The sequence below is a fragment of the Bradyrhizobium sp. 604_D8_N2_3 genome (assembly GCF_051810765.1).
Lineage (GTDB): Bacteria > Pseudomonadota > Alphaproteobacteria > Rhizobiales > Xanthobacteraceae > Bradyrhizobium > Bradyrhizobium barranii.
Window position 1 is genome coordinate 53425 of record NZ_JBPWPM010000002.1, and the last position, 56254, is coordinate 109678.

General features: G+C 60.9%; 53 protein-coding genes, 1 tRNA gene and 11 pseudogenes (2 of these 65 running past the window's edge). 39 read left to right on the top strand and 26 right to left on the bottom strand.

Going from position 1 to position 56254, the window contains the following annotated elements:
* The 4 genes in view from AB7245_RS44985 to AB7245_RS45000 are tightly spaced (at most 56 nt apart) and all read left to right on the top strand, a layout consistent with a single transcriptional unit that may run on beyond the window.
* Positions 1-251, top strand: partial view of a cytochrome c oxidase subunit 3 gene (locus tag AB7245_RS44985; protein WP_439035818.1) — the end only. The gene continues 352 nt to the left of window position 1, outside the view; 251 of the gene's 603 nt are visible here — the last part of the coding sequence; its start codon lies off the left edge, out of view; it ends in the stop codon at positions 249-251.
* A 56-nt stretch (positions 252-307) separates the two neighbouring features.
* Complete coding sequence (locus AB7245_RS44990; RefSeq protein ID WP_231145772.1) at positions 308-589, top strand: hypothetical protein; 282 nt, start codon at positions 308-310, stop codon at positions 587-589.
* Positions 577-1470, top strand: a complete 894-nt coding sequence (locus AB7245_RS44995) for a cytochrome c oxidase assembly protein (RefSeq protein WP_283019027.1) — start codon at positions 577-579, stop codon at positions 1468-1470. Before AB7245_RS44990 ends, AB7245_RS44995 begins: the two co-directional genes overlap by 13 nt.
* Positions 1454-1864 (top strand): c-type cytochrome, encoded by a 411-nt coding sequence (locus tag AB7245_RS45000; protein ID WP_439035819.1) that lies wholly within the window; start codon positions 1454-1456, stop codon positions 1862-1864. Before AB7245_RS44995 ends, AB7245_RS45000 begins: the two co-directional genes overlap by 17 nt.
* A 3-nt stretch (positions 1865-1867) precedes the next feature.
* Here AB7245_RS45000 and AB7245_RS45005 read toward each other — a convergent pair whose 3' ends face one another.
* The 3 genes from AB7245_RS45005 to AB7245_RS45015 all read right to left on the bottom strand — a co-directional run bounded on the left by AB7245_RS45005 (position 1868) and on the right by AB7245_RS45015 (position 5574).
* Positions 1868-2785 (bottom strand): c-type cytochrome, encoded by a 918-nt coding sequence (locus AB7245_RS45005; RefSeq protein ID WP_354266383.1) that lies wholly within the window; start codon positions 2783-2785, stop codon positions 1868-1870.
* 67 nt (positions 2786-2852) lie between these two features.
* A complete protein-coding gene (locus AB7245_RS45010; protein WP_354266342.1) occupies positions 2853-3122 on the bottom strand; it encodes a hypothetical protein in 270 nt (89 codons plus the stop codon).
* A 130-nt stretch (positions 3123-3252) separates the two neighbouring features.
* Positions 3253-5574 carry an FdhF/YdeP family oxidoreductase gene (locus tag AB7245_RS45015; protein ID WP_231145718.1) on the bottom strand — a complete coding sequence of 774 codons (2322 nt, stop codon included), beginning with the start codon at positions 5572-5574 and terminating at the stop codon, positions 3253-3255.
* Between the two features lie 159 nt (positions 5575-5733).
* On the opposite strand from AB7245_RS45015, the gene AB7245_RS45020 reads away from it, so the two are divergent.
* Complete coding sequence (locus AB7245_RS45020; RefSeq protein WP_439035820.1) at positions 5734-6456, top strand: DUF72 domain-containing protein; 723 nt, start codon at positions 5734-5736, stop codon at positions 6454-6456.
* A gap of 287 nt (positions 6457-6743) precedes the next feature.
* Complete coding sequence (locus AB7245_RS45025) at positions 6744-6887, top strand: hypothetical protein (RefSeq protein ID WP_231145716.1); 144 nt, start codon at positions 6744-6746, stop codon at positions 6885-6887.
* 167 nt (positions 6888-7054) lie between these two features.
* On the opposite strand, the gene AB7245_RS45030 is transcribed toward AB7245_RS45025, so the two are convergent.
* Complete coding sequence (locus AB7245_RS45030; RefSeq protein ID WP_425364326.1) at positions 7055-7189, bottom strand: hypothetical protein; 135 nt, start codon at positions 7187-7189, stop codon at positions 7055-7057.
* Positions 7190-7911: 722 nt separating this feature from the next.
* Positions 7912-9183 (bottom strand): DUF892 family protein, encoded by a 1272-nt coding sequence (locus AB7245_RS45035; protein ID WP_283019012.1) that lies wholly within the window; start codon positions 9181-9183, stop codon positions 7912-7914.
* Between the two features lie 236 nt (positions 9184-9419).
* Between AB7245_RS45035 and AB7245_RS45040 the strand changes: the two genes are divergently transcribed.
* Together AB7245_RS45040 and AB7245_RS45045 are read left to right on the top strand one after the other, a co-directional pair.
* The gene (locus tag AB7245_RS45040; protein ID WP_439035821.1) at positions 9420-9938 is read left to right on the top strand and encodes a Crp/Fnr family transcriptional regulator; all 519 of its coding nucleotides are present in this window, start codon (positions 9420-9422) and stop codon (positions 9936-9938) included.
* On the top strand, positions 9892-10143 hold the full coding sequence (locus tag AB7245_RS45045) for a Crp/Fnr family transcriptional regulator (protein WP_231145713.1): 252 nt from the start codon (positions 9892-9894) through the stop codon (positions 10141-10143). Before AB7245_RS45040 ends, AB7245_RS45045 begins: the two co-directional genes overlap by 47 nt.
* On the opposite strand, the gene AB7245_RS45050 is transcribed toward AB7245_RS45045, so the two are convergent.
* A complete protein-coding gene (locus AB7245_RS45050; RefSeq protein ID WP_425364325.1) occupies positions 10133-10357 on the bottom strand; it encodes a DUF6894 family protein in 225 nt (74 codons plus the stop codon). The two genes, AB7245_RS45045 and AB7245_RS45050, sit on opposite strands and share 11 nt — an antisense overlap.
* A gap of 133 nt (positions 10358-10490) precedes the next feature.
* Here AB7245_RS45050 and AB7245_RS45055 point away from each other — a divergent pair, with 133 nt between their 5' ends.
* The 4 genes from AB7245_RS45055 (at position 10491) to AB7245_RS45070 (ending at position 14690) form a co-directional block, all read left to right on the top strand.
* Positions 10491-11006: a YciE/YciF ferroxidase family protein gene (locus AB7245_RS45055; protein WP_231145712.1), complete on the top strand. Its 516-nt coding sequence runs from the start codon at positions 10491-10493 to the stop codon at positions 11004-11006.
* A gap of 251 nt (positions 11007-11257) precedes the next feature.
* Positions 11258-11539: a DUF3606 domain-containing protein gene (locus tag AB7245_RS45060; protein WP_231145711.1), complete on the top strand. Its 282-nt coding sequence runs from the start codon at positions 11258-11260 to the stop codon at positions 11537-11539.
* 25 nt (positions 11540-11564) lie between these two features.
* The gene (gene glgX / locus AB7245_RS45065) at positions 11565-13799 is read left to right on the top strand and encodes a glycogen debranching protein GlgX (RefSeq protein ID WP_439035822.1); all 2235 of its coding nucleotides are present in this window, start codon (positions 11565-11567) and stop codon (positions 13797-13799) included.
* Positions 13800-14498: 699 nt separating this feature from the next.
* Complete coding sequence (locus AB7245_RS45070; RefSeq protein WP_231145709.1) at positions 14499-14690, top strand: CsbD family protein; 192 nt, start codon at positions 14499-14501, stop codon at positions 14688-14690.
* An 86-nt stretch (positions 14691-14776) separates the two neighbouring features.
* On the opposite strand, the pseudogene AB7245_RS45075 reads toward AB7245_RS45070, so the two are convergent.
* The 3 genes and pseudogenes from AB7245_RS45075 to AB7245_RS45085 all read right to left on the bottom strand — a co-directional run.
* Positions 14777-15052, bottom strand: a pseudogene (locus AB7245_RS45075) (IS3 family transposase); the annotation flags it as partial.
* Between the two features lie 37 nt (positions 15053-15089).
* Positions 15090-16463: an IS30 family transposase gene (locus AB7245_RS45080; protein ID WP_210168703.1), complete on the bottom strand. Its 1374-nt coding sequence runs from the start codon at positions 16461-16463 to the stop codon at positions 15090-15092.
* Positions 16464-16509: 46 nt separating this feature from the next.
* Positions 16510-17390, bottom strand: a pseudogene (locus AB7245_RS45085) (IS3 family transposase); the annotation flags it as partial.
* A gap of 55 nt (positions 17391-17445) precedes the next feature.
* On the opposite strand from AB7245_RS45085, the pseudogene AB7245_RS45090 reads away from it, so the two are divergent.
* Positions 17446-17649: pseudogene (locus tag AB7245_RS45090) on the top strand (septal ring lytic transglycosylase RlpA family protein); the annotation flags it as partial.
* Between the two features lie 1083 nt (positions 17650-18732).
* On the opposite strand, the gene AB7245_RS45095 reads toward AB7245_RS45090, so the two are convergent.
* From AB7245_RS45095 to AB7245_RS45110, 4 genes and pseudogenes are all read right to left on the bottom strand, one after another.
* Positions 18733-19110 (bottom strand): response regulator, encoded by a 378-nt coding sequence (locus AB7245_RS45095; protein ID WP_085398616.1) that lies wholly within the window; start codon positions 19108-19110, stop codon positions 18733-18735.
* A 77-nt stretch (positions 19111-19187) separates the two neighbouring features.
* Positions 19188-19550 (bottom strand): PRC-barrel domain-containing protein, encoded by a 363-nt coding sequence (locus AB7245_RS45100; protein WP_085398621.1) that lies wholly within the window; start codon positions 19548-19550, stop codon positions 19188-19190.
* A 217-nt stretch (positions 19551-19767) separates the two neighbouring features.
* Positions 19768-19992, bottom strand: coding sequence for a hypothetical protein (locus tag AB7245_RS45105; RefSeq protein WP_212479737.1), 225 nt, complete (start codon positions 19990-19992; stop codon positions 19768-19770).
* 286 nt (positions 19993-20278) lie between these two features.
* Positions 20279-22488 (bottom strand): annotated as a pseudogene (locus AB7245_RS45110) (ATP-binding protein).
* Positions 22489-23013: 525 nt separating this feature from the next.
* Here AB7245_RS45110 and AB7245_RS45115 point away from each other — a divergent pair.
* Positions 23014-23274, top strand: a complete 261-nt coding sequence (locus AB7245_RS45115) for a PAS domain-containing protein (protein ID WP_231145702.1) — start codon at positions 23014-23016, stop codon at positions 23272-23274.
* Positions 23243-23368, top strand: a pseudogene (locus AB7245_RS45120) (SOS response-associated peptidase); the annotation flags it as partial. The gene AB7245_RS45115 and the pseudogene AB7245_RS45120, both read left to right, overlap by 32 nt.
* 85 nt (positions 23369-23453) lie before the next feature.
* Here AB7245_RS45120 and AB7245_RS45125 read toward each other — a convergent pair.
* Together AB7245_RS45125 and AB7245_RS45130 are read right to left on the bottom strand one after the other, a co-directional pair.
* Positions 23454-24014, bottom strand: coding sequence for an SDR family oxidoreductase (locus AB7245_RS45125; protein WP_439035981.1), 561 nt, complete (start codon positions 24012-24014; stop codon positions 23454-23456).
* Positions 24015-24547: 533 nt separating this feature from the next.
* Positions 24548-24823: a hypothetical protein gene (locus AB7245_RS45130; protein ID WP_144030593.1), complete on the bottom strand. Its 276-nt coding sequence runs from the start codon at positions 24821-24823 to the stop codon at positions 24548-24550.
* An 82-nt stretch (positions 24824-24905) separates the two neighbouring features.
* Here AB7245_RS45130 and AB7245_RS45135 point away from each other — a divergent pair, with 82 nt between their 5' ends.
* Positions 24906-25550 (top strand): LLM class flavin-dependent oxidoreductase, encoded by a 645-nt coding sequence (locus AB7245_RS45135; protein WP_085398619.1) that lies wholly within the window; start codon positions 24906-24908, stop codon positions 25548-25550.
* An 85-nt stretch (positions 25551-25635) separates the two neighbouring features.
* Entirely contained in the window at positions 25636-25839 is a 204-nt protein-coding gene (locus AB7245_RS45140; protein WP_201266103.1) for a hypothetical protein, read from the top strand.
* Here the strand turns inward: AB7245_RS45140 and AB7245_RS45145 are convergent.
* From AB7245_RS45145 to AB7245_RS45160, 4 genes and pseudogenes are all read right to left on the bottom strand, one after another.
* Positions 25826-26047, bottom strand: coding sequence for a hypothetical protein (locus AB7245_RS45145; protein ID WP_231145700.1), 222 nt, complete (start codon positions 26045-26047; stop codon positions 25826-25828). The two genes, AB7245_RS45140 and AB7245_RS45145, sit on opposite strands and share 14 nt — an antisense overlap.
* Before the next feature lie 132 nt (positions 26048-26179).
* Positions 26180-27001 (bottom strand): hypothetical protein, encoded by an 822-nt coding sequence (locus AB7245_RS45150; RefSeq protein ID WP_439035982.1) that lies wholly within the window; start codon positions 26999-27001, stop codon positions 26180-26182.
* A gap of 507 nt (positions 27002-27508) precedes the next feature.
* A pseudogene (locus AB7245_RS45155) lies at positions 27509-28467 on the bottom strand (cation diffusion facilitator family transporter).
* 12 nt (positions 28468-28479) lie between these two features.
* The gene (locus tag AB7245_RS45160) at positions 28480-29613 is read right to left on the bottom strand and encodes a flavodoxin family protein (RefSeq protein ID WP_439035823.1); all 1134 of its coding nucleotides are present in this window, start codon (positions 29611-29613) and stop codon (positions 28480-28482) included.
* Between the two features lie 406 nt (positions 29614-30019).
* Between AB7245_RS45160 and AB7245_RS45165 the strand changes: the two genes are divergently transcribed.
* The 5 genes and pseudogenes from AB7245_RS45165 (at position 30020) to AB7245_RS45185 (ending at position 34041) form a co-directional block, all read left to right on the top strand.
* A complete protein-coding gene (locus tag AB7245_RS45165) occupies positions 30020-30274 on the top strand; it encodes a zinc-binding dehydrogenase (protein WP_231145698.1) in 255 nt (84 codons plus the stop codon).
* 137 nt (positions 30275-30411) lie between these two features.
* Positions 30412-30570 (top strand): hypothetical protein, encoded by a 159-nt coding sequence (locus AB7245_RS45170; RefSeq protein WP_201266113.1) that lies wholly within the window; start codon positions 30412-30414, stop codon positions 30568-30570.
* A 186-nt stretch (positions 30571-30756) separates the two neighbouring features.
* The gene (locus AB7245_RS45175; RefSeq protein WP_231145697.1) at positions 30757-31914 is read left to right on the top strand and encodes an HlyD family secretion protein; all 1158 of its coding nucleotides are present in this window, start codon (positions 30757-30759) and stop codon (positions 31912-31914) included.
* Complete coding sequence (locus AB7245_RS45180) at positions 31911-33530, top strand: DHA2 family efflux MFS transporter permease subunit (protein WP_439035824.1); 1620 nt, start codon at positions 31911-31913, stop codon at positions 33528-33530. The genes AB7245_RS45175 and AB7245_RS45180 overlap by 4 nt, the downstream gene beginning before the upstream one ends.
* A 218-nt stretch (positions 33531-33748) precedes the next feature.
* A pseudogene (locus tag AB7245_RS45185) lies at positions 33749-34041 on the top strand (hypothetical protein).
* A gap of 846 nt (positions 34042-34887) precedes the next feature.
* Here the strand turns inward: AB7245_RS45185 and AB7245_RS45190 are convergent.
* Together AB7245_RS45190 and AB7245_RS45195 are read right to left on the bottom strand one after the other, a co-directional pair.
* On the bottom strand, positions 34888-36897 hold the full coding sequence (locus tag AB7245_RS45190) for a LuxR C-terminal-related transcriptional regulator (RefSeq protein ID WP_231145695.1): 2010 nt from the start codon (positions 36895-36897) through the stop codon (positions 34888-34890).
* A gap of 402 nt (positions 36898-37299) precedes the next feature.
* Positions 37300-37922: pseudogene (locus AB7245_RS45195) on the bottom strand (response regulator transcription factor).
* Positions 37923-38494: 572 nt separating this feature from the next.
* Between AB7245_RS45195 and AB7245_RS45200 the strand changes: the two are divergent.
* From AB7245_RS45200 to AB7245_RS45210, 3 genes are all read left to right on the top strand, one after another.
* The gene (locus AB7245_RS45200) at positions 38495-38674 is read left to right on the top strand and encodes a hypothetical protein (protein ID WP_028154347.1); all 180 of its coding nucleotides are present in this window, start codon (positions 38495-38497) and stop codon (positions 38672-38674) included.
* 579 nt (positions 38675-39253) lie between these two features.
* Positions 39254-39466, top strand: coding sequence for a cold-shock protein (locus AB7245_RS45205; protein ID WP_028154346.1), 213 nt, complete (start codon positions 39254-39256; stop codon positions 39464-39466).
* Between the two features lie 492 nt (positions 39467-39958).
* Entirely contained in the window at positions 39959-40198 is a 240-nt protein-coding gene (locus tag AB7245_RS45210) for a hypothetical protein (RefSeq protein WP_028154345.1), read from the top strand.
* Positions 40199-41541: 1343 nt separating this feature from the next.
* Here the strand turns inward: AB7245_RS45210 and AB7245_RS45215 are convergent.
* Both AB7245_RS45215 and AB7245_RS45220 read right to left on the bottom strand, forming a co-directional pair.
* Complete coding sequence (locus tag AB7245_RS45215) at positions 41542-42501, bottom strand: alpha/beta fold hydrolase (RefSeq protein WP_439035825.1); 960 nt, start codon at positions 42499-42501, stop codon at positions 41542-41544.
* A gap of 162 nt (positions 42502-42663) precedes the next feature.
* Entirely contained in the window at positions 42664-43176 is a 513-nt protein-coding gene (locus AB7245_RS45220) for a phasin family protein (protein ID WP_439035826.1), read from the bottom strand.
* A 385-nt stretch (positions 43177-43561) separates the two neighbouring features.
* On the opposite strand from AB7245_RS45220, the pseudogene AB7245_RS45225 reads away from it, so the two are divergent.
* From AB7245_RS45225 to AB7245_RS45235, 3 genes and pseudogenes are all read left to right on the top strand, one after another.
* A pseudogene (locus AB7245_RS45225) lies at positions 43562-43872 on the top strand (glycosyltransferase); the annotation flags it as partial.
* A gap of 177 nt (positions 43873-44049) precedes the next feature.
* A pseudogene (locus AB7245_RS45230) lies at positions 44050-44355 on the top strand (glycosyltransferase); the annotation flags it as partial.
* A 137-nt stretch (positions 44356-44492) separates the two neighbouring features.
* Positions 44493-45005: a PRC-barrel domain-containing protein gene (locus AB7245_RS45235; RefSeq protein WP_085398567.1), complete on the top strand. Its 513-nt coding sequence runs from the start codon at positions 44493-44495 to the stop codon at positions 45003-45005.
* A gap of 264 nt (positions 45006-45269) precedes the next feature.
* On the opposite strand, the gene AB7245_RS45240 is transcribed toward AB7245_RS45235, so the two are convergent.
* A complete protein-coding gene (locus AB7245_RS45240; protein WP_085398566.1) occupies positions 45270-45497 on the bottom strand; it encodes a hypothetical protein in 228 nt (75 codons plus the stop codon).
* Between the two features lie 199 nt (positions 45498-45696).
* Here AB7245_RS45240 and AB7245_RS45245 point away from each other — a divergent pair, with 199 nt between their 5' ends.
* The 3 genes from AB7245_RS45245 (at position 45697) to AB7245_RS45255 (ending at position 47919) form a co-directional block, all read left to right on the top strand.
* Positions 45697-46794, top strand: a complete 1098-nt coding sequence (locus AB7245_RS45245; protein ID WP_439035827.1) for a DUF1236 domain-containing protein — start codon at positions 45697-45699, stop codon at positions 46792-46794.
* Positions 46795-46819: 25 nt separating this feature from the next.
* Positions 46820-47140, top strand: a complete 321-nt coding sequence (locus AB7245_RS45250) for a hypothetical protein (RefSeq protein ID WP_354099039.1) — start codon at positions 46820-46822, stop codon at positions 47138-47140.
* 368 nt (positions 47141-47508) lie between these two features.
* Entirely contained in the window at positions 47509-47919 is a 411-nt protein-coding gene (locus AB7245_RS45255) for a response regulator (protein WP_439035828.1), read from the top strand.
* 247 nt (positions 47920-48166) lie between these two features.
* Here the strand turns inward: AB7245_RS45255 and AB7245_RS45260 are convergent, their stop codons facing one another.
* Both AB7245_RS45260 and AB7245_RS45265 read right to left on the bottom strand, forming a co-directional pair.
* The gene (locus tag AB7245_RS45260) at positions 48167-48505 is read right to left on the bottom strand and encodes an ATP-binding protein (protein WP_144030584.1); all 339 of its coding nucleotides are present in this window, start codon (positions 48503-48505) and stop codon (positions 48167-48169) included.
* Positions 48506-48555: 50 nt separating this feature from the next.
* Positions 48556-48678 (bottom strand): annotated as a pseudogene (locus AB7245_RS45265) (DUF6538 domain-containing protein); the annotation flags it as partial.
* 467 nt (positions 48679-49145) lie between these two features.
* Between AB7245_RS45265 and AB7245_RS45270 the strand changes: the two are divergent.
* The 8 genes from AB7245_RS45270 to AB7245_RS45305 all read left to right on the top strand — a co-directional run.
* Entirely contained in the window at positions 49146-49550 is a 405-nt protein-coding gene (locus tag AB7245_RS45270; RefSeq protein ID WP_439035983.1) for a tyrosine-type recombinase/integrase, read from the top strand.
* Positions 49547-49810: a hypothetical protein gene (locus AB7245_RS45275; protein WP_439035829.1), complete on the top strand. Its 264-nt coding sequence runs from the start codon at positions 49547-49549 to the stop codon at positions 49808-49810. Before AB7245_RS45270 ends, AB7245_RS45275 begins: the two co-directional genes overlap by 4 nt.
* Before the next feature lie 776 nt (positions 49811-50586).
* On the top strand, positions 50587-51927 hold the full coding sequence (nhaA, locus tag AB7245_RS45280) for a Na+/H+ antiporter NhaA (RefSeq protein ID WP_439035830.1): 1341 nt from the start codon (positions 50587-50589) through the stop codon (positions 51925-51927).
* 621 nt (positions 51928-52548) lie between these two features.
* Positions 52549-52806: a hypothetical protein gene (locus AB7245_RS45285; RefSeq protein ID WP_439035831.1), complete on the top strand. Its 258-nt coding sequence runs from the start codon at positions 52549-52551 to the stop codon at positions 52804-52806.
* A 231-nt stretch (positions 52807-53037) separates the two neighbouring features.
* A complete protein-coding gene (locus AB7245_RS45290; protein WP_439035832.1) occupies positions 53038-53340 on the top strand; it encodes a helix-turn-helix domain-containing protein in 303 nt (100 codons plus the stop codon).
* A tRNA-OTHER gene (locus AB7245_RS45295) sits at positions 53317-53416 on the top strand. Before AB7245_RS45290 ends, AB7245_RS45295 begins: the two co-directional genes overlap by 24 nt.
* A 684-nt stretch (positions 53417-54100) precedes the next feature.
* Positions 54101-54253, top strand: coding sequence for a hypothetical protein (locus AB7245_RS45300; protein WP_439035833.1), 153 nt, complete (start codon positions 54101-54103; stop codon positions 54251-54253).
* Positions 54254-55014: 761 nt separating this feature from the next.
* Positions 55015-56254: the start of a hypothetical protein gene (locus AB7245_RS45305; protein ID WP_439035834.1), read on the top strand. It continues 4058 nt past the right edge of the window; 1240 of the gene's 5298 nt are visible here — the first part of the coding sequence; it begins with the start codon at positions 55015-55017; its stop codon lies off the right edge, out of view.

The following is a 56254-nucleotide window of genomic DNA, read 5'->3' on the forward strand; positions in this document are numbered from 1 at the left end:
TTCCCGCCCTGCGGATCAGCTGGGACACCAACGCCTACGGTTCTGCAATCTGGCTCCTGCTCGGCCTCCACACCACACACATCATCACCGACCTCGCCGACACCCTGGTCCTCGCTGCGTTGATGTTTACGAGCCACGGGCAGAACCGACGTCGTTTCGGCGACGTCCAGGACAACGCCATGTATTGGAACTTCGTCGTAGTGGCCTGGCTTCCAATCTATGGCTGCATCTATTGGTTGGCACGGCTATGAGCGCGTCAAAATTCCTGACCCATCTTGCGATCTGGGCCGGCCTCTGGTTCGCCTCGATGATCTGGGCCGTCAACATGCAGCTCGGACCAATCCTGCCCGATGTCGATTGCCGGTCACCGCTGCATATCTCTGCCATCATATCCTTTGCAGGCGCGGCCTTGACGGCTCTGTCGGGCGTCGCGTCGTGGTCTTGGACACCAAGGCTGGGTGTGGCGAGCGCGCCGGCTCATACGATCGATTTCGCCAGAGCGGTCAGCGCCCTTTCCGCTTGCCTCTTCACCTTTGCTCTTGCGATGCAGAGCATCGCCTCTCTGGTGTTGACGGGATGCGAAAGATAGCGGCAATCACAGCTGGCCTGCTGGCGAGTGGCGCGGCACATGCCCACGAGCTGCCGCCGAACGTGAGCGGCGCGCGTTGGACGCTCGATCCCTGGATCGTCCTCCCTCTGATCGTTTTCGGTTTCACGTACGGCGTCGGCGCGTTTGTCCTGCTCAAGCAACGAGCTCGTGGTCCTAGTGCCGGACTCTGGCAGGTCGTTGCCTGCACGGCCGGCTGGCTCTCGCTGACCGCAGCGCTCCTGTCGCCGCTGCACTGGCTGGGCGAGCGCCTGCTCAGCTTTCACATGATCGAGCACGAGATCCTGATGGCGGTATCCGCCCCATTGCTCGTGATAGCGCGACCGGTTGGAACGCTGCTGTGGTCTCTGCCCCGCCGGGTTCGCTTGTCGGTCGGCCGCTGGATGCGACTGCCTGCCACCGACGCCGTGTGGGGCTTTCTCAGCGCCGGTCTCACCGCCACGATCCTGCACGGAATGGCGATCTGGGGCTGGCACGCGCCGCTCCTGTTCGATGCAGCCGTCTCCAACCTCGTCCTGCACCGGCTGCAGCATCTCAGCTTTTTCCTGACGGCCGTCCTGTTCTGGTGGTCAGTGTTCAGGCGCAGCGAAACCGGTGCCGCCGCCTGGCATGTCTTCATCACCATGCTGCACAGCAGCGTCCTCGGCGCCTTGATGGCACTTGCGCCGCATCTGCTCTACCGGGAGCAGCAGGCGGCCGCGGCCGAGTGGGGCCTGACTCCCCTGGAGGATCAGCAACTGGCTGGCATCATCATGTGGGTGCCGGCGGGAACGATCTATGCCGGCGCGGCCCTTGCCCTGATTGCGCTGTGGATCAGGCGTGCCGCGAAACAAACGGAGCGGTCCGATGCCATTCACGCTTAGTAGAATGCTTATTGCCATGGTCGTCGCGGCCTGCGCTCTGACTGCGTTGGCCGTCGCAGGCGGCGTCGCCCAAAGTTTCCGCAAGGAGACCGAGAATACCGCCCGGGCCATGACCGCGGGCGACCCAGCCCGGGCGCCCGCCCTGATCCGCCGCTATGGTTGTGCCGGATGTCATACCATCTACGGCATTCCCGGCGGTGACGGCCAGGTCGGAAGCTCCCTCGCCGGCCTCCGTCAACGCGTCTATATCGCAGGCGTAGTGACCAACTCGCCGGACAATCTCATTCGATGGATCGTGACGCCGCAGGTCTTCTCGCCGAGGACAGCAATGCCGGCCACGGGGATCAGCGAGGCGGAGGCACGCGATGTCGCGGCCTATCTCTATGCGCAGTGAGGATCAGGGACGAGGCGTCGGTCGCGGCGGCAGCGACTTAACATAAACGGCGATCGCCTTGCGATCGCTGTCCGGCAACATCGCCGTATTCCTGATAACATCGGCCATCGACGAGCCCACGCGGCCATGATTGGGCGTATTCCCGGTCTGCAACATCTCCGCCACCTGCTGCTCCGACCAATCACCGATGCGCGCCGGCGTTATATTCGGATAGAAGCCGGTACCTTCGGGATCCTGCCCCCCGGCATAACGGGTGGCTGATTTGATGCCGCCGAACAGGTCACGTGATGAATGGCATTCCGCGCAGTGAGCCAGCGCCTCGCTCAGATATCGGCCCCGATTCCAGGAATCGTCATGCCCGGCATCGGCCATGATCGGACCCGGCTCGAAGTAGAGCAGCTTCCAGAACCCGACAAAGCGCCGAACACCGAAAACCAAGTTGAGCTCGTGATCGGGCGCACGCCCCTTCACGGCCGGGAGCGTGCGCAGGTAGGCCATGAGATCCTGGACGTCCTCGGAGCGCATGTGCGTGAAGCTCGAATACGGAAATACGGGATAATAGTGGCGGCCATCTGGAGAAACTCCGCGCAGCAACGCGTTGGCAAGGTCTCTTGCGGTCCAGCTTCCAATCCCGTCTACCGGGTCCATCGAGATATTGGGTGCACGAAACGTCCCGAAAGGCGAGGCCAGCGCCAATCCGCCGCCAAGATGCATGCGATCAGCTTGGCCCGGCGAGGCATGGCAAGACGCGCAGTCGCCGGCCGCAAAGACGAGCTTCCCGCGCGCAGCATCGCCGGCGGTATCACAGACACCGCCGACCTCCGTTGTGGTGAAACGCGCGGGCGCAGTCAGGAACCAGATCCCCACAGCGGCGGCGACGATCGCGAAGACTGCTGAGATCAGCCAGAGGCGCCCGCGCATTCTCTCCTCGTTCGCTGCCGACGCCGAGTCCGCCGTGATCAGATCACCAGTGTCGATGATGGCGATACTACCGTCGATGACCGTAGTAAGGTCCGCCGTAAGCATAGCCGGGGCCGTAGGCGTAAGCGGGGCCATAAGCGTAGCCGGGGCCATAGCCCGGACCATATCCGTAAGGACCGTAGGCGCCGTAAGCTCCTGCCGCGAGTGCTCCGGCTGCGATTCCGAAGCCGATGCCCGGGCCGCCAAATCCGCCGCCGCGCCAATGTGCGTCGGCGGGGGTGACCGCGACTGTTGTAATCACGGCGACAGCGGCTCCAACTAATCCGATCTTCTTCATCTCAAACTCCAATCATCAAGTCGATGACGGTTCAATTCGGAAGGACCGTCGAAGTTTCTATTCACCTGTGGGCCAATGGCGAGCTCGGGGCCTATCGACGATACGAAAGGCACTGGCTCTGCAGCCGGGCTCAGCCCGTCGAGATCGGAATCTCGCCGCCTTCGATGATCTCCGGAATCATATCCTGGAACAGGCGCACCGGAACGGACTTCGCCGCGGGCACCTTGCTTCCTTCGGCATAGTGCCACAGCGGGATCAGGCCATTGCATTCCGGGTAGTAGCCGGCGAGGCTCTTGCGCGGAATATCGTAGGGCACGACCTGAAGTTCGCTCAGGCTCCGTTCGACACCATCGCCCGCTTCAGTGACCAACGTGACGGTATCTCCGGACTTCAGCCCGTCGTCCTCCATATCCGCTGGGTTCATCAGGACGACATACCGACTGCCCTGGATGCCCCTGAATCGATCGTCTTCCGTGTAAATCGTCGTGTTGAACTGACCATCGGCACGCATCGTCATCAGCTCATAGATGCCGTCGCCATCGCGCGGCGGCGCGAACGCCGCCTTCGGCACGGTGAAATTCGCCTTGCCATTGGGCGTCTTCCACTTGCGCTCGCGGGCTGGCAGCGGCCGAGGGAAGCCACCGGGTTCAAACATGCGTTCGTTGAAATCCTTGAACTGATCCGGATAGGTGCGTTCAATGGCGTCCCGCACCTGCGCATAATCCGCGACCCAGGCATCCCAGTCGACCGCGGGATTGGGCCCCAGCGTGGCTTTGGCCAGCGCGGCGACGATCGCCGGCTCTGACAAGAGATTGTCAGCGACCGGCTGGCGCTGACCGCGCGAGCCATGAATGCAGGTTGTCGAATCCTCCATCGATACGGCCTGCGGGCCGCTTGCCTGCTGGTCGATCTCGATCCGACCGAGACACGGCAGCAGATACGTCACCTCGCCCGGGACGATGTGGCTGCGATTGAGTTTTGTCGCGATCTGGACCGACAGGCGCAGGCCCGACCATGCGGGCTCCATCAGTGATCGCTCCGGGATTGCGCGCACAAAGTTGCCGCCAAGGCTGACGAAGCCGCGCACATCTCCTTTCAAAATGCCCTCGCAGGCATCCACGGTCGAAAGGCCGTCCCATCGCGGCGGCTCGAAGCCGTAGAGTTCGGCGAGCTTGTCGAGCGGCACAAGTTTGGTCTTTTCGGAGATGCCGACGGTACGCTGGCCCTGCACGTTGGAATGTCCGCGAATCGGGGAAATCCCCGCGCCAGGCTTGCCGATATTGCCGCGCAAGAGCAGCAGATTGACGATCATCTTGGCGGTTTCGACACCGTGCTTGTGCTGGGTGATGCCCATGCCGTAATTGGCGATGACGGCATTGGCCGCCATATAGGTGTTTGCCGCGTCGAGCATGGCGGTTCGTGAAAGTCCCGATGCTCGTTCGATCTGGCCCCAATCCTGGGCGCGGCAGAACGCGGCAAATTCATCGAAGCCGGCCGTATGCTGTTCGATGAACGCCACATCGACCACACGCGGACCACCGTTCGTTCGTGCGAGGTCATCCGACTCGACGATCCATTTACAGATGCCGGCAATGGCTGCGGCATCGCCCCCGATCCGCACCTGATGATATTGCGAGCTGATGCGCGTGCCGCCCGCAATCATCTGGACGGGACTTTGCGGATTGACGAAGCGCTCCAGTCCGCGCTCCCGGAGCGGATTGAATGTCACGATCGGTACGCCGCGCTGCGCCGCCTCCTGGAGCGGATGCAGCATGCGCGGCGCGTTCGTCGTGGTGTTGTGACCGAAGAAGAAGATGCAATCGGTCTCGTCGAAGTCTGTCAGCAGTACCGTTCCGACCGGTACGCCGATGACTTCCGGCAACGCCACCGATGTCGTTTCGTGGCACATGTTCGAGCTGTCAGGGAAGTTGTTGGTGCCGTACATCCGGCCGAACAGCTGGTACATATAGCTCGCTTCGAGCGAGGCACGGCCGGAGGTGTACATGATGACTGAGCGTGGATCGAGCGCATTCAATTCTGCGCCAATCTCCCGAAAGGCCTCGCTCCAGTCGACGGGCAGATATTTGTCGCTGCCGGGATCGTAGCGCATTGGCGTCGTCAGGCGCCCCTTCTCCTCCAATTGGTGATCAGACCAGGCTCGCAGCTCGGTAAGCGTGTGTTGCGCGAAAAAATCCGCCGTGACGGTCTTACCTGTTATCTCCCAAGCAGTCGCCTTGGCTCCGTTCTCGCAGAACTCGAACATGCGCGGCTCCGCCGGCTTGGCCCAGGAGCAGCTCACGCACATGAAGCCGCCAGCCTTGTTCTGCTTCAGCAGTATCTCGCTGCCGAGAAGTGCAACCTCTTCCTGCGTGAGGATGTGCGCCACCGCACTGAGCGAGCCCCAGCCGCCGGCCGGCGCATCGTATTTTTCAATCTTCGCTTTCTGCCGCATGCCGGGGTCCTCAACATAAAGTTTGTTAATGGAAAACCTGAGAGATCATCGCCAGTTCCTCAAAATCAGGAACATCGCCCTGGTCGGGGAGTCGATAGTTCTTTGGAAGCGTCATGCACGGCCGATTTGGCAATGCCGATAAGATTGGACGACGTTCGAATGGCACGCATTCTAATCGGCACCTCGGGCTGGCATTACGCATCCTGGCGAGGTCCGTTCTATCCTCGGGAGGTCCGGATCAAGGACCAGCTGCGCTACTATGCCGAGCAGTTCGACACCACGGAGCTGAACGGGGTGTTCTACCGCACGCCGACGCCGGAGGCAGTGACGGCGTGGCGAAAACAGACTGGCCGCGATTTTGTCTTTGCCTGGAAGGCGTCGAAGTTCATCACGCACTGGAAACGTCTTTCCGGTCGCTCCGAAAACAGTCTCGAGCTGCTAGAAGACAGCATTTCCCTCTTGCGCGGCAAGGCGGGGCCGATCCTGTTTCAGCTTCCGCCTCAGTTCGAGGTGGATCCCGAGCGGCTCGGCTCGTTCTTCAAGCTCTTGTCCAGGAAACGTCGCTATAGCTTCGAATTTCGTCACCCAAGCTGGTATCAGCCGAGGATTCTCCGAATGCTGTCCGACGAGAATATCTCACTCTGTCTATCCGACCATCACGATGCGCCAGCCCCATGGAAACGCACCTCCGACTTCGTTTATGTCCGTGGACATGGTCCAAGCGGACGCTACCACGGTCATTACTCGCAGATGGCGCTTGCCCAATGGGCCAAACGCGTGAAGTCTTGGAAGCGGCAAGGTTGCGACGTTTACGTCTATTTCGACAATGACCAAAAGAGTGCGGCGCCTGCCGATGCCCAGGCTTTGAGGAAGATGCTTTAGCGAAGACCGCGTTCCACGCGAATAGTATAGATTGTCGTAGTACCGTCGGGCATCTTCAACAGGCGCAGTATTGTCGCCCGTGTGCCGCCTCGGGATCGGTGACTTCTTGGCCGGACGCGTGGGTCGCGCCGCCCAGTAGATCAGCGTCTCAACCAGGATGGCGGCGGTCGTTGCATCAGCGCCGGGTGCCGAAGTCGGTAGCGGGTGACTCATCCCTCCGTTTCCGGTCTGGGCTGCCAATACGACAATACTACACGGTTATCGGAAGACAACTCAGGAGAACCACCATGAGACTCGCAATTACAGCAATCGTCCTCGCGACGGGAGCGGCACCCGCAATGGCTCAACAAAGCTCCCAACACAATATGCAAAACGAAGCCGGCCGGGCGGGAATTCATTTTGCAACGGCGCGCGCCTATCGCAAAATTTAACCCAATCAGCAGTGAGAAGGGCTCCGCAAATTGCCAGCCCGCTTGCACTACTTGTGGGGCGCGGCTTTAGTGCCACCCTGGTCGCTACCGGGGCCGGAGCCGCCCTGGCCGGATGGATCGGCGCCTTTCATCCCCTTCGATGCGTCATTGTTCATCCCAGTTGTGCTTTATTTCGTGCCGGCGGCCGACGGACCGACTTCGCCCTGCCCCGACGCACCAGGTGCGGGCTGACTGGTCTGGGCATAGGCGCTGGTCGTTGCAAGCGCAAAGACACAGGCTGCAGTGAGCATCAGGTGTTTCATTGGCGTCTCCCTTTCAGGTGAAACGTGTTCCTATTCCGCTCCCCCGCCCCTTGAATACTGCCTCACCGGCCTTCCGCAATTGGCGGTGCAGATCAGCTCCCCAGCGCGTTGCCTGCAGCCGGGTCATCCGCGATAGGAACGAAATGCACAAGCCAGCTCGGTCGGAGTTCACGCCACGAAGCCCTCACACATTGCACTTGTTCTGGCTATCGCCATTCCCTGTGCGGCCTTCGCCCAAGGCGGCGGAGGCGGTGCTGCCGGCGGATCCGCCAGCGGAAGCGCAGGCGGTGCGGCGTCCACCACGGGTACCGGAGGTTCGGGCGCATCAACTCCCTCCCGTGCGGGAGCAACGGGCACGGCGAACTCAGGCGCGACCGCAAGACCGTCGACCGCTGCTCCGAATGCAAATAAATACTCTACACGGTAACTGGCGCGCCAAAGCCACGATCCCAGTTGAAGCCGCAAAGGGACTGTGCCAGCACCCCGCTGCGTAAGACACGCAGGCATGGAGCGGGCCGCTCCGCCAGCTCGGCGAACGAGTTCGCTGCGAGTCCCGTCCGACGACACGCTCGCAGCGTGAGCAGGGGTATGGTCTCAAAGGCTGCCCCCGCTCGGCAAACTTATCGACGATTTGCTGTGGGTGAAAACGCGTCGCTCCGCGATTCCATGCCGGCGGCAACGATCTGGAGAGGGCATAAGTGCCCTCACCTCTTTCGTGTCTCTTACTCAGTCCGCTCAATAGCGGCCGGCATCTTTGCGATGGACATCAAAGAGCGCGCGACCTGATTGAGCAGTTGATCCGCGTTTTCCTCTTCGGCCAGCGATTTCGCGAGAAGGTTGACGATTTGACTGTGCCGCAGTTGCTGCGCCAGGCTGCGCGCCGTCGAATAGCCGGCAATCTCATAATGCTCGACGCGTTGGGCGGCGCCGATAAGGGCGAGATCGGCCGCGGCATCTTCCTTGTCCTCGCCCTCGGCGATGACTTCCTGGCCTTCTTCGACGAGGCCGGCCATCCCTTTGCAGGGCTTGGCGCGCGCCAATTTGCCAAGCAATCCGAAGCACTCGTTGATACGTTCGACCTGCGCTTCGGTCTCGGTGAGATGTTGTTCAAACAGCTCCCGCAGCTGATCGAACCGCGCGGCTTCGGCCATCTTTGGCAGGGCCTTGGTGAGCTGCTTTTCAGCATGCAGAATATCGCGAAGCTGGTCGATCAAAAGGTCGCCAAGGCCGGCTTCATCGACAGGTGACGAGCTCTCAGCGACGATTGCTGACGGTGCGGTCTCGCCGCCCGCTTGGATGGCCGGAGATTCTGTGAACACCCAATCGCTGCCCTCATTCCAGGGGCCGCGTGTATCGATTTCGCCGTGATCGCCGGTGCCAGTCGAGTCGTTGAAAAACTGATTGACCAGGCCCGGTGTGGGCGCGATGCGGCCAATGCTGAAGGCGGGCTTGTTCATGCTTTCCAGTGCAGCAGAAAACGCCTTCATGTGGGTGATTTCGCGGGTCATCAAGAACTGAAGCGCCTCCTTGGTCCCGGCATCGTCGCAGAAATTGATGAGACGCTCATAGACGATTTTGGCCCGCGCCTCGGCGGCGATGTTGCTGCGCAAATCGACATCAAGTTCACCGGTGATCTTGAGATAATCCGCCGTCCAGGCGTTGCCTTGGGAATTGAACAGATTGACGCCGCCGCCTCCCGCAATGGCGATTAAGGGATCAGCCTCGGCCGCCTCGCGATCGAACTTGGCGGGCTTCAGATGCATGCGGGCCAGGGTGCCGACCACCTCAAGGTGACTGAGTTCCTCGGTGCCGATATCCATCAGAAGATCCTTGCGGTCGGGATCCTCGCAGTTGAGTCCCTGAATGGAATATTGCATGGCTGCGGCCAACTCGCCGTTGGCGCCGCCGAATTGCTCGAGCAACATGTTGCCGAACCGCACGTCGGGCTCGTCGACACGCACGGTGAACATCAGCTTTTTGACATGGTGGTACATTGAACGCCTCAACGGTGTGAGAAAGATACTTCTCGAACCGGCAGTCCGAGACGTTGTTCCTAAGAAGAGGCGGTGGTGACGAGAGGCGACCATCTTTCTTTTTTACCGAACCCGGCTTCCTGTTTTGCGTGATGGGGAACAGCGATTACTTTAACATTTGGGAAGAAATCACATTTGACCGCTGGGTTTCTTTTATTTTTGGATATGCTCGCTTGTCCAGTTCATAGGGCCGCCCCATGACCGCCTTAGCCGCAGCACTTGTTACGAAGTTGAAGGTTTCGAACAATCTGAGTGAGGATGATGTACAAGCCATCGAGGCGCTGCCGATACGCCGGCGTGATCTTGAGGCACAGCAACGCATTGTCGCCGACGGAGACAGGCCAACCGACTGCTGCTTGTTGTTTAGTGGCTTCGCCTACCGGGCCAAAACAATCATCGATGGACGGCGGCAGGTCCTATCTCTGCATATTCCAGGCGAAATCCCGGATATGCAGAGCTTGTACCTGCATGTGATGGACCACGACCTTATAATGATGACGCCATGCGTGGTCGGTTTGATCTCGCACGACGCGGTCAAAGCGCTTGGTCGCGCACAACCTGCTGTGGCGGACGCCTTTTGGCGCGAAACACTCATTGATGCTGCCATATTTCGGGAATGGATCGTCAATGTGGGCGCACGGCCTGCGAATGCTCGTGGCCCATTTGCTGATGGAACTCTATCGCCGGTTGGAAGTGATCGGGCAGGCAAAGGATGATGAATTCGTCTTTCCGATCACCCAGGCCGATCTCGGCGATTGCCTGGGCCTTTCAGCGGTCCATGTGAACCGGGTCTTGCAGGAACTGCGCCGTGAGGGCTTCGTCGAAGTACAGCGCGGTCGCTTTCGCATTCTGGAACGCGCGAAGCTGGAAGCCTTCGGCAGCTTCGAAGACGGCTACCTGCATTTGAAGCCTACAAGTTAGCGGTCGTCGTCGTTGCCTGTATATCAATCCGGAATATGATCTCGCCGTCACGCCTCACTTCAAGCGTCCAGCACCCGCCGGGGATCAGAGCGCTCTCGATGTCCCGCACGGTGAGGACCGCCTCGCGCCAAGCTGCCGTGTCGTCAGGCAACTCGGTACCCTCGTTATCTTCGAAGGGGTGACCGTTTGCGATACTGAAGAAGTAGCGAGACATGATAGGCGAACGTGGTCAATCATCCCTCGTTCCTCGGGGCGCCGAACTGTCCACTCGCCCGCTCGCCGGCCGCCGGGTGATCGAGGAACCGTAACCCTACGCCGCGTTGCAGGTTGTTTCAAAGGAGGATCGGATGGGTTTATTCACGAAAGACATCAAGACGATGGACGACCTGCTGCTTCACGGCGTTCAGGACATCTATTACGCCGAACAGCAGATCATGAAAGCTTTGCCGAAGATGATCGATCTGGCGACCAATCGCGATTTGGCGACCGGCCTTCGGAGCCACCTGGAGGAGACCCAGAAGCAGGTTGAGCGCCTTCAGAAGGTCTTCGCGAAGCTCGGAAAGGAGCCGAGCGGCACCCAATGCCCGGCGATTGACGGCATCATCAAAGAGGCGAACGAGACGGCCGGCGAGATTGAAGACAAAGCGGTTCTCGATGCCGCCATCGTGGCCAATTCGCAAGCGGTCGAACACTACGAAATGTGCCGCTACGGAACGCTGATTGCGTGGGCGGAAGAATTGGGGCACCAGGATATCGTCCGGTTCCTTACCACCAATTTGAATGAGGAAAAGGCGGCAAATACGAAGCTCAATACGATCGCCCTGCGCAAGGACGTCAATAAAAAAGCCTCGACCGCGGCGTAAGGCGCGGAACCACCGCCGGCCCCCAGAGGTTGGTGCGGCGTATCAGTGGTGCTGACAACGCTTCCCCCGGTGATGTCGGCTTTGAAGAACCCCGCGTCCCTTGGCCGGGGTTTTTCTCTTTTCGCCAGCCGCAAGGCCCCCCGGATGGCGGAGGATGTTGGAAGCCGTTGCTCCTCTTGCCACTCGGATTTGAGGATCGCCAGGAACTTCGCTCTCAAGTCCTTGTTACGGCTAAAGACCGTGAGGATGCCATGCTTCGATCAAAGCCACAGCCAATTCGAAACAAGCTTGATCTCGGTGACCGCGCGCAAGTGCGCCTGATAAAAAAGCGGTTACGTCTTTCGGAGACAGAGCTGAGCGCAATTGTCGGACGGATCGGCAACTCGATTTCCGCTATCGGCAAAGAAGCGACGGCGCAGCGCGCGAGCATCATTCCGCAGCCGCCGCAGCTTCCACCGGCTGCGGTAATCGTGACCGTAGTAGGGTCCGATCCGGCAGCATCCGACATCTCAATGAACGAAAAGGCCCCCTAGCGGGGCTGTTCTTTTGGGGGCAGCAATGAACGAACAAACATCATCTCGTGACGAATTGACGCGCGCGGCCGCGAGCTTGCGGCGCTCTCGTGTGACGGAGGGCAGGCCATTCCCCCTGGGAGCCACGTGGGACGGCCTCGGGGTCAATTTTGCGCTGTTTTCGGCGCACGCAACGAAGGTCGAGCTTTGCCTGTTCGATGAGACAGGCGCGACCGAGCTCGAACGTATCGAACTTCCCGAATACACCGATGAAGTCTGGCATGGCTACCTGACGTCGGCCCGGCCTGGCACGGTCTACGGCTACCGCGTTTACGGTCCGTATGAACCGGACGCCGGTCATCGCTTCAACCCCAATAAGCTGGTGCTCGCCCCTTACGCAAAGCAACTGGTTGGCAATCTGATTTGGGGACCCGAAGTATTTGGATATCAGCTCGATCGCCCGGACAGAGACTTATCGTTCGATACGCGCGACAGTGCCCCCTTGATGCAAAAGTGCCGGGTCATCGACCCGGCTTTCACCTGGGGAACGTCGCGCAAGCCGGAGGTGCTGTGGGAGCGAACCATTTTCTACGAGATGCACGTCAAGGGCTTTACCCAACTGCATCCCCTGATTCCCGAAGCGGAGCGCGGCACTTTTCTTGGTCTGGCACACCCGGACGTCCCCGCTTACTTGCGATCGCTCGGTATTACGAGCGCTGAGCTTTTGCCAATCCACGCCTTCGTCGATGACAGCTATCTGGCGGAAAAGGGCCTGCGCAACTACTGGGGGTATAATTCGATCGGGTTTTTCGCGCCGGAGCCGCGTTACCTGAAGACGCCGTTCCCGTCCGAATTCAAAACCATGGTCAATCAATTTCACGCCCATGGTGTCGAAGTCATCCTAGATGTGGTCTACAATCACACCGCTGAAGGCAACGAACTCGGGCCTACCCTCTCTTTCAAAGGCATCGACAACGCCAGTTATTACCGTCTGATGCCGGACAAGAAGCGTTACTACATTAACGATACCGGCACCGGAAACACGGTCAATCTATCGCACCAACGGGTGCTTCAGCTGGTTGCAGACTCATTGCGTTATTGGGCGACCGAGATGCGGGTCGACGGCTTTCGCTTCGACTTGGCCACCATTTTGGCGCGAGAGCCTTATGGCTTTGATGAGGGCGGCGGGTTTCTTGATGCATGTCGGCAGGACCCCGTTCTGTCGTCGGTAAAACTGATTGCCGAACCATGGGACATTGGTCCCGGCGGCTATCAGGTGGGGCAGTTCCCGCCCGGTTGGGCCGAGTGGAATGACAAATTCCGAGACACGGCGCGCGCCTTCTGGAAGGGCGACGCCGGCACGATGCAGGATCTGGCCAAGCGCCTCTCGGGATCCGGCGACCTTTTCAACAAGCGCGGCCGCCGACCTTGGGCGAGCGTGAATTTCGTCACCGCACATGATGGCTTCAACTTGAACGACCTCGTCTCCTATAACGATAAGCACAACGAGGCCAATGGCGAGGACAATCGCGACGGTCACAGCAACAACCATTCCTGGAATTGTGGAACTGAGGGACCAACCGACGATCCCGAAATCGCCTCTCTACGCGAGCGCCAAAAGCGCAACTTGCTTGCCACGATGCTGCTGTCCCACGGCACGCCGATGCTTCTTGCGGGCGATGAGTTCGGCCATACGCAGGCGGGTAACAATAACGCCTATGCCCAAGATAACGAGACGACGTGGCTGAACTGGATGGGTATATCCTCGCAAGGCCGGTCCCTGCGGGAATTTGTCCGCAAGTTGATCGCCTTGCGCAAGGCCTTTCCCATCCTTTATCGCAGCCGTTTCCTGGTGGGATCGCGCAATGAAGAGCTGGACGTCAACGACGTCACGTGGCTTTCGCCGTCCGGCGAAGAGATGATGACCGAGCAGTGGCAGGATGGCAACGCGAAGTGTTTTGGCATGCTGCTGGACGGCCGTGCGCAAGAGACAGGTATCAAGCGCCGCGGCTCGGATGCAACCATGCTTCTTGTCTATAACGCGCACTATGACGTGGTAAATTTCACGCTGCCGGCGGTGCCTGAAGGCCACTCTTGGTTGGGCCTGATCGACACCAACCAGCCTGAAGCGCAATTGCCGACCTTTGAATTTGGTCACGTCTATGCGGTGACGGGCCGGTCTCTGCTTGCCTTGGGCCTGGCTTCCGAGGCGCACGCCTCCCGACGCCTGCGCCAGGGTCTCGGAGCTCTGCTCGATATCAGCGAGACGCCACTCGAATGAGAGCAGCCCCGCGTTGGTTTGATGGAGACAGGATCTCCAATGTCCATCGTCATGCAGTTGCGGTTCGTCGAAAATCTCCTGTATTTTCTCGCAAGCTGACTGATCGCGAACGGTTTGGAGAGAAGATGCGTGGCTGGATCAAGAACTATGCACGATGGCGTTCCGTGTGTAGCCGGTGGTGAAGCAACCTTCAGGCCAGGCCGCAAAGCTTCCTAGTGTCGCCGCCAGTTCTCCCTGACGTCTCCGGCATGACCACGTCGGATCCGGATGGGCGTCGTCCTTGATCAACTTCAGCGCCTGACCGGGCGTCGCGGCCTCCGAAATCTACCCCAGATCGCTCAGCGGCGAATTGTGAAGCCGGGATCGAGGGTGAGTCCTGCTTCAGCGGCTGATCGCGCCTCCTTGAGTTCCCCGCCAGCGCCAGCGCGGTAGCAAAGTGAAAACGCGACAGCGCGTGATTTCGATTGGCCTCAAGGCTACGCCGAAACCATTCGATTGCTTCCCGGTCTGCATGGACGCTCAACTTGCCCAGCCCAACAAACATATACCACAGGAAGGTGCGCGTATCGGGTGGGAATGGCGTTCGGGATCGACTTGGCTGCTGCCTCGCCACACGAGGTTGTTGTACGCCGGCGCTCCTTGAGGAACTACTTCGCGAAGCTTTCGTTGGCCTATTCCCGAACGCAAAGGAACACGATAATGGACCGCGAACATGTCAAGGGAGCTGCCGACAAGGTAAAAGGCGCGATCAAAGAAGGTGCCGGCAAGCTCAGTGGCGACAAGGATCTGGAAGCTGAAGGCAAGATCGATAAGGCCAAGGGATCCGCGCACAACGCTGCTGGAGATGTGAAGGACGCAGCGCGGGACGCCGTCGACGCCCTCAAGAAGTAAGCAGAAGAGGGAAGACCAAGAACTAGCCGCTTCCGGGCGGCATTTTCTTTTTGAGTTGCTGCCGGTTTGATGGACACCCGGTTAAGCTAATCCCCCAGCTTGCGCTCGAACTCAACCGGGCTGAGATAGCCGATGGTCGAGTGCCTGCGGGTCGTGTTGTAAAATCGTTCGATGTACTCGAACACATCGGCGCGTGCCTCATCTCTGGTTCGATAAATCTTGTTGGCCGTACGCTCGGTCTTGAGCGAGGAGAAGAAGCTCTCCATCGCCGCGTTGTCCCAGACGTTGCCGGAGCGGCTCATGCTGCAAACGATGCCGTGGTCGGCCATCAGGCGCTGGAACTGCTCGCTGGTGTACTGGGCGGATTCAAACGGTCGTCGCAACACCAGTTGTTTTCACTCATAACAGCAATTCGTCAAGCGCCTCCGCCGGCGTTTTCCAGCCTAGTGTCTTTCTCGGACGGGCATTGAGGGCCGCTGCCACAGCGGATATCTCGTCGGCGCTATGGATGCTGAGGTCTGTGCCTTTCGGGAAGTACTGTCGCAGCAACCCGTTGGTGTTCTCGTTAGTACCGCGCTGCCAAGGGCTTTGCGGGTCGCAGAAGTAGACCTGGATACCCGCATCGATCTTGAGACGATCGTGCTGAGCCATTTCGGCTCCCTGATCCCAGGTCAGCGAGCGACGCAGTTCTTCGGGCAAGGTGATGACGGTGCGCGTGATCGCGTCGCGCACGGCCTCGGCCCCGTGTCCCGCGAGCGCAGGTCCGTTCTTCGCGCGCGGAGCTTCGCCGTGCCCCGCCAACCGGGGAAGGTGCAATAGCATCGTGAAGCGCGTCGTGCGCTCGACCAGCGTGCCGATTGCCGAGCTGCCAAGACCGAGGATGAGGTCTCCCTCCCAATGTCCCGGCACTGCTCGATCGGCAGCTTCAGCAGGGCGCTCACTGATCATGATCTCCGGCGAGACAAACCCCTTGCCTCGCCTGCGTACGCGCGCCCTGGGCATCCGTAATACACGCCCGGTTCGCAAGCAGGCCGTCAGCTCGCGGCGCAGCGCCCCACGGCCCTGAACGAAGAGAGCTTGATAGATAGCTTCGTGGCTGATGCGCATCGTCTTGTCGTCCGGGAAGTCGATCGGCAAGCGTCGGGCAATCTGCTCGGGACTCCAGGCTTTGGCCCATCGCCGATCCTTGCGTGGGCCATGCCGGCGGCCCTTCCACAGAACGGCGGGACCAGGAACGAGCGCGCCGCTCGGGGCTACGACGCCGCCAGCAAGTCTCTCCTCCACATAAGTGCGCAAGGTTGCATTGAGCGCAAGCTTGGTCGGCTTGGGTCGGCGGGCGGATCGATTCGCATGCCATTGGGCAGTTGTTGCCCGATACTCCAACCCGCCGCCGCGGGTAGCCGCGTTGCGTCGCAGTTCACGGGATATTGTCGAAGCAGCCCGCCCCAGGCGACGTCCAATCTCTTGCCTGGAATGGCCCTGCACCTTGAGGAGTGCGATCTCCTCGCGCTCTACCAATGAGAGGTACCGCCCGGAGAGTACCTTTGCCGAAGATCTGAACATCGCTGGTGGCATGCCGCCCGCCTTTCGGAATAATCTGCTTCCGACAGGTTGTGACAATCCGGCTTCCAGCGCAGCATCCTCGCTGCTTAGCCCCGCGGCAATCGCCAGCCAAAATCTATTCTGTTCATCGCGTCCTGCAACAGACGGCCGTCCTGGCGATGGCAATGGGGCTCGTCCTGACCGCGCCGATCGGCGCCTTACAACGTTCATCGCAACCTCCAACCTCCGAGTGTTGCGACGACCGTTTGAATCCGCCCTGGCTGCCCTGGTCGGAGTGATGCAACAGCGCATCCGGCTTGCCGCGCCGCCAGACGGCCATCAACAATGCGTCCGTCACGAGCTGTGCCGTCATGGCGGCACTCATCGACCAGCCCACCACGCGGCGTGAGAACAGGTCGATCACCGCTGCGACATAGAGCCAGCCTTCGGCCGTCCAGAGATAGGTGAAGTCGGCGATCCACTTCTGGTTCGGCCGCTCGGCGGCGAACTGCCGGTCAAGGAGGTTCGCCGGTACGGTCTCGAGCTGTCGATCGCCGCTGTCCTTCGGCAAGCGCCGACGTCGCGGCCGCGCCCGCAAGCCTTGCAGGCGCATCAGCCGCTCAATCCGGTGCAGGCCGCAATCCGCCCCATCGGCGAGCAGGTCACGCCACACCCGGCGTGCGCCATAGGTGCGGTCGCTGGCGGCGAAGCTGGCCTTGACCTTGCCGCCGAGCTCCTCGTCGCTGCGGGATCTGGCGCTGGGAGAGCGGTTCAGCCAGGCATGGAAGCCCGACCGCGACACTCCCAGCGCATCGCATAGCCATGCCACCGGCCAGATCGTCCGGTGCTTCGCGACGAAGGCGAACTTCATGTCGCTTCCTTCGCGAAGTAGGCTGCGGCCTTTTTTAGGATATCCCGCTCGGCCTTCAGCTTGGCGACCTCACGGCGCAGCCGCTCGATCTCCTGCTGCTCCGGCTTCATCTGCCCGTGGCCGGGAAAGGCTTGCGCCGAGTCGGAGCCCAACTCCTTCACCCATTTGCGCAGTACGTTCTCATGAACATCCAGGTCACGGCCGGCTTGCGCCACCGACACCCCACGTTCCCGCACCAGCTTGACCGCCTCGACCTTGAACTCGCGGCTGGACTTCCGTCTTTTCATCGCCACCTCCGGCTTCATGAAACACCTAATCTTGGTGTCCATCAAACCGGCAGCAGCTCAAACTGCTGCTCATCGCAATCTGCCGTTCGGCACGCATGTTCGCGTTACCGACCTTAAGAACAGCAAATCGGTGGTCGTTCGTATCACCGATCGCGGACCATAGATTCGCGGTCGCGTCATCGACCTCTCGCTCGCCGCCGCGCGCAGCTTGGGGTTTACCAACCGTGGCGTCGCCCAGGTTCGTGCTGAGGTGTTGTAACAGACGTCAATTGCCCTGCGAAAACGCGCAGGCACGGGGCCTGTGATTTCAGGCCGGGCCTCGCTTTTACCGCTTCACACGAGTCGGCACTGTGGTCCGCTTCGCTTCAAGATGCGAAGAACTCAACCTGAGCAAATCTAGTCCGCCGTGCCTCGCTGAGCGGACGTCAATGAGGTGCGCAGCTACTTTGCTGATGGGCCACACTCAGACATGAAGAGGCCGCCAACAAGGCGAGACTCAACTCAAATGTCTGCGGAGCTTCTTGATATCCTCCCGCAGATCGGATGCGTACTCTTCGATAATCTGGCGCGCCTCCGCCGAGCGGGAAGGCTTTGGCTCCGGCACGCCGCCTTTGCTTGGGGCTGGTTGGTCGGGTTGGTTCATGAGTTCCGTGGTTAGATGAAAACCAAAAGGGCCATTGAGTTAAATCAATGGAAGCCAGTTACGATGGGCGGATGGAAAGAGGCCTTAGCAAGGCGACCTTAGGTCCCCGTATTTCGTTGGGACAGGCGGGCATGTCCCAAAGGTCTAGAGTCGGACATTCCGCCTGCGCACGTTTAATTGGCGTGGTTAAGCACCGCAAAGTGAATTGAGCGCAGCGTTCAGTGTGTTGTGGCGTCTTCGATGATCTGCACGCTTGCACGAATGCCCGCCCGATGGAGCTTCAGCAAACCCTGCGCTAGTTGCCGAAGGTCATTTCGGGCCGGTCCGGGGGGAAGCTTGCGCGCCCGGCGAAGTATGTCCGCAACCTGCACCATGATCGGTATTTTAGGAGTTCGAACTTTCATTGCTCGCTCTTGGGCGTAAAGGCCGGTGCGAAGGGACGAACGGCAAAGCGAACATAGTAGGTCACTTCAGACATCGGTCTCGTCCTTGCATTTGCGCGCAAGCCGGCCGAGCGCGTCTTTTCGAAGGAGGACAAAGGCCTGCTGCGGGACTGGATGGCGGTAGCGGAGGCTTGCGCTGCGGCCGCATGCAAGGCCAAGGCATCGCCGGCGCGCTCGACCATCCGCTGATCCGCCGCCCACCATTGCGGGCTTGATCGAAGGATCGGAGTCTCACAACGATCCCGGTTCGACCCGGCTAGGCTCGGGTATCCAGTAGCTGCGAGACAGCGGCAGCCAATTGCGCCGGCGCAAAGGGCTTCTCGATCAGGAGGCTGCCATCGACGCCTTGCGATTTCCAGTCTGGCGCGCTGGCGCTCGTCATGTAGACCACGGGAAAGCCAGGCGTGATTTCCCTTATCTGCCGCGCCAGCTCCCATCCGCTGATGCCATCACCCAGGTTGACGTCAGTCAGCAGCGCCCGACACCCTTCGCGGCCGTCGCGAAAGGTCGACAGGGCCGCCTCTCCCGTATGGACCGAGCAGGCCTCGAAACCGCCGCCGGACAAGACGTCCTCGACGAAGCTGCAGATCAGCGCTTCATCCTCCACGACCAGAACACGAACGGCATTACTCACTTTTCAGGTCTCCTCGGCGACCGATGCGGTCGTCTCGCGTGGCGGCGGGCGCGTCGGCCCGCGGGTGCTGTGCGGCCTCAAGCCACCGGCACACCGTAGTAGGCGTTCACGGAGCGCGTGGTCGCCGGGTCGCTCCAGTTCCAACTGCTCTCGTCGGCGTATTTGGGAGCGCCGCGGAGCTGGTCCTGGGCGATGCCGGTGACATAACCGCCGAGGTTGGTGTCGTATTTCAGCGCCTGCCAGGGCAGCGGATAATGATCATCGCCGATGCCGAGCAGGCCGCCGAAGCTGAGCACGGCGTACGACACCTTTCCGCCGACCTTGTCGATCATGACGCGCTCGATGTAGCCGACCTTTTCTCCGTCGGCCCCGTACACGTTCGTGCCCTCGACCTTGTCGCTCCCGATCAGGCTGAAGGTCTCGCGATCTTCCATGGCCATGTTGACCTCCCTCTGTTGTTCTGGAGTCAACGGGACGACGACGGCTCCGTTCCTGGCGGACGCCTCGGCGGCGGCGTTCACGCCGTCGGCAGCGACCGCCAGATGGAGCGGCTGGTGGAGCTGGGTCTCGTGGAAACACACATCGGCAGATCCAGCAGCAAGGCCTGGCCGGATGAAAGCGGTGTCCAAAGGTGTCGATGAGGGCCGGGATCGGTAGTCAGGCTTTTAGATCGAACTGGATGCGCAGCCTGTCGGCTATTGCTTCGATCATCTCGCAACGATCCGCGTCCCGCTGCGGCCCGTCCCTCATGATCTCGACTTTCCAGGAATCTTCGTGCGGCACGACCGAGATCGCCAGGTCCGTCGGCCAGTCGCTGATGTCTTCCATCTCCAGCCTGATGGCAGACTCCAGTTCCTCGCGGGTTTTCGCCGGCTTCTTCAAGCTGGTTCTCTCACCGCGCGGAACGGGACCACCGCCTTTGGCTATCCGCGCGAGCGCATGTTATTGAACAGCGGGCATTACGCCTTTGGCTATCCGCTACAGGCGCCGTACTCTCAAACGGCGGGCGGTGGTCCAACGAGTCAAAGGCTTTGCCGGGAAATTGTTCCGACCGGCCGGTTACGGATGGCGGGTTCCGGTGGCGACGTCGCTGATGTCGCGGCAAGGGCACACCGGTCCCCAGAACAACTTGGCCTTCCAAATGGGACCAAATGGCTCTCAACTCGCCCTATTCTTCGACCTGGTCCAGCACGTCGCGGACCTTGGCGGCCAACTCGTTGAAGCTGAAGGGCTTGACGATCAGCTGCACGCCTTTGTCGAGGCGACCGTGATGGATGACGAGTTGCGGGCGTATCCGGTGGTGAACAGAACCTTCAAGGAAGGCCGAACGGCTCTGGCCTGAGCTGCGAGCTGTGCGCCAGTCATGCCGCCCGGCAGGACCACGTCCGTAAACAGTAGCTCTACTCGGGGCTGGCGATCCAGCGCCCGCAGTGCCGCCGGTCCGTCGTGGGCCTCAAGCACACGGTAGCCGAGCTCGCGCAGGCTTTCGACCGAGTAGGCTCTGACTTCCTCGTCGTCCTCGACGACCAGAACGGTCTCTTCCTGGCCGGCCTCCGGATTGAGCATCTCTTCAGGTGCGGCGTCATGCGATGCCTCACCTGCCAGCCGGGGAAGATAGATCTTGACCGTGGTACCCTGCCCGACCTCCGAATAGATCTTCACGTGCCCGCCCGACTGCTTGACGAAGCCATAGACCTGGCTCAGTCCGAGTCCCGTGCCCTTGCCTACGGGTTTCGTCGTGAAGAAGGGCTCGAACGCCTGCGCCACGGTCTGCGGGTCCATGCCGACGCCCGCGTCGCTGACCGAGATCACGACGTATTGCCCGGCCACCACCTCGCTGTGGGCAGCCACGTAGGCCTCGTCGATGTGGGCGTTCCCGGTCTCGAGCGTCAGCCTTCCCCCGTTCGGCATCGCATCCCGAGCGTTGACGGCGAGATTGAGGATGGCGGCCTCGAGCTCGTTCGGATCGGCCTCCACCCGCCACAGACCGGCGCCGAGGACCGTCTCCACCGCGATGGTCTCGCCGAGAGTGCGATGGATCATTTCGGAAAGGCCGTTGACCAGAACGTTGACGTCGACCGGTTTGGGATCGAGCGCCTGACGGCGCGAGAACGCCAGCAGGCGCTGAGTGAGCGAGGCGGCCCGCTGCGCGCCGTTCATCGCGTGACGTGCGGCGCGCTGCAGGCGAGGAGACTCGGGGCCAAGATTGCGCTGCAGGGTGTCGAGATTTCCGATGATCACCTGCAGGAGGTTGTTGAAGTCGTGGGCGATGCCTCCCGTCAACTGCCCCACGGCTTCCATCTTCTGGGACTGCCGCAGCGCCTCCTCGTTGCGCTTGAGCTGTTCGGTGCGCTCAAGCACCTGCTTTTCCAGCGTGGCATTTAACTCGACCAGCGCCTCCTGGGCGCGCTTGCGTTCCGCGATCTCGCGCTGGGAGGCCTGCGACAGGCGGACATTGTCGATCCCCACCGCAGCTTCGGCCGCAAGACCCGAGAGGCCCCGCTCCGATCGCTCCGAAAACACGCCCGCCTTGGCATGGCCGAAAAACAATCCTCCGATCACGCCGCCGGTCCGAGAGATCACGGGAACGGCGAGATAGCTGCGCACCGGCAGGTGGCCTTCGGGCATGCCTCGATGCGGCGGGTTGTTGCCGTAACGACGATCTTTGGTGATGTCGTCGGAACGGACGATGCCTTCGCCGTTGAACGTCGGCGCGAATACTCCGGTGTTTCGCGGCATCGGGAATTTCGAGAAGGCCTCCAGCGGAGCGCCCGAAAGCGTGTAGAGCATGTAGCTCTTGCCAGCGTCGTTGGTGCGGTTGTAGAAGAACGCTCCGAACTCGGCGCCGCTCAGCTCGACGCCCGCGTCGGTGACGATCTGCACCAGGCGCTCGAGATCGGTCTCGACCGCAAGAGCGGATCCGGCGCGATTGAGCACTTCGAGCGCGTGCCGCTCCTCGCGGATGATGTCCTCGGTCTCCCGCTGGACCGTGCGGTCGCGCAGGATCTTGACGAAGCCGACGATCTCTCCGCCCTCGCGGATGGGGGTCAGTTCGCCGACCGCCCAGAAGCGGCTCCCGTCCTTGCGGAGGCGCCATCCTTCCTCGCCGCCGCCCCTGCCGCGGGCAGCCGCATCGTCGATCTCCTGGCTAAGCCTCGCCTGTCCGTCCCCGTCGGCGAAGATGCGGGCCAGAGACTTGCCGAGCATCTCGGGTTCGCTTCAGCCCAGAATGCGGGCTGCCCCGCTGTTCCAACTGGTGACGATGCCTTCGCCGTCCGTGCTGATGATGGCCGTCTCGGTCGCCCCGTTGACGATCTGGCGCCACTGTGCCGCCGAGATTTGACCCGGTCGGCTCGCAAGGTCGTCGACTTCGATCATAGATGCTCCTGACACCTGCGGATGCAGCGCCCGGACGGACTGACCCGACCGAACCAATGCTCCAGACGAACGCGACCAAAAGGCCGGCGTCAGTTGCTCGACGTGATTTGACGGCCCCCGACGGCGAAAGGAATTACCCTTGGCCAACGCGCCGCGCCAGCGGCGAGTTCCCATGGCGCAGCAGGCGCCGCGGCCGGTAAAAATCGCCTCGGCCGCACGGGGACGGGAACAAACCCCGCTCGGGCGGACATCGGTCCTTTCGGCGCAACCGACGAGCAGGGCACGCGACACGTTCTGGCCGCTCGGACCGAGGCATCGGCGAGGACTAGGCCCGTCGGTCAGCCTGGTCTGCCTCATCGCCCGAGCAGCATGCCAATCGGGCCGGGCGGACGTCTCACTAATCCGGAGGGGACCGAGGCACTTGCATGTGCCATCATTGCCTCTTCCCCGTCGGACCGCGGGGTAAAGGCTGGCCGGGAGACGGTCGGTCCTGCCGGGCCACGAAGCTTGAAGAAAGGGCCGACGATGTCATCCGAGCAACCTGGTCCGGAGCCGTCCGAAACCGCCCAACAGATCAACGATCTGTTCGACTCGGCCGAGCTTTCGAAGGCGATCGAAACGGAGGAATTCAAACGCTTCCTCGACTACATCCCGATCGCCATCGTCGTCTCGAAACATTTCCGCGGCGACCAGCGCATCTGCTACGCGAACAGGGCGCTCGAAACTCTCCTCGGCGCGAGCGCGCAGGACTGCGGAAGTCGAGACCTGGATGACCGCGCCCGCTGACGAGGCGCTGAAGCTGCAGCGCCCGCTTCCGGACGGGACGCTGCGGATCGTCGCCCGCGGCATGAAGGAAGACCCCGCCGGGTCAGCGGCGTGACCGACGAGAAAGACGACAACCAGGCAAGCCGGCCCGCCGCGCCAGCGGAAGGTCCATGTCGTCGCTCAGCAAGCCGACGTGGTGTTCAATGGGCAGTAAACCCGCCGTCCACCGGTAGCGCGACGCCGAGGACGAAGCTGGCGCCGGGACTGCACAGCCAGAGAACGGCGGCTGCGATCTCATCGGATTCGCCAAGCCGTCCGATCGGCTGGTCGCGCATGATTTCTTTCATTGCGTCGGCCTGCTCCGCCAGCATGTCCGAGACTATCGGTGTGTTGATCGTGCCGGGGCAGATCGCGTTGATCCGGATGCCGCGTGGCGCGTACTCCATCACCGCACTCCGCGTCAGTCCGATGACGCCGTGCTTGGAGGCGTGATAGGCGGCGCGGCTTGGTAATCCGACGAGACCTCCGAGCGACGAGCAATTCACGATGGCTCCTCTTCCCTGCGTCCGCATCTGTTGCAATTCGTGCTTCATACAAGCCCAGACTCCGCGAAGGTTTATTCCGTTCACCCGATCGAAGTTCTCCGCGGTCTCGTCCGCCGCATCGCTCGGCGGCGCCTGGATGCCCGCGTTGTTGAAGGCCATATCGAGCCTCCCGAATTGCGTGGCCCGACGCCAAGATAGCTTAGAGCATCGGCGGATTACCGGCTCGAAATCGGACGCCAACGGCACACCATCTCCTGAACCGGCGTCGACTATGTTGGCTAAGCCGAGCGAGGAATGCTTCGGCGCGGAGCCACGCTCGCGCAGCCTGCGCCATCTGCCACGGTCCGACGGGCATCAGCCGCGCGGAGTCGTCGAAGCCAGTACGCCAGCCTGATCTACAAGGAGCTGCTCGACTTCCGCTCGGGAGCCCTCACCAACGCCGCGATGTCACGGTCAACCTGACGGACCAATCGCCGATCTCGCGGCCTACTACGCCTACGGCGCACCGCAGCGGGGCATCGCGCCCTGCGTGACACGGCAGCCTCGACAAATAAGGCGGGTAAGCTGGAGGGACAATCGGAGGCCACGTGAAGGCGCAACTACGCGCCTCGAGCGAGCGCCGCAAGAAATCAGCCAGCTTATGCGGAACATCGCGCGAGCCATGACGCCCCAGGAGATCAACGAGGCCGCAGCGTACCATCCTTCCTAGCTGCCGGAGATAGTGAAGGTGAGCGTTTCTCGACAGGCGATTATCTCAGCCACAGCTTGAGGGGAACCGCCTGACGATCAGGACATTTCATGGCGCCCGTATAGGAGTCTGACAGCCGCCCACTGTAGGTGCATTCGACGCCGGCAACCGAGACTGTCGCGTTCAATTGGGATGATGAGGCCGATATCTGAAAACGCATTTCACCAGTCTTTTCTTCCGGACCATCCTGAGTACACACACCGATGTGCTTCATCGTTAATGGCCCGGTGTATTCCTTTGTATGGCCGGATGTGGTTTCCATGACGGTGGCGGTCAACTCCCATTCGCCGAGATAGCCCGAGTATCCAACGACCTGAAGCGATTGACCGACAGCCGGCGTCGCGAGAGCACTATTCCGGATGCTACGCAAGCCGCCCGATGCGCGCGATCGATTCAAATGCGACCTCGACGAGCTTCTGGCGCTGCTCGGTGAGCGGCAGGCGGACGACGCTGCGTACGTCCCTGCGCGAGGTCTCGATGTTCCAGTGTGGCTTCTGGGATCGTCAACATCGTCGGCGGCGCTGGCCGGAACGCTTGGCCTGCCGTTCTCCTACGCGAGCCATATTGCGCCCGATGACCTGCAGGTCGCCTTGCACACCTATCGCAAGAATTTCCGAGCTTCCAAAACCCTGCAGCGCGACTATACGATGGTTTCCGCCTTCATCATTGCTGCGGAGACCGATACTCAAGCCCAGGATCTGCTGGCATCGATCCGGCCGATCCTGATGCAGTGGTTTCGCAAGACAAGCGTGCCATTGGCGACGGACAAGGTCACGACACCCACTGCAGCGGCAACGCCTGAGCAAGACCTGCCCTATGCTATCGTGGGCTCGCCGGAGACGGTGCGATCCGGTATCGAGGCAATGGTGCGAAAGACGCTGGCCGACGAACTGATGGTCGTCACGCTGATCCGCGACCCCGCTGCTGCCCGCCGCTCTTACGAGATCGTTGCCCGCATCTGCAGGAACATCACCCGTGAGCCCGCGAGATCAACCACTGGCTGAGCATGTGGGAGTTCCGAATTCGTCGACATCTCCCACAAAATTCTCGGCAGGCAATTGCTACCTTTTGCTGACGTTTGGAGCTAAAATGAAACCTGGTGTCACCACGGAATTTGAAACGACGGAATTCGCAGGAATAACCGCCAAGATCATCAACCCCTTCCCCAGCCCGTTCACTGTCCTCGACATGACTATCAAGCCTGGTTTCGGCGCGCCTGCTGATATCTCGTCGACCGAAGACAAGCTCTTTATGGTAATCGAGGGGCAACTAAAGTATCTCATCGGCAGATAAGACCGAAATTGTCGGCCCCGGCGCCCGCGTGATAATTCCAAGGGGCGTCATTCACGGCTTCACAAATGTCGGCATCGGTGAAGCCCGGCATATCCTTGTGTCCACGCCACGCCGCCACGAGGAGTTCTTCCTCGATTTGCACAGCATACCGCAACCGCGTGAGGAGCACATGGACCAACTGCCGGCGATCGCCCAACGTCACGACCAAGCTATCGTCGGGCCATTGCCGTAACGGTGTTTCCCTCTTCTGTCCGAGACAGATGGTGCGGCAGTTCTTCATCGAACTATTGGCGCGGCTGATGGGCTCCGCGCGCCACCGTGTCAATCAGATCATGCGAGACTAGGTGTCTTCGAGTGTGATCAAGTAGTAGCACGGCGACCTTTGCTTAGTGGACCAAGCCAAGCTTAAAGAGCGAGCGCGGAATAATCCGCATGCGTTTTCCAGCCATTGTCTAGTCGCGACGCTGTGGACGGCACGCCTGACCGCTTTGATTTTGACGCGGGCCCGCTTTGGGTCACGGGACGACCCAAGGAAGGGCGTGTCCGCTTTGGGTCTAGACTGTGTAAAAACGTTTTTCCTCCCCAAAGCCGCCGAGAAGGCAATGATAATGCTCGCCGCACGAGCCCTTGGGATCGCGCTCTTGGCATTGGCCAACGTTGTATCTACCCGCCTTTCGGCGTCCGGCGCTGCCAGCCCGGTCAACGCCGTGACCTGCTGAACAAGATAAGCGCGATCCTCGGCAAGGACCCCGCTGTGGCTCGAAGCGGTTGCCAGAATTCGTGCGGCTTCAGCGCGCTCACTGGTCAGATCAACGTTCGGCGGCCGCCGAGGGGCACGGAAAAGATGGTCGAGCTCGTAACTTAGGACAGATGGTTCGGTAGCCGGCGGCGGCTGCGTAGTTGCGGACGGACGGTTTGCAGCACCCGCTATCAACGCGGTCAGAACGGCTCCGATCAAGACCGCCAGCGCCCAGGCAGCAACGCCATGCAGTCCGTCGCGTGTCTCGATGTCGACGGTCGCCGAGGCATAGGGTGGCCGGACGCGCCCGGCAAAATAGCCGCCGCAGCCAAAACTGATAAGGGATTGGAAGATCAGGTAGACACCCGACCACAGCCATAGGGCAACAGAGGCATCCCTCCAGGTCGGCGCAGCGGAGGCCATGCCTAGGCCGAGTGCTGTTCCAAAGGAGATCAGTATCAGCGACAACGCTGTCGCGACGAAGGCTCCGACAATGATGGGCGGCCACTGCGACCCCCAACCGCCTTGTCAGGCCGGCGGCTGGGAGGGTTTCGGTTTCGATCCCGGAGCGGTTCAATGGTCATGGCGTCTTACCGAAGACCGAGCAACGACAGGATGAACATGACGATTACGATCAGGCCCACGAGATAGATGATCCCATTCATGTGAAGTCCTCCTCTTCGCGACTTCAATGCTAGGCACACGCGATCAGGTTCCTTGCTGGCCCACAATCTGCCGCCTGTAATCAAGGAAAGCCGCGTTCCCGCCCCGGACAGAGGCGTCAGGCTTCATCGGGCCTGGAAGACACCACGAGCCCGTGCCGTTAATGCTACGCCGAGGCGCCTTTTCGCAGGACGATCGTTGGGAAGGGCAACAGCCATTAACCTCAGTCGACTCAGCGTGGCGTGCTTGGTTCCTGGCCAAGGTGTTTCAGGCGCCCGTACCCCGGCGCCTAGCGCGAACGACGTGATATTGCGCATTCGTTTGCGGCTTGATGAAGAGAGCCGCGACGTTCGGATGCTGTCTGCGTATTTCGGTCTCGATCGAGATGACGCACTGCTCGATATTATCGGCGCGCTTGTCGTCCGCGAACTCGACGCTCAGCGCCGCGACGACCTCGGCCGGCGACAGTTGCACCGTCAGCAGCCCGTTGGCCCGGAGCACGCCGGGTGACCGTCGCGCGATGTCGAGGATGGATCGTGTCAGATCAGAATGGCGGGTTCGCCGATGAGCAGGCTCTTGCTTTCCCTGGCGAGCCCGATGGAGGTGATGCCCAAGAGAATGCCGATCAGGATCGAGCCAACACCGTCCCAGATCGGCTGGGCGAACAACACCGCAGCTGCGGTCGCGACAACAGCAATAACGATGCCGACCAGCGCCGCGCTGTCCTCAAGCAGCACCATGAAGGCGGGCGGGTCCTTGCTGCGGACGAAGGCCTCGTACCACCCGAGGCGCAAGGTCTCCGACCGGAAGCGCCGCCAGGCGAAAAGCCACGAGATACCCTCGAATACGAAGGACAAGCCGAGCACGATGAAGCTGACGATGGGATCTTCGATTGGCTCCGGCGCGGTGACGTGGAGGACGCCCTGATAGAGCGAGACGCCCGCTCCGAGCGCGAAAATCAACATAGCGACAATGAAGCTCCAGAAGTACAACTCGCGCCCGTAGCCAAGCGGATGGGATTCATCGGGCGGACGTCTCGCGCGATGGTAACCGTAAAGCAGCAGCACCTCATTAGTGGTATCGACGACCGAGTGCACAGCTTCGCTCATCATCGCCGAGCTTCCGGTCCAGATCGCAGCTCCGATCTTGGTCACGGCAACGAGGAGGTTGCAGACGAGCGCGGCATAGACGATGGTCTTCGACGATCCTTCCGCCGTCTTGCTCACCCGACGACATCCTCAATTGACGACCGCGATCAACCCGCGGCGATCGGGAGCCGCAGGCATGTCGCTCCTCATTTCGGATCCGGATCCGAGAGTTCGGCCCCCCGGGTCCTCGAACCGACCGTTGCGGGCGAGCTTCACAGCGCGGCCCAGCGCCTTGGCCGTATTCAGCACCTCCTGCTGAAACGCGTGGTCTTCGTCCAGCTCCCGGTGAGAGGTCGCATATTGTTCCATGTAACCGACATAGCCGTCCGTCTCACCGAAGCGGCCGGCCGAAATCAGGTGCATGTCGGTCAGCCAGTCGGATAGGGTTCGGCGCACGCCCTCGGCGCCGATGCTGTCGCCGTGAACGATGAGGCCGAAATGGCGGCCGGCGAGATGACGCGGATACGGCCAGCCCTTCAGCTCGAGCGCCTTGGCTTCGGCGGCTTTCTTGCCGTGCGTCGATGTCGGATCCGGGTTGCCGCCGTCGGCGCAGACCAGGCGATCCATCATCGCCTTGAGGCCGCCCGGCACGTGGTACCAGTTCACCGGCGTCACGATCAGGATGCCGTGGGCTGCCACCCAGAGCGGATAGATCTCGTTCATCCAGTCGCTGGTCTGGCCGAGCGAATAGTTGGGATAGCAGCTGCACGGCCAGTGGCAGAGCGGCATGGCGGTAGAGACGCACGACTTGCAGGGATGAATATACTTGCCGAATTCGGAGGTCAGGCGGGAAAGATCCAGGATGTCGACGGCGAAGCCCATCTCGACGAAGACGGGCTCGGCGAGCTTGACCATGCGCCAGGTCTTGGACATCTCGCCCGGACAGGTGTGCTCGCTGCGCGCCGAACCGTTGATGACGAGAATACGCGGCGTCGCGCCAGCGTCGTCGTGCCGGCGCTGTGCCTCGAAGATGGCGGTACGCGTCGCCAGCCAATCGACGGCGAGCTCGTAGTCAGGATCGGCGAACCCCACACCCGCCTTCCGCGTTACTGGCGATTTGCGCGAATGGCTGTAGGCATCCCAGGCAGCCCCAACGATCGCATCGAGTTCCCACTTTAGCGGGGCGAAGGCAGGATCGACGAACTGGCTCCTGTAACGGCTCTCGAATTCCTCACGGGACAGCTTGACGGGCGGCATTCCCTTGCGAACGTCCGGTTCCGTCATGATGGCTTCTCGATAGTTGGTCCAATCCGTCCAACCCGAGGCTCGGGGCACGGTTCCTAGGCGGGTGGTGGAGGAGGCGGTCTCGCTGTCGACCGAAATCCTTCAGCATTGTACACCTTCGCGACTTCTCCGGCCCATAGGAACGCTCGCCGCCTTTCGGCGTCAGCCGGTATGGCAAAACTCATCAAGGTTCGATTTCACCAGTTCGGCGGCAACGACGTGCTCTGCGTCGACCGGCTCGAACAGTCAGGTCCCGACGCCGGTCAGATCCTGGTTTCCGTTCGGGCAGCCAGCGTCAATCCGGTCGACTTCAAGATCAGGTCTGGCAAATATCCCGCCGTGCAGGAGGATCGCCTTCCCTACACGCCGGGCCGACCGCGAGACACGCGAGCGTTCCTGGGCGCTTTTGAACAAGGGCGACCGTTTGATCTCGACCTTGACGGAGCCCTCGCAGGACCGCGCGAAATCGCTGGGCGTCACCGCGATGCGATACACTGTCGAGCCCGACGGAGAAGAGCTCGCGAAGATCGGGAAGCTCGCCGAAAACGACAAGCTCAAACCGCACATTCAGGCCACGTTCCCGCTAGAACAGGCAGCACAGGCCCTGTCGACTGTGGAGCACGGCCATACGGTGGGCAAGGTCGTCCTTACATGTGGCTGATCAGGAGCATCTGATGAACGAAGGCGCTCGAAGGTGCGCCGAAATACAGCGAGCGCAGCGATTGGAACTGGGGCGATGACGCCGCCGCGCGGTATCAACGCTTACTACGGCGTTCCTTTTACTTGAGAGGAGATCCGATGAGCCAGGAAAAGCCCAACGACGATCCCCGGCAGCAGAACGATTGGGGATCGCACGCCCAGACTGACAAGCCCTGGAAGGGCAATCCGGAGAAGGAGCAGAAGTCCAGCGACAAGAAGCCGGACCTGGAGAAATGGCACGAGACCAAAACGCACTAACAGAGTGTGCACATTTTCTGGAGCGCGGTAGCAACAGCGCCGCGCTTGCTTTTTTTGCAATGCATTCACGGATGACAGCGGTGCTCTCAGGACCCGGAACTATGCGTCAGGGCTGTGGGTTGGGTTCCCGGCGTTCGCATGGCCAAGCCGTTTGCCTAGCCAAAAGTCGCGGTCGAGGTGTTCACCGTGGATGCTCAAACCCGGGAGCGTGGGCCGTCCGCGGAGCAACCGCAGAGGGCCGAAGCTCCAACGAATTCGCCCGACCCCAAGCACCAGACCAAGGGACAGCCCGGCAAGCCGGACAAGACCCCGCCTCTGCGCGAGCGGCTCGCCGAGCACTGGCTGCTCGCGACCGTCGGCGCGATCGTGCTGATCGCAGCGCTGGTCGGCGGTTTGCTCTATTGGCTGGAAGTTCGCCGCTATGAATCCACCGACGACGCCTTCGTCGCCGCGCGCAGCTTTTCCGTGGCCTCGAAGGTCGGCGGTTACGTGACCGATATCCCGGTCACGGACAACCAGCATGTCAATGCCGGCGATCTCCTCGCCAAGATCGACGAGCGCGATTATCGCATCGCTGTCGATCAGGCTGCGGCGCAGGTCGAGGTCTCCAAGGCCAACGTCGCGAATGTCGAGGCGCAGATTGTTTCCCAGCAGGAGCAGATCAAGCAGGCCCAGGCGCAGCTCGAGCAAGCGCAGGCCCAACTTCAGTTCTCACAGGAAGAATCGGCGCGCGCCCAGGATCTGGTCGAGAAGGGCGCCGGCACCGTGCAGCGCCAGCAGCAGACCCGCTCCGATCTCCAAGCCCAGCAAGCCAACACCGAGCGCGCCAAGACCGCGGTGACGGCTGCGCAACTCGGCATCAAGACGCTGCAAGCCCAGCTCGAAGGCACCAAGGCGCAGCTCGAGCAGTCACAGGCGCACCTCGATCAGGCGAACCTGAACCTGCAATACACCAGCCTCATTGCCGCGCAGTCCGGTCGCGTCGTCAAGCTTTCGGGCGCCAAGGGCACGTTCGTGACCGCCGGACAGAGCCTGATGATGTTCGTCCCCGATGAGGTCTGGATCGTCGCCAACTACAAGGAGACGCAGCTTGCCGACATGCGGCCAGGCCAGCCGGTCGAGATCCGCATCGATGCCTATCCCGGGCAGAAGTTGACCGGCCATGTCGATTCCGTGCAGCCGGGCTCCGGCACCGCCTTCAGCCTGCTGCCGGCTGAAAATGCCACCGGTAACTACGTCAAGGTGGTGCAGCGCGTGCCGGTGAAGATCGTGGTCGACAATTGGCCGGCCGATCTGCCGGTTGGTCCCGGCATGTCGGTCGTGCCCTGGACGCGGGTGCGATGACGGACACCACGCAAGACGGCGCATCGGCCGGTGGCTGGTCGCCGGAACGCTCGGCGGCTGGCGGGCACAATCCCTACCTGATCGCCTTCGTGGTCTCGATCGCGACCTTCATGGAGGTGCTCGACACCACCATTGCCAATGTCGCGTTGCGCCACATCGCCGGTGGGCTTGCGGTCGGCATCGACGAGAGCACCTACGTCATCACCAGCTATCTGGTCGCCAACGCCATCGTACTGTCGATCTCGGGCTGGCTGTCGACCGTCATCGGCCGCAAGCGCTTCTACATGATCTGCGTCGCAACCTTCACGATCTCCTCCCTGCTGTGCGGGTTCGCCTGGAATCTGCAATCGCTGGTGCTCTTCCGTATCTTGCAAGGTCTGGGTGGCGGCGGCATGGCCACGAGCGAGCAGGCGATCCTCGCCGACTCCTTCCCGCCGGAGAAGCGCGGACAGGCGTTTGCCATCTACGGCGTCGCTGTGGTCGTCGCGCCGGTGATCGGCCCGACGCTCGGCGGCTGGATCACCGATACCTACAGCTGGCACTGGGTCTTCCTGATCAACGTCCCCATGGGGCTGCTCTCGCTGTTCCTGGTCGGCACGCTGGTCAAAGAGCCGTCGGGCGCGGAGGAGGAGCGGGAGAAGCTGCTGAGCAAGGGTGTGCAGGTCGACTATATCGGCTTCGCACTGGTCGCGATCGGGCTCGGCTCGCTCGAATACGTGCTCGATGAGGGCCAGCGCAACGACTGGTTCGGCTCGAATATGATCATTTTCTTCGCTGTGCTGTCAGCTGTGTCGCTGCTTGCACTGATCCCGTGGGAGCTGACACGCGAAGAGCCTATCATTGATCTCCGCTTGCTCGGCCGGCGGCAATTCGCTGCCTGCTTCCTGGTCATGCTCGGCACCGGTGCGGTGCTGATCTCGACCACACAGATCCTGCCGCAACTGCTCCAGACCGAGCTGAACTACACGGCACTACTGGCCGGTCTTGCGCTATCGCCCGGCGGCATCGCCACCTTGATGCTGATGCCGGTCGTCGGCCGGCTCGTCAGCACGGTGCAGCCGAAATATCTCATCATGTTCGGCGCCACGGTGGTTGCATTCTCGATGTGGCATCTGACCGGGCTGAACGGCGACATTACATATGGCTACGCGGCGCTGGCACGCGTCTTCCTCGCGATTGGGCTTCCATTCCTGTTCCTGCCGGTAACAACCGCGTCTTTTGATGGCGTGCCGTCTGACAAGACCAACCAGGCGTCAGCGCTGATCAACGTTGCTCGCAATATCGGCGGCTCCATGGGCGTGGCGCTGGCGCAGACGGTACTGGCGCAGCGCCAGCAATTCCATCAAAGCCGCCTGATCGAGCATGCCGCGCCGTCCGATCTCGGCTATCAGCAGACCATCGACGCGATGACACGGTACTTCCAGGCCCAGGGCTCGAATCCGAGCGACGCGGCCGCGCAGGCGATCGCCTGGGTGGGGAAGACCTTGCAGCAGCAGGTCGACTTCCTCGCCTATATCGACGTGTTCTGGATGCTCGCGATCATTGCCGTGCTGATGATTCCGACTGCTGCCGTGTTGCGCCCGATCGACCTCGGCGCGCCGGCGCGGGGGCATTAGGCCGCGCCATTCTCTGAGGGCCGAGCGCATCGGTTGCGACGCCGTCAGCGTCGACGGTTTTCCCCGCTGCGTCCGTGAGTTGCGACTCGACTCAATTGTTCTTGTTATGTTCTAATGCCTCATTACCGACCACCCTGCCCGCTGGCGCTTTCCCACCATGAAGCAAATCCAAAAACTCGCATCCACCTCAGGATCGACCAAAAGCGCCCGCCAGCGCCGTGGCCGCGGCGCTGCTGGGATCGGCGGCGGTCGCCGCGCCGCTCAATCCGACCGCCGCCGGGTCGACGGAAGCCTCCGCCATCGACCAGGTCCGCTTGGTCTGCAACGAATATGGACGTTGCTATCGGACCCGTGGCCCCCGCTACGTTCAGCGCTATTACGGCGGCGACGATGACGGGTACGTCGTGCGCCGCAGCTACGGGTACTACGGAGGGCCCAGTTACTACGACCGCGGCTATACTACTACGGCGGCCCGAGCATCGGTTTCAGCTTCGGGACCCGTAGCTGGTGACCTAGGAAAAGCCCGCTCTCGGAGAGGCCCTTTCCGCGCTGCGCGCGACGAGCATAAAACGCCCCTAATTAAACGCCCTCTACTTTCGTAGGACACAAAAAAACCCCGCCGGCGGACGGCGGGGTTTTCCATTTGATGCTCTCTGTGTCCTCGTCCGGCCGGTCCTTCGGTGAAGCTCCAGATGCTCGCTTGGCGACGCGTCGCGCCGCCCTTCTGAGGCGGAGCCTGGCGTCGTAGTCGCCTAAGTCACGCCCTCAGCAAGATAGAACGGAGAACAGTTGCGCAGCCGAGCCGCACCATCTCGCGGTCACGGCTGATGAGGTTCGATGCGCGCTCGCCGAGCTGTAGCGCAAGGAGGTCCTTGGTCCTCCCACTCGCGTACGAAGGCCAGCGCGAACTGGTTGGCCTGGCGGCCATGAGCGGCCTTCGCCCTCTCCACCAACGAAGGGTCGCGACGAAGCATCCGCGCTATCAGCCGATGTGCCACCAGCTTCGCTGGTGCCGCCTACCACTCCCTCGTTCAAGCCGTCGCTCACCATCTGGTCTGACCTTTAATGCCCGCATTCAGTGGGCGTTGTCTGAGCTTGTCAAGGAATATAGCAGCCGGGTGATGTCGCGGGAGCGCCGAGAGGTCCCGAGGCGACGGCCACTCCTTCAGCTTGTAGGTCCCGTCAGCCATCGAGCAGCTCCTCTACGACCCTGGATACCTCGGTCTTGTCCTGGATCGCCTTGATGGCGTCGCGAGCGCCTCGAGGGGATGCTCGAATGCTGTGGTGAACGCCGACTTGGCCGACACGGATGATCTTGCTGTTCTGAAGGCAGCACGGCCCATTCGATCAGTAATTGCTACACAATCAAATCGTGAGCCGCATGGAGATTGGCGTGCCCTGAGTGATCGTGGTGCGCATCTGAAATATCAATCCCATCAGCATCCTGGACCGGCTCCGGCCCCTCGCGTGCAACAGCATGCTGACTATCTCCATGGTTTTTTCCATTTCCGTGGCTCAGTTGCTGTAGGTCATACATGTCTGAAAACGTATTGTCGGTGCCATTTTTAAAATGAAAGGAATCGCCAAGTTCGGTGCCAACCGCTGATTTGGCCTGATCTGCGCTGCCGGAAGAGGGCCCACTCTTTCCTGCAGTCGCAATCTTCAATGCCGAATGTGCATCGTTGGCAGAATTTGCGGACGCCGTTGGTATATCACGCTGCGGTTTGGCAGTATCTAAATCACCTGCCTGTGGATGCTGTGCGTGTTGCTTGCCGGCCGCGGAGCCATCTTCGAAAGCCTGCAAATCGCCGTGCGCCTGTCCGCGATTCGAATGTTCTCCCGCGGTCTCATGCTGGGCGTGCCCCTTGGCGGCTCCGGAGCTGTTGTCGGACTCGTGTAGGGTCTTCTGCGATTGACCGTGATTTAAATCGTCTCCCGAGGCCTCATGCTTGGCGTGCCCCTTGGCAGCTCCGGAGCCGGCGTCAGACTCATGCAGGGCTTTCTGCGATTGACCGTGATTTAAATCGTCTCCCGCGGCCTCATGCTTGGCGTGCCCCTTGGCGGCTCCGGAGCTGTGGTCGGACTCATGCAGGGCCTTCTGCGATTGGCCGTGATTTAAATCGTCTCCCGGGGCCTCGCGCTTAGCGGTTTCGGAGCTGTTGTCGGAAGCGCGCAAGTCCGATTGCGATCGATCCTGATTGGACCCGTTATCCCGGCCTGTCTGCGTTGGGTCACGCTGCGAGGCTTCGTTCGTGGCCGCCGCAACAACGTCAACGGTCCCGGAACCTCGGGGAATAGTGATTTCTCGGTCGCTGCCGCCACCCTCCGCATGGGCATTGCCGACATTAAGCTCGCTGCCGCCTGTGGCGATTGTATCGCCTTGAGCGAACTCGAATGCGAACGCCCCATCGTACACGGCCGTGCCGCCGAAATTTGCGAACCCGGGAAGTGCGGATGCCAGTCCATTGGCGTCGCTTACGGTAGATGAAGTGACGATGTCATCGCCGAAATCGAACGCCTGCACGGCGTGGTTGGCACCATCGACCTCGTAGATCAAGGCGGCGAAAGCTGCAACCATGAAGATGCTGTAGCTGCTCGAACCCGGCCTCGGCGCGTTGAGTGTTACCTGCGTAAATAGGCTCGCGGCAATCTCGGCCACGGGATCGACGATTTTGCCGGTCGGCGATGACCCAGTTGCGGCGCCGGCGCGGTCCTTGGTCGCGCCTCTGGCCAGGGTCCCACCTGATACTGCTTCCTTGCGGCTGATTTTGATGGTGACGACCTCCGCACACCCGTTTTCGGCCATGACCGTGAAACTTTCGGTTGCGGCGTGACCGGGCGAATCGTCCAATGCTGCCAAGATCGCAGCTGCCAGGATACTCATCGCGCCATAACGGCGCGACAGTGCCAGCGCGGCGAGCTCCGTCCGGCTTTTGATTCCGAGCTTCTGTCGCGCGTGGTCGATGTGAATCCTGACGATCTCCAGAGAGACACCGAGCACCCGAGCAATTTCACTGTCCGACAAACCTTCGGCGACGAGATCCATGATCGTCCGCTCGTTGACGGTCAGAACCGCCAGAACGTTATTGCCGAACGAGGCGATCCCATTAGCTTCGTTACCGACCCTAGCCAAGTCGGACCCCGGTTTTTCCAGCCTCAGGGACTGGACCAGCGCTTCTGGTTGGGCGTTCATCGAAATCGCGCCGCAAGCACCGGTCGCCAGTGCCCTGGCAAGATCGCCGCAGGCGACAGTAGCAGTAAAGAACACCAGCCGGGAGGAAAGGCCTTCGTCGTCCACGACGGCGAGGATGTCGGAGGCGGTTACATCTGTGAACCCGTCCTCCAGTAACACCACATCGGGCGTCAAGCTCCGAATGGCCGCAAGGCAACTAACTCCATCAAGACAGCACGCAACCACTTCGAAATCGGGCTGCGCTACGAGCAGCGATGCAAAACCCTGCAGAACAATGGGACGTCGATCTGCTATCACAAGTCGAACGCGACGCATGGGCTTCCTTCGCTCGGCCTCGCAACGCAACTGAGAAGCGGCGATTTAACTCCGCTCGGCCGATTGGGTTCCTAGTTATCATAATGGAGTTCGTGCGGACGTTTCTGACGATGAGTTCAATCAGTCCGTCCGGATAGCGCCATATGGATCGCCCTAGCCGTCCAGAGGTCGTACCGCTCGATGGCACTGATGAGTAGAACTCTCTCCGATGTCGTTATTGCGCGAAAGCGGCCGAAAAACAGGATCCCAGTCGACGACCCTTCACCGGTACAAATCGATCTCGACTGCAATCCGGACGAGGTCGGAGTGATTTTTAGCGCCGAGCTTGGACTTCAGCATGGAGGTCGTGTTGGCAACGGCTTTATAGGAGATGCCGAGTTCGGACGCGACTTCTGAGATGCGGTCGCCGCGACCCAAAAGCTTCAGGATCTCGAGTTCGCGTGGGTTCATCTGCGTCAAAGGACTGGCCTTGATCGCCGCGCCCGCGAAGGTCGTCGCTTCAGCCAGACGCGGTGAGACGAAGCGCTCCCCGGCTGCAACCTTCCGGATGGCCTTGGCAGGAGACGGGGATCATCGCTCTTTGAGACATATCCCTGAATGCCCATCTCCACAGCGCGCACCACGAACGCTGGATCTTCACTCACGGTGAACATGACTATTTTGGCGGCGGGATCATCCCTGCGGATTCGCCGGGTCAATTCGAAGCCGGTAAGGTCGGGAAGCGTCACGTCAACCACGGTGACGTCGGGATGCTTCTGCAAGTACGCACGGTGGCCGTCCTTTGCATCGGTAGCTTCCAGGATCTCGACGGAAGGGTCCGAAGTGAACAAGGCCCGGCAGCCCGTTACGACAACGGGATGGTCGTCGACGATCAGTATCCGCATGTCGTTCTGGCCCTCATTACACGTCCTCACTTCCTCCAGTTGTGCAAACGTCGCGAGCCCTGGAAAGGGTTCTGTGTCCGCGCGTGACGTCGGGCGATCCAACCGATGGAGCAGAGGTAGGCGGCGGCCAGAATGGCCGCGACCGCCGTCGCCTAGCGTACCCAGATTGGAAAGTCGGACTTGATCGTCAGGAGGCGGTGTAGAAAGGCTTTCATTCTAGAGACCCTCGGGGCTCGATGCACCGACGAGGATTCTCGCTCTCGCTTACTAGATTTCTTCCGCGGTCCGTCTCCAGCTGCCTTCGCCGCACGGCGTGCTCCGCCGGCCGGTCATCGAGGACACGTTCATCAAGCGTTGTGCACGGCTCCTACAAAGCCGGCTTTCACTTCTTCAACATGACACCGGAACGAGCGGGCTTTCTCCATTTGCGACTACTTAGGTTCACACCGTCGAAGCGGCACTCTCCTGAAATCCGCACCACCGGGAAGAACATCCCCGATAGAACTTCAAGAGCCTCACCTGCCGGCCTTGCCCTCGATCTCTCGCGCTAACCGCTCCGCTCTGAGACGTCTGTGGTTTTCCTGAAACTTTGGATCGGCCTGACTGTCCGCAATCGTTTGCCGCGCTCCGTTTGGGTTTTGCGCCTTGCGGTCCGCCTCGAAGGCTACCTGCTGCTGGGCGGAGCGTTTCCGTTCGGTCATTACTGGATCCTTGCACTCATTGATCAGAGCCGTATCACCCTGCAAAGATAGTTGGAGGAAGGAGCCATCATGTCACTTCGCGTAACCCTGGGATCGGAGCCATGCGATCCGACGCTCTCCATTCATCCAATCGTCAATTTCTGTCTTGCTTGTGAAACCCATAATTTCTCGGGGTTCTGCGCCTGGGTACTCGGCGATGATAGCCCAGTCGCCTTCAGAGTTACGGACCGGTTTGAAACTCACTTTTACTTTTGCCATGCCGAACTATGCAGGAAAGTGCGCAAAAAGTGAAGCTCGCGGAAGCATTTCAAGCCCCCGGCCCCGGCCGACTCCTTTTGTCGTGCAGGCGAGGAGCCGCTCTATTTCCGAGCACCCAAGGTCGTTCCCGCAATTCAGTCACCAGTTTCGGAACAAATCCACCAACCGTGTTGAAAAGCACCGTTGGCTTTCTTATTGAAGTCTCTCAACTGCTGGTGTATTGTTTCAGATATCGATACTGGCCGAACAACTGTTCCGCTTTCGCCTCAACTCCTGACGGCGCGCACGTTTCAGACATTCTCCAACATCGACTAACCGGACTGGCCGCAACTCCGCGCGCCAGATCCTGCGCGGTTACGAAAGGACGATCTGATGAACACAGGTACAGTGAAGTGGTTTAATACCCAAAAGGGCTTCGGCTTTATCCAGCCGACAAACGGCAGCAACGACGTTTTTGTTCATATCAGCGCGGTCGAACGCGCCGGTATGGGCACTCTCAGCGAAGGTCAGACGCTGTCTTATGACGTCGTCGCAGACCGTCGTACGGGCAAGTCCGCCGCCGAAAATCTTCGTGCTGCTGCTTAAGTAAGAGCACGACAGACCTGTCGCTTTCGCCACGGATGTACTGGCAGAGCTTGTGGTCATGCCCCGTTCCCAAATCATTGGGAGCGGGGTTTTTGATTGAACCGGTCAAAGCCATGCATAAGCAAGCTCGTCGGCGGCTTCGCTTAAAAATCATCGCGCGTGGTCGCCGAGAGAAGAGCCGACAAAGCAGTTTGGATTCGCTAAGCCAGGTCAAGAGCGTAGAGGTTGGTATTCGCTTCCCCGATCGCTGGATGGCTGACTCCTAGTTTTATCCTGGCGAAGGAGCAGCAAAGGCTGTTTGAAGATCTAAACTGCGGGCGATGTTTACAGACTTCATGAGTACCCCGCTGCCGCGGATGCTTTGCCTGTTGTCAGTTCGCCCCCTCGGCCTGATGCGGCCTGTTCAACCTCTTTACGAAACGATTCGTGTGTGCATTGGGCGGCCGTGCAATTCAACAAACGTGGTAGGACTAGCGCAAAGCAGGAGATCAAATGAGCATTGTAAAGCGGCATCTGGCAGAGCAGGAAGAGCGCTTGGTCTTAGTCGAGGAAATCTGCATCGATAAAGGAGCGCTCGTCTTGGATACTGCCACGGACGAAGTCTACTTTTCTGCAGATGAAGAGGCTTACAGGAACGCCTACGTCGCCGTGTTTCAGGCGTGGGCGAAGGGCACAATCAAGGGCACAGCGGAACAGATATTCGACGCTACAAAATCCATACTCGAGGATTAGAGAGCCCTGCCAAGGTAAAAATGGTTCGCACGTGAGCGCGTCAGGATCCGGAAGCAACAGGATGCATTCCAGCCCCGCTGGAGCAGCCGCAACCGTAAGGTAAACACATGTCCTATGCTTATAAGCTCAATGAAGACGTCCGCCACCAACCCCAAGGCCCACAAGGACGATCCGGAACTGAACGGCCAATGATTTACACCATCGTACAGCATATGCCCATCGAATCCGATGGACGGGTTAGGTACCGCATCAAGTGCAAGTCCGAGAGGATCGAGCGAGTCGTTACGGAAGATCAGCTTTCGTACCTTCAGTGACCTTCAGCGGTTGATCGATCGCGAAAATGTCCTGAGAGCGCGGCGCGCAAAGCCCCCTCAAAGGCACGAGGTGTGACAAAGGCGCGGCCAATGTCGGTCTGACGCTCAGACTCGTAAAGTTCGAACGCTCGCAGCCACGAGCTGCGCGCTTGCCGCACTAAAGGCGTACACGTCGGCCAGCGCCATGACCTGCGAACTGCTGAGTTCTGCTAAACAAAAGGCGGTACCTCGACCAGCGTTCCGATCAATCGCAACAATGCTTGCTGTTCGGGCCCGCTTCCGTGACGATGACCGGTTGAAGGCTCGCGAGCGATGAACCATGCGTCGCGACAGATCTTGTCGTAGAGCAGATAGAAGCGAAAGGTGGGCTCCGCCTTCGCTTTACAGTAGAGCTTTCTCTGAAGGCTCCGGATCTTATCAGGCGTTGTCAGGTCACCTCACCATCTTCAAAAGCGCACCAGAAGTCGGGGCCCTTTGCTCCACCGGCATTACCCGGCATCAACGCTCCTACTGCCCTGTCCGACTCCCACCGTGACCACCGCCTGATGCGATGTTGAGGCCGCTACCCTCGTCCGCGACGGATCTCCCCCTGTAACTGCGAACTACCCTTCCGACGTGCCGTGCCCACTACCCCGGCGGATCGCGTGGGTGCGCGTGTCAATTGCTTCCCCACACGTGCGGCCTTCCCCAAATGACCGGAGGGTCGGCATCCGCATTAGAACTTTCGAGGCCTGCTCAGGCTTCACTTTGTTACGGCCCATCGGATCGCTCAGCGGCCCAAGGCCGCCTTTGTCGCAGGGCTCCGACCCAGCCAGTTACCCGACCGAGCCGCCTGCCAGCTTCCGGACCAATCGACATTATCCGGGTGAGACCCTCCCTTACTGATAGTTCGCGCCCTCGGGGCGCACGGTCAATCGCGTCGGTTTGTCCCTGAGCGGGCGACTTCTGGTCTGACCGGATAACGGACATCGTCAGACCGGACCGGCATGTCTCGGGCCCTTTCGGACGCCCGCATTGCAGCAAGAAAGCCTATGCGGTCCGCACCGGTGAGGGGAGCGCCAGCGCCGCTACGGCATCCGCTATTCCCGGCGTATCTGCATAGGTAACCATGTGACCGGCATCCTCGACCAGATGAAGCAGGGAGCGGGGCAACACCGCGTGGAGGCGGCGCGACTGGTCGGCCTCGATGAGCCGGTCAGCCTTTCCATGCACGATCCTAACCGGACACCGGATGCCCCGGTATTGAAGCTGCAGCTGCGCAGCAGCTGGAATAAGGAACGCGCTCTCCTCGGCGGCCGCCCTCAACTGCTTGGGCCGGAGAGCCAACGAGATCGGAAATTCATTCTTGAATTCCGGCGGAATGGCACGCGGCGCGAACAAGGTGCGCATCAGCTTCGGCATAATGGCCCACGATATGATCGGCGAGATAGTGTAGCGCATCAGATCGCCGAGCAGCGGCAGCGCCGGAGCTGACATGAGCCAAAAGTCCGTCCGAGCGGTTGGAAAATAATAGCCGGACACAAGCACCAGCCCACTCACGGCATAACCGCTTCGCAGCGCCAGCGCGATCGCCACCAGCGTTCCCCAGGAGTGGCCGAGCACCACGGGATTGCGCACCCCAAGCTGATCAAGAGCCTTCGCGAACAAGGCAGCTTGCGTTGTGGGCGTCCAGATGCGCGTGCGCGGACGGTCGCTGTAGCCAAACCCTGGCCGGTCGAAGCAAACGACGCGATAGTTGTGGGCCAGACGGTCGACCAAACCGCTTAGGACGAGATCCTGAATCATGGTGCCGTTCCCGTGAAACAGGACCACGCAAGGCGCGGCGGCATCGCCCCGTTCGATATAGTGAAGGCGCACTCCGTCGCAATCGGTAATGACGCCGATAGGCGGATTCTTTCGCTCCGCTGTCACCTGAAACGCGATGTTGCCGAAGATCAGAACGACAAGCCCCGCAAAAACGATCAGCAGAACGGCTTCAGTTGTGGACATGGTGTCAACCTACATTCCTGATCGTGGGTCCCTCGCATTGGCGGCACCGAGCCCGCTAAGGGCTGCTGATTCCGCTCCCTCGTTGTGAGCCGCGCAACGTGATCGGCGCGTGCGTGATCCGCGTTTGCGTCCATCCTTTGCCGCAGCGGGTACCGCTTGCAGTTATCGTCCGGCCAGAGCCGTGAGCTCTCGGGGCGGCTTGATGCGCCAAAACGGATACGCCGCCAATTCTTTCGAATGCTGCCCGAACATATCGACCCGTCTGCTTGTAATCTCCGTAATGACGGCGAAAAGTTCAGTTGGTGACCTGATCATCGCAAGTCTCAGGCCGAAATCAAAAGCAAATTGCACGTTGGCCTGGGCTATCTCAAGAAGCTTTGCTTGGTACGCCTGCATGTTTGCCGTGGCTTCCGCAAAGCCTTTCATTGGATCGCTATCAATCATTCTCTGACTGAGGTCCTCTGGCAAGGCATCCACCCGAGACTCAATGAAAGGAGCCTCGTGTCTAGGATCATCATGAAGCTTAAGAGGCGGTTCAATCGAGACTGCCGCAACAGAGCGAAGAAAAGTCTCTTTCGGGCTTCTAGCAATGGCCTGCGTGTTCCGTTGGGCCCGCGCGGTCATTTTCGGATTGCGGGCGCGCTTTGACGCTGGTGCCGGTTTGCGTTTGCTCATCTGACGCTCCAAGAATATGGGGCTGCGACCACAACGGTCATTTCTGAACCGACAACAGGCTTTGTGATGTGGCGTTCCAAACCCGCGCATTTTGGAGTCCCGCATGAACTGAGATCAATCGCACGCTCTGCGATGTGGACGATGATTTCAGGTAGCAACTCCAACCAACAAACGTCTAGCTGGCGATCTTCCAGACCTATGCTCAACGGGCGTCGGCCTGAGAACAATTAGCTCTCGGCTCGTTGTGCTCTCCTAAGACCGCTTTAAGTTGCGGCCAGCGCTTGCGAGAAGATGTCGAGATCCGGCGAGCGCGCAGTGCCGACGCTGTCTGCTGGAGCGCCATTTGCACAGGAGATGGGAGGAGCGCGAAAGCGATACCGAAGAACTCGGACGGCTCACGGCGGAGAAGGGGCCGGAAGACGCCATACGCATCGCACGCGCCGTCGGGATGCCACTTAGGATCGCAGCCAAGATACCCCGCGCGGAAACGGCCTACTTCAAGAAGAAGCTCGAACCCAAGTTCGACGGCGAAGAGATCAAGCTTATCGGCGAGGTGGACGAGGTTCGCAAGCAGCCGTTCCTCGCCGGCGCCGCCGCGTCTTGTTTCCAATCGATTGGCCTGAGCCGTTCGGCCTCGTCTTGATCGAGGCGATGGCGTGCGGTACCCCCGTGATCGCCTACCGTTCCGGATCGGTGCTGACGGCGTCACGGGCTTCAAACCACGGTCAAACAAGACAACTCAGCAATTAAGTCGGGCGCCAAGATCGGCTGCGGCTCCAAACCGCGCTCGGTTTCTGCGATCAAACGCCCTGAGGTAAGTGGGCGTCTTCATTCTACCGGGCCGGCCGGTAGAAAAAGAAAAGCCGCCCAACGGCGGGCCTGGTGTTTCCGATCGGTTGGCCCGAGCCGTTCGGTCTGGTCATGATCGAGGCGATGGCCTGCGGGACACCCGTGATCGCCTATCGATCAGGCTCGGTCCCGGAAGTCGTGGAGGATGGCGTCACGGGCTTCATCGTCGATGGTGAGGAGCAGGCGATCAGGGCAGTGAAAGATCTGGGCCGGCTGGACAGACGAGTGGTCCGCGCCCGGTTCGAGGAGCGCTTCGCCGCAAGTCGGATGGCGAAGGACTACGAGACCCGATATCGCGACCTGGTCGCTCGCGGAGGACGCCTCGCGTGAGAGATCTGTTCCGCGGCTAGTTTGCCGGACAGGCGCGATCGAATCCTTGGCAATCCGTTCCGCATCGGGAACAAGCGGTAATTAGGGGCGTTGAGGCCGGCATCCCAACGGGTGCGTCACGTTGGAGGAGATCATCGATGAAAAGCTTTCTTGCCGTCGCTTTGCTTGGCACTGCCGTGATCGGCGGCGCTGCTTTCGCACAATCCACACAGCCCGCCGATCGCGCCGCGCCGGCGGCGACCGCTCAGCCGGCCGATAAGATGGCGCTCAAGGGAAATTGGCGTGCCTCGAAGCTGATGGGCTTGAATGTCTACAACGAAGCCAACGAGAAGCTCGGCGACATCAACGAACTGCTCGTCGACAAGAGCGGCAAGATCAACGCGGTGGTCATCGGCATCGGTGGCTTCCTCGGCATGGGCGAGCACGATATCGCCATCTCCATGGACAAGCTGAAGTTCGTCGAAGAGCCGGTCCGGACCAGCTCGAGCGGCACTTCGACCACGTCGCGCGAGACCACCACGACCGGGACCGCGTCCACAACCACGACGAACCGCACCGCGAACGATTGGGTCCCTGACCACGCCGTCATGAGCGGCAACAAGGAGCAATTGAAGGCACTCCCGCAGTTCAAATATTCCGACTACAACTAAGGGCGACGAGTGCTCTCGGCGAATTGGGGCCCCAACTACGGGGCCCTTTTTTGTGTACGGAAGTGCTGCAACGAAAAACGGCCCGCCCAGATGGGCGGGCCGTTCATCCGTACGGGGTTTCCGCTCAGTGCATGTGAACCAGAAAATAGCCGACGCCGCCAACAACCAGGACGGCTGGAACGGCCCAAAAAATCAGTACGGGCATTTTCTCCTCCAATCGCTGTCAGAACGCTTGAGAGACGGCTCTTGACGCCGTCGCGGCTATTACTGCTCGGTGCAGACCTTCGTGGTCTTGACCGCGGACTCCGCCTCGACCCGGGTCTTAAAGACGCCGTCGCCCACGACGGTCGTGGTGGTGGTGGTCGGCTTGCTGTCGACGATGGTGCACTTCTTGGTGGTGGCGTCGCGCACGATGTAGAACTCGGCGGCGCTGGCCGCCTGGGTGCCGAGGGCGAAGGCGGCAAGAGCGCCGCACAGGATAAGCTTCTTCATGGTGTGTCCTCCTCAAAGTGAAAAATAACTCGTAAGTAGTCATTGCCAACGACGCCGCGCGACCGAAGTTCCCACTCTCGCGATCTGCACCATTTCGGGACAACAGAAAACACGGATCTCGCGGAATTGCCTAGTTTTCCCGGAATGGAACCCAGCGTCCCGCCCGAGGTTGTTCGACGTCCGCATTAAGGAGGTTCAGATGAACAAGCGTTTATTGTTGGCTACCACCGCTGCAGTCGCGATCGCGACTGCCGCTTTTGCCCAGTCCTCTCCGAGTACGTCGAACTCCAATCCGCCGACGCGTCAGCAGGATTCCACATCCACGACGCCGTCCTCTTCGACCCCGTCCAATTCATCCTCGGGATCCGCACAGCCCGCCTATCCTTCGGCGAATTCGGCCCAGACGCAGTCTCCGTCCTCGACCGGTCAGAGCGCCGCAGGCCGGTCGTCCAATTCGGGCACCAACACCACGCAGGCGCCGGCCTCGAACAACTCGACCAACCAGGCTCAGACCAATCAGCCGTCCAATCGGACCACTACGCCTTCGAGCCAGGCGCAGACCAATTCTCCTTCGAACACGAACACCCAGACGCAGAGCGCCAATCCGCCCACCTCGGGCACCAACCAGGCGCAGTCGCCCACGGGTAGCGGTTCGACCAACACGGCGCAGCAGCCGAACAATCAGCAGAATACGGCCGATCGTTCCTCGAACACCAACGTGAACGCGTCGGTGAACATCAACGATCAGCAGCGGACCCGGATCAGCACGTCGATTTCGCATCTGAACGTGCAACCCCTCAACAACGTGAACTTCTCGTTGTCGGTGGGCACGGCGGTGCCGCGCGATGTCCGCCTGCAGCCGCTTCCTGCCGAGGTCGTCGAGGTCGTGCCGCAGTACAGAGGCTACAACTTCGTGCTGGTGAAGGATGAGATCGTGATCGTGGAGCCTTCGAGCTATCAGATCGTCGCGGTCCTCCCGTACTCCGGCCGCTCGACGGCGGCCGCGCCGGCGCGGACCGAACAGCGCAAGGTGACGTTCAGCGATCGCGATCGCGAAGTCGTCCGCAAGCACGCCAAGGCGCGTCCTGTCGAGCGCGAGCGGCAGACCACCGGCAGCACCGTGCGTACCGAGATCCGGAGGGGCGAGCGCCTGCCGCAAGACGTGGAAGTCGAGACCTTCCCGGAGGAGGTCTATCGCGAGGCCCCGAGCCTGCGGGAGTACCGGTACATCAACCGGGATAGACGCACCTACATCGTCGACCCGCAGGAACGTCGCGTCATCGAAGAGATCGATTGATCTCGTCACACGAAGGAGAGCGAACATGAGGACTATTGCTCTCGGAGCGTTCGCCGCCACCGCCATGCTGGCGTCGGCGGCCTCGGCAGCTCCGCTCAATCCCACCCCGGTCGGATCGGCGGAAGCGGCAAACGTCGACCAAGTTCGCCTGGTCTGCAACGAGTACGGCCGCTGCTTCCGCACCCGTGGCCCCCGCTACGTGCAGCGTTACTACGGCGACGACGACAGCTACGTCGTGCGCAGGAGCTATGGATCCTACGGCGGTCCGGGCTATTACGATCGCGGGTACGGCTATTACGGAGGCGGGCCGAGCATCGGCTTCAGCTTCGGTACCGGCCGCTGGTAATCGATGCTTCAGGCGCCGCCCTTCGGGGCGGCGCCTTTCGGATTTATCAGTCTGCCGCGCCAACTCGCGCGGCGCTCCTGCTCATCACGCGTACGAAGGAGTGCTGCAAGCGCTGCTTCGCTCCGCAAGGGAACGATCGGCACTTCACCGCGTCGAATCCCTGCTCTCGGCACCCTTGCCCCCCAAGCCCCAGCCGGGAGCGAAACCTAGCCAATAGGTTGGCGATCTCGACCCCGGTCGAGGTCGTTTACCCCTTTTCCCTCTGGCGACTGGACCGTCGCCGCTGCGGGGGGAGCGAGCGTCCGAGGCACTTAATCCGGACGTCGTCCTCGTCCAAAAACATCATCTGCGGCCTATCGAGGCGTTGCATGCGGACGAAGGACTGCGCGGACATCGGCCCCTCCAAGGATCCACGTGAATCTCCCCGGAAGATCTTTCTTGTCGAAGACGAAGCCTTGATCCGAATGATGCTCGTCGACATGCTCGAGGAGCTCGGACACGCCGTCGTCGCCGAGGCCGGGCATATCGAGGACGCGCTACGACTTGCGCACGATCCGGGCTTCGATATCGCCATCCTCGACATCAACCTCGGAGGATCGACGAGCCTGCCGGTGGCGGAGAATCTCGCGAAGAGAGCTGTGCCGTTCGTTTTCGCGAGCGGCTATGGGGAAGCCGATGTACCCGAGTGTTTCAAGAATAGGCCCATGCTGCGCAAGCCCTTCCAAGTGGATGATCTTGACCGGGCGATCCAGGCGGCTGTCGCGGAGCATGGGAACTAGGTGCGATCGCTCTTCGAGCCGCTCGCCTGTGGGGGCGGATTAAGATCTGCCTCGAGTTCGGCTATGATGTCCTGCAGCAGCCGTGCGGCCAGAGGATCGGTCGTCTCCGCGAAGCCTGCGGAATCGGTCCAGTTCTTCGAGGTGTTTTGGCAACCGATCGACCATGGTGTTCTCGCAGGCTCCGACACTCGTCTACGTCAGAGCCCGTCCATGGTTGCAGTTGAAATCCGAAAACACTTCGCCATTCTCAGGTATCGAGCGCGATCGAGACCTGCACCTCGCAGCCTTGCGGAAGGGGCTTTCTCGCGACCCTTCCCTTCATCTGGGTGGCGAGGAGGTTGATGAGCCGGGTGCCCAGTCCGCTCTTCGCTTCCGCGGAGCAACCGATCCCGTCGTCCCTAATCGACACGAGAACTTGGCCTTCCTTGGCCCGCAGCTCGACCTCCACCGAGCCGTGGCGGCCTCCGGAAACGCGTACTTGAAGCAGTTCGTCACGAGTTCGTTCACGATCAGCCCGATCGAGGCCGCCTGCGAGCTCCGCACCCAGATCTCGTCCGGGGACCTGCCCACGAGGGTGGAGCGCCATTCCCGCTCGATCCTGACGTTGGCTTCGGCCGCGCGAATGACAGCCTCGTCCCAATCCTTGGTCTTCAAGCTAAACTTGATCTCGGCCGGCATGCCGAATCCGCGGTACGCCACGGGCACGCGGCGGCGAAACCAGTAGAACTCTGAACGCGGATTTACCCACGGCTCGATCATGCGAAAACGGCTCACGGTGACCACCTGCGTGTACCACCGGACTTTTTCGGAAAGCCTTATTTTATAGGTTAAGCGGGAGTTTCAGCGGTTTCGGAGGGTCCGTGGCGGAGAGGGAGTCCTGTCAATCGCTTTGATTTGACGCATGTTTCCTTGCGCCTAGGGGCAATAACTACGGTCCTTACCTCGGTCATCTTCGCAGCATCACGACCGTAGTTTTGGGCCCACTAACGCGGTACGGGCCCCTCCTCGCCGGCCTTCCCTTGCGAGCGACTGCAGTGTAGTTGCTATCTCGGCAGCCGGTCAGTCTGCAGGGGTGCACGAGGAATTCTACCTGAGAACATGACTTTTAATCACGGGGTCCTGGGTTCGAGCCCCAGCGCGCTCACCAAGTTTTTCAACGGGTTACCGGAAAACGATGAAGCTGGCTACAAAATATATAGCCAGATTGTAGCCAGCGGAATAAAGCGATCCTTTGGCGCTGGCGCGGCCATCATGCCGAATTCGTTTTCACCACGAAGGCGCAGCGCAACTGGAAAAACTGGCGCAACCCGGCCGATCGCCGGATGATGAAGGGTGAGCGCCACCCCATCACCTATGAGGGCCTCGGCTCGCACAAGGACCGCACGTGGCAAAAGGCCGGTGCCAAGGCCCGCATTCACGACCTGCGCCACACCACGGGCATGCGCACCTTGCGCAAGACCCGCAATCTCCGCGTGGTGCGGGAGCTGCTCGGTCACACCGACATCAAGACGACTGCCACATTCTACACGGTGGCGAACGTCGAGGATCTGCGCCAAGCGATGGAAGAGACCAACGGCGCCCGCGACCTGTCGCCGGCGCCGGCAAAGCAGGTCGACAAGAGCGGCGAATGAACAAACGCGCGCAAAAGATTACGCTCGGCGAAATGCGCGCCGGCCGCGGCGGCACGCGCGGCCTGCTGGTCTACTGCGCCGATTACAAATGCGGCCACCACATCACGCTGGCGCCGGAGACGGTCGACCAATGGCCGGACGATGTAAGGCTCTCCGATCTCGAGCCGCGGTTCGTCTGCCGGGGTTGCGGTGGTCACGGCGCCGAGCTTCGGCCAGATTTCGAAAGCGGCAAGCCACCGCAATTTGCGCCCGCGAAGTGAGCCACGGCCCAGCTTGGAAGCTGGAGCCGTGCTGTCATCACGTTTCCGACCTCAAGGAAGCCCCAAAGGGAAAGGCCAGAAGCGGTTCGAAAATGCCGCATACTCAAGATGGTTCCTCCGTCGGTTCAGCCCGTCGAACTTTCTTTCAGCAATCTAATGCAGGTTAAGCAAGCCATAGATCCCGGTTGCATGTGCGGCAGATTTGACTTGAAAGGTACCGAATTGCCCCGGTACAGGGGCTGGTTCCATATTTCACTTAGATCTTTTTCACCCGGATATCTTTTGACACGCGCGGCCGCAGCGAGAACATCGCTGCGGCCTTCGTCTTTTTGAACGCGTGAACCGGCTCATACGAATAGGCCGCCAACTGAGGCGGCCTTTTCATAGTTAAACTGGGTATCTCGCAAGATGCGCAATAAAACTCACTTCCAAATTCGCCGACAACGACTTTGAAACCCTCTGGGACTTTTCTGAAATCATTATTGAATTGGCTAATCTCGAATAGCTCGGCATCGCCAGTTTTGCCGCACTTAAGGCACCTGAGATGTTCTGTCCAGCCATTCATGACCGCAACAGTGCATGATCAACGAGAGGAGCGCTGGTCGGTTTTGACCAGGAACGACGCGGCAATAGAGCGCGGCTGTGCTTCCGTTCGCACCGATTGTCGATTGAATTGCAGCCGTCGCTATGTATAACGGTTTCGGGTGCTCGCTGCACGGCAGCGACAGGTTAAGCGATGGTCGGGCCGCCACGCAGATGCAGATTGCGTGCGCCCTATGAACGAAAGTCCTCCATTGAACGATCTACCGACAGCCCAACGGCTGGCGGAACAGGCCTTGGGCACCCTCCATCGGTTCTTGCATGTCGAGGCCGTCAGCGGTGCCGCTCTTCTCGTTGCGGCCGCCGCTGCACTGATCTGGGCCAACTCTTCGTCCGCTCATAGCTATCACGCGTTTTGGAACCTTCCGCTCACCATTGGTGTCGGCGAACACGTCTTTTCCCGATCGCTTCATTTCTGGGTCAACGACGCTCTGATGACAGTCTTCTTCCTGGTCGTAGGCATGGAGATTCGGCGCGAGGTTCACGAAGGCGCTCTGAGCACACTCGACCAAGCAGTTCTGCCGCTAATCGCGGCGACGGGTGGCGTGATCATGCCGGCGCTCATCTACCTGAGCATCAATAGCGATCCGGCTAGAGGGCATGGTTGGGCCGTGCCAACTGCGACAGATATCGCCTTCGCCGTCGGTGTCCTGGCGCTGCTTGGACGAAGGGTCCCGGTCAACGTGCGAGTCTTCCTGCTTGCTCTGGCGATTATAGACGACATTATTGCCGTGCTGATCATTGCCCTCTTCTACACCGCCAGCCTTCAGTTGGGCGGTTTCATCATCGCGTTACTGGGCGTTCTCGCTGCGTTGGGATTTCAGCGGATTGGGATCGGTTCTGCGCCCCTTTACGTCTTGCCGGGCTCCTTGGTTTGGCTTGGATTCATGATAGCCGAGATCCATCCGACCCTTGCGAGTGTCCTACTCGGATTAATGACTCCGGCAGGCGCGATACCGATGCGGGAACCGCCGCTGGAAGTCGTCTCCCGCGTGCTCAAGCAGTTACGAAGCAGTGATGCGATCAAAGCAAGGGACCCGCACCGGTTGGAGCAACCCTTGCGAGATCTTCGCATAGCTCACCGTGAGATATTGCCACCGGTGTCGCGGGTGCAGATCGCAATGCATCCGTGGGTGGCCTACGGGGTCATGCCGATTTTCGCACTGGCGAATGCCGGCGTCGGCTTAACGGGTGCCGATCTCTCCGCTGGCGGCCATTTCGTAATGGTGGGCACTGCGCTTGCATTGGTCGTCGGGAAACCTCTTGGCGTCGTCGGCGCCACTTGGGGCGCGGTGCGACTGGGCTGGTGTCGCCTTGCTCCTGGAGTTTCGTGGGGTGGCGTCTGTCTGGTCGGCCTGCTGGCTGGCATCGGTTTTACCATGTCGATCTTCATCTCGATGCTTGCCTTCGCCGATCAAGGGTTGTTGAGTGCGGCGAAGCTGGGCGTACTCTTCGGCTCGCTTATCGCCGCCACACTCGGCCTTGGCTGGGGCGCCATCTACGTTCGCCGTCACTGAAAGCCGGCTCCTATGCCCTTCAAAGCTCCGCATGCGTCCTTCGTATCATTCGCCATCGAGATTCTACCCTCCGGAATCACCCACGTGATGATCGTCGAAACCGGTCTGCACCTAAATCCAAAGCATCTCTCATACAATAAATCCGCCGTGGCAGGCCTCATTTCGGACGCGCAGAAATACGTCAGCGCCAACATAGAAGGTCCCGCCGCTATTCGGCTTGTCTCGACTCAAAGCGGGGAGATCTGACTGTCTGCGCCGAGTGACAAGGAGCGGTGGCTCCGCCTCGCGGCTGGTTGGCTGTGACTAACCGAAGATGTAGATGGCCGAAGCAACAACACCTGTGAAAGCTCTCCCAAGGTCCAACGATGGAACGTTCGTCGATTAGAATAGCCTCCATCACAGGAGCGATAGTTGTAGCGTTGCTCGGCGGTCTCTATTGGGGCGCCAGCGTTTATCTTTTCAGAGGCACCCGAGATCTGCTGGTGTGTCAGGGTGATCAGGAAGAGCTCTGTGAGCGCCACACCGAATTCATCGACTGCACGGGCAGCGTCGAGGGACTCGCGAAGAGCGTCTGCGAACGATCCTACAAACTTTTGCCTGCGTCAGAGAATGAGCGCAAGAATGGACGATGCGGCTACAAAATCGTCCGCGTCTTTTGCCAACGCTGAGGCCGCCCTCTTCCTGAAAATTAACGACCTTCTGGGTCTAGAGCGCGACCTGGCGCGCGATGAGCGAGATCGGTTTGCCAGGATTGTGGCGCACGTCAGCGAAGTCCTGCACGGCTCGTGGCCCGCCGAAGCAAAGATCCGCAACTTAATCGACCACCTTGACGGGCACGCCCCGGAGAAAACCCCGGAGCGCGGCGGCGAGCCGGCCTAAGGCTTTGCTGAGTATCGGCTGGCAGAGCGCTAACTGGCACGCCGCGTCGGGATCATGCGTGAAGCCGCGGAGCGCGAACAGGAACGAACGTCGATTTTGTCAATTAGGGATTCATAGCCGAACCACGGTCATTGCCGCTGCTGAGGCTATGGGTCCGGCCTCCTAGGCACACCGGACCCTTTTTAAAGCCAGTCTCATCAGGGTGTAGAAAACCCGCTAGGAGCCCCGCCCATGCGCCCGGACGACCCCGTCCCGCACTCCGGCAGCACCGAGGCCAAAATAACACATCAGCGCGCCGCGCTGACGAGCGCAAACGACATTGTCGAGGAGCTCCGCGCGCTGGTCGAGCAAGGATCGTTAGGCATGGTCGCCGAGGAGCTGGGCCTTTCCCATAGCCGCATCAGCGAATGGCTCAACGGAAAGCGCCCATTGAGTCGAAAGGCCGTTGTGGCGCTCGGTTATGACCCGACGCCGCATTACAGGAAGCGCATACCCCCGGAGAAATCCCCGGAGTTGCGCAACGGCGCAACCTAAGCCTTTGCTGAGTAGCGGATAATCGATCCGCGCCCGGCTCCGCGGGTTGCAGGTTCGAGTCCTGCTGGGATCGCCAGTCTGATTTTGCAGCCAATGATTTCAATAAGTTATCGTCGTTTTTGCCTAACTCGTCCGGTGGGTTAGGCAGTCGGATATCAAACCCGCCTTCAAGTTTCGCCATCGCGGATACGGCAAGTTTCTTGCGCGCAGCTTCGCGACAATACCGCTCGATTTCGCGGATATCGGTGTGGCCGGTGATGCTCATAATCTCCAGCGCGTTTCCGCTAGGCGTCGGCACGCTGCTTTACGCAAGCCGTGTGGCGATGAACGCGGAGGCAGGCCAGCGTCGCATGCCGCTTCTCCGGCGGGGATGCCCCGCCGCAGCCTGCGTGGCCCCAGGAACCGCTGTTGCGGCTCTTCAGTTATTTCTGGCTGGCTCGCCGAATCGAGCTGGCGGAGCGGCCCCGGCCCACCCTTGACCTCCCTCGGAGCCGGGGCCGTCTCTCCGCCCAAAGAGGCGCGCGATGGATTGTTTCATTTGCGAAGATATCGGCTGGGTCTGCGAAAACCATCGCGACTACCCTTGGGACGGGACTTGCCCTTGTGGCGGAGCTGGCGTGCCGTGCCCGCGCTGCAACGTGCCGGCGGAGGGGCAGCCACCCCGGCCACCTGAGGGCTCCAGGACAGTATTCGACAAGGCAGGCTGGCGATATTCAGGCGAGCGGCGCCTGCGAAGAGAAACCCGGCGCTGGTTACCGCATTGAACGAAATGGCCGAATCATTTGGCGACTCATTCGCCGTCGTTGAAGTGACGGCCGACGACGGTGAAACGCAGATCTGGATTGCGGTAGCAAAGCCGAGCCAGGCGGTGACATTGGTCCTCGCCGCCGCCCCGGAAGGGTCGACAGCGTAAGTATTGAGTGTCGCATTGACGCCCAACCAGCAGCGAATGTTCGAAGAACTCAACCTTGAGCCCGGCGATGTCCGCAGGTTGGACAGAGCCTACATAGGCTGACGTCGCTCGCTTTCAGCCCTGTTGACCGCCCTCAGAAGCTCTTCGACATAGGCGGCGATGTCGCCAATCGCGGCCCGCAGGTCGGCCTCTGAAATGCCCTCCCCTTGGCAGCCTCGATGAGACGCCGTGTGAGTTCCGCCACATCCTGCGACGCGCCCGCAGTCTGGTCCTGTTCGACAGCGTGGATGCTGTTTTCCGCCCAGAAATCGATAAACTCGCGGGCCCTATCTGACATGTGACGTTCCCTGCCGATACAGGGTTAGCGCCGGGCGGCAAATAGAGCAAGTAAAACGCCCACTCTCGCGAGTGAGGCGCTACAGCGGCGCGGGCTTGTTACTGACGGGCGCCAAGTAGCACGACCTCGTCATCCGAGGCCCGCTCTGCCCAAACGGTGGGCGCGCGGTCTATGCGCAGCGTACCCCGAGCGCCTGACGCGCTACCGATCAAGAATGGAAGACAGGGCCACCAAGGCATTCGAGCGAAAGCACGGGATCAAGCGGCCGCGCAAAAGTAGAAAGCTGGTATTTTAGCCCAGTCCGCCCCCAAACGTTGTGCGAGCGCCCACGCTTCCCCTGCCCCACGACAGACCCTATAAGCACTTGTCGCGCGCCAAGAGAATCTGACGTGGACGGCGGGCGCCGCAGGAATGACCCACGCATATGGCGCGATCGCGTAAGACCCGATCCTCGAAGTCTCCATCCAAGAGCAAGAAAGCCACCGCCAAGAAATCCGGAGCGCTGGGGGCCAAGCGCACAGGCACGCGTCGCCGTGTCGGTGACGCGCCGGCCGTCGCCAGTCCGGCCGCGGCCGGACCTTCCGGCGCTCTGCTGGAGGGGCACGTCGGCGCGCAGTATCTACTGCCGCTGCTGTCGGGTGGTGAGGCGCGCGGACTTCCGGGCGTCGTGGTCACACGCGTGGCGTTCCAACGAGCCAGCCTCGGCCACCCCATGGACGACGTCATCATCACCGGCCATGATCGTCAAGGACGCCCGGCCACGCTCGAATTGCAGGCGAAGCGCACGATTGCCTTCACGGCCAGCGACACAGTCTTCGCGGACGTGGTCGCGCTGGCCTGCCAGGCCGCGACCAAGCCGAAGTTCGATACGGCGCGCTATGAGCTCGCGGTGGCGATCGCGCGCACGTCCACCAAGATCGAGCAGCACATCCAGAATGTGCTGAAGTGGGCACGCGAGTACCAGGACGCTGAAGGCTTTTTCGCTCGACTGACGCAGCCCGGTGCAGCGCACCAGGAGATGCGCGATTTCGTCGAAGCATTCCGCGGTCACATGCGTACGGCCGGCGCGGCGTATGACGACGCGGCCGTGTGGCGATTGCTGTCTCGCCTCCAGGTGTTGGCGTTCGACTTCGAGCAGCCCGGCTCGGCTTGCGCGCAACTGGCCCGCGAGCGCTGCGCGCTGATACTTGCGCCCCAGGAGGCGGGGCGCGCGGGCGAACTATGGGACTCGCTGCAACAGATCGCGCTGCATGTCGATACCGCTGGCGGAGACCTGGACGCCACCACGCTCCGCGAGCGACTTACCGCCGAGCGCGCCTACCGGCTGGCTGGCGACCGCCGCTTGCATCTCGCGCGCGAGCGGCTTGCCGAAGCCGCGGAGAACACGCTCGCCACCATCGGCTCCCACGTGCACGGTGTGGCTATCGATCGTAGCGGCCGTGTTGCCGCAGCACTCGATGCGCTTGAGCAGGCCCGGTACCTCGAAATCCGCGGCGCCGGCGGCGTCGGCAAGTCCGGGGTGCTGAAGGACCTAGCGCAGCGCATCGGTGTCGAGTCCTGCCTTGTGGTCGTCGCACCGCATCGTGTCCCGGCCGGCGGATGGGCAGCACTGCAGGCGCAGCTCGGTTGCGACGCGAACGCGCGCGAGTTCCTGACCGACCTAG

Bases quoted from the DNA above. Each gene is read 5' to 3' on its own strand.
- AB7245_RS44990 (WP_231145772.1), top strand. From the start codon at position 308: ATGATCTGGGCCGTCAACATGCAGCTCGGACCAATCCTGCCCGATGTC.
- AB7245_RS44995 (WP_283019027.1), top strand. From the start codon at position 577: ATGCGAAAGATAGCGGCAATCACAGCTGGCCTGCTGGCGAGTGGCGCG.
- AB7245_RS45000 (WP_439035819.1), top strand. From the start codon at position 1,454: ATGCCATTCACGCTTAGTAGAATGCTTATTGCCATGGTCGTCGCGGCC.
- AB7245_RS45005 (WP_354266383.1), bottom strand. From the start codon at position 2,785: ATGCGCGGGCGCCTCTGGCTGATCTCAGCAGTCTTCGCGATCGTCGCC.
- AB7245_RS45010 (WP_354266342.1), bottom strand. From the start codon at position 3,122: ATGAAGAAGATCGGATTAGTTGGAGCCGCTGTCGCCGTGATTACAACA.
- AB7245_RS45015 (WP_231145718.1), bottom strand. From the start codon at position 5,574: ATGCGGCAGAAAGCGAAGATTGAAAAATACGATGCGCCGGCCGGCGGC.
- AB7245_RS45020 (WP_439035820.1), top strand. From the start codon at position 5,734: ATGGCACGCATTCTAATCGGCACCTCGGGCTGGCATTACGCATCCTGG.
- AB7245_RS45025 (WP_231145716.1), top strand. From the start codon at position 6,744: ATGAGACTCGCAATTACAGCAATCGTCCTCGCGACGGGAGCGGCACCC.
- AB7245_RS45030 (WP_425364326.1), bottom strand. From the start codon at position 7,189: ATGAAACACCTGATGCTCACTGCAGCCTGTGTCTTTGCGCTTGCAACG.
- AB7245_RS45035 (WP_283019012.1), bottom strand. From the start codon at position 9,183: ATGTACCACCATGTCAAAAAGCTGATGTTCACCGTGCGTGTCGACGAG.
- AB7245_RS45040 (WP_439035821.1), top strand. From the start codon at position 9,420: ATGACCGCCTTAGCCGCAGCACTTGTTACGAAGTTGAAGGTTTCGAAC.
- AB7245_RS45045 (WP_231145713.1), top strand. From the start codon at position 9,892: ATGGAACTCTATCGCCGGTTGGAAGTGATCGGGCAGGCAAAGGATGAT.
- AB7245_RS45050 (WP_425364325.1), bottom strand. From the start codon at position 10,357: ATGTCTCGCTACTTCTTCAGTATCGCAAACGGTCACCCCTTCGAAGAT.
- AB7245_RS45055 (WP_231145712.1), top strand. From the start codon at position 10,491: ATGGGTTTATTCACGAAAGACATCAAGACGATGGACGACCTGCTGCTT.
- AB7245_RS45060 (WP_231145711.1), top strand. From the start codon at position 11,258: ATGCTTCGATCAAAGCCACAGCCAATTCGAAACAAGCTTGATCTCGGT.
- glgX (WP_439035822.1), top strand. From the start codon at position 11,565: ATGAACGAACAAACATCATCTCGTGACGAATTGACGCGCGCGGCCGCG.
- AB7245_RS45070 (WP_231145709.1), top strand. From the start codon at position 14,499: ATGGACCGCGAACATGTCAAGGGAGCTGCCGACAAGGTAAAAGGCGCG.
- AB7245_RS45080 (WP_210168703.1), bottom strand. From the start codon at position 16,463: ATGAACGTTGTAAGGCGCCGATCGGCGCGGTCAGGACGAGCCCCATTG.
- AB7245_RS45100 (WP_085398621.1), bottom strand. From the start codon at position 19,550: ATGGCCATGGAAGATCGCGAGACCTTCAGCCTGATCGGGAGCGACAAG.
- AB7245_RS45115 (WP_231145702.1), top strand. From the start codon at position 23,014: ATGTCATCCGAGCAACCTGGTCCGGAGCCGTCCGAAACCGCCCAACAG.
- AB7245_RS45135 (WP_085398619.1), top strand. From the start codon at position 24,906: ATGCTACGCAAGCCGCCCGATGCGCGCGATCGATTCAAATGCGACCTC.
- AB7245_RS45140 (WP_201266103.1), top strand. From the start codon at position 25,636: ATGAAACCTGGTGTCACCACGGAATTTGAAACGACGGAATTCGCAGGA.
- AB7245_RS45150 (WP_439035982.1), bottom strand. From the start codon at position 27,001: ATGGCCTCCGCTGCGCCGACCTGGAGGGATGCCTCTGTTGCCCTATGG.
- AB7245_RS45160 (WP_439035823.1), bottom strand. From the start codon at position 29,613: ATGACGGAACCGGACGTTCGCAAGGGAATGCCGCCCGTCAAGCTGTCC.
- AB7245_RS45170 (WP_201266113.1), top strand. From the start codon at position 30,412: ATGAGCCAGGAAAAGCCCAACGACGATCCCCGGCAGCAGAACGATTGG.
- AB7245_RS45180 (WP_439035824.1), top strand. From the start codon at position 31,911: ATGACGGACACCACGCAAGACGGCGCATCGGCCGGTGGCTGGTCGCCG.
- AB7245_RS45205 (WP_028154346.1), top strand. From the start codon at position 39,254: ATGAACACAGGTACAGTGAAGTGGTTTAATACCCAAAAGGGCTTCGGC.
- AB7245_RS45210 (WP_028154345.1), top strand. From the start codon at position 39,959: ATGAGCATTGTAAAGCGGCATCTGGCAGAGCAGGAAGAGCGCTTGGTC.
- AB7245_RS45215 (WP_439035825.1), bottom strand. From the start codon at position 42,501: ATGTCCACAACTGAAGCCGTTCTGCTGATCGTTTTTGCGGGGCTTGTC.
- AB7245_RS45220 (WP_439035826.1), bottom strand. From the start codon at position 43,176: ATGAGCAAACGCAAACCGGCACCAGCGTCAAAGCGCGCCCGCAATCCG.
- AB7245_RS45235 (WP_085398567.1), top strand. From the start codon at position 44,493: ATGAAAAGCTTTCTTGCCGTCGCTTTGCTTGGCACTGCCGTGATCGGC.
- AB7245_RS45240 (WP_085398566.1), bottom strand. From the start codon at position 45,497: ATGAAGAAGCTTATCCTGTGCGGCGCTCTTGCCGCCTTCGCCCTCGGC.
- AB7245_RS45245 (WP_439035827.1), top strand. From the start codon at position 45,697: ATGAACAAGCGTTTATTGTTGGCTACCACCGCTGCAGTCGCGATCGCG.
- AB7245_RS45250 (WP_354099039.1), top strand. From the start codon at position 46,820: ATGAGGACTATTGCTCTCGGAGCGTTCGCCGCCACCGCCATGCTGGCG.
- AB7245_RS45255 (WP_439035828.1), top strand. From the start codon at position 47,509: ATGCGGACGAAGGACTGCGCGGACATCGGCCCCTCCAAGGATCCACGT.
- AB7245_RS45260 (WP_144030584.1), bottom strand. From the start codon at position 48,505: ATGGCGCTCCACCCTCGTGGGCAGGTCCCCGGACGAGATCTGGGTGCG.
- AB7245_RS45275 (WP_439035829.1), top strand. From the start codon at position 49,547: ATGAACAAACGCGCGCAAAAGATTACGCTCGGCGAAATGCGCGCCGGC.
- nhaA (WP_439035830.1), top strand. From the start codon at position 50,587: ATGAACGAAAGTCCTCCATTGAACGATCTACCGACAGCCCAACGGCTG.
- AB7245_RS45285 (WP_439035831.1), top strand. From the start codon at position 52,549: ATGGACGATGCGGCTACAAAATCGTCCGCGTCTTTTGCCAACGCTGAG.
- AB7245_RS45290 (WP_439035832.1), top strand. From the start codon at position 53,038: ATGCGCCCGGACGACCCCGTCCCGCACTCCGGCAGCACCGAGGCCAAA.